The organism is Tepidiphilus succinatimandens (genome assembly GCF_006503695.1).
Lineage (GTDB): Bacteria > Pseudomonadota > Gammaproteobacteria > Burkholderiales > Rhodocyclaceae > Tepidiphilus > Tepidiphilus succinatimandens.
Genome location: NZ_SBIK01000012.1, coordinates 53,069 through 97,927, shown reverse-complemented (window position 1 = coordinate 97,927; position 44,859 = coordinate 53,069). Strand labels below are relative to the sequence as shown.

36 protein-coding genes, 3 tRNA genes and 1 rRNA gene (1 of these 40 running past the window's edge) are annotated in these 44,859 nt (G+C 66.5%); 22 read left to right on the top strand and 18 right to left on the bottom strand.

Annotation, left to right across the window (positions count from 1 at the left end):
- The 4 genes from rrf to EPD82_RS08610 form a co-directional block, all read left to right on the top strand.
- Positions 1-90 (top strand): 5S ribosomal RNA (gene rrf / locus EPD82_RS12490); the annotation flags it as partial.
- Positions 91-277: 187 nt separating this feature from the next.
- Positions 278-1,912: a methyl-accepting chemotaxis protein gene (locus EPD82_RS08620; protein ID WP_206202253.1), complete on the top strand. Its 1,635-nt coding sequence runs from the start codon at positions 278-280 to the stop codon at positions 1,910-1,912.
- 2 nt (positions 1,913-1,914) lie between these two features.
- A complete protein-coding gene (locus tag EPD82_RS08615; protein ID WP_055424377.1) occupies positions 1,915-3,105 on the top strand; it encodes a UbiH/UbiF family hydroxylase in 1,191 nt (396 codons plus the stop codon).
- On the top strand, positions 3,105-3,821 hold the full coding sequence (locus EPD82_RS08610) for a DsbC family protein (RefSeq protein WP_141056418.1): 717 nt from the start codon (positions 3,105-3,107) through the stop codon (positions 3,819-3,821). Before EPD82_RS08615 ends, EPD82_RS08610 begins: the two co-directional genes overlap by 1 nt.
- 19 nt (positions 3,822-3,840) lie before the next feature.
- Here the strand turns inward: EPD82_RS08610 and EPD82_RS08605 are convergent, their stop codons facing one another.
- The 4 genes from EPD82_RS08605 to EPD82_RS08590 all read right to left on the bottom strand — a co-directional run bounded on the left by EPD82_RS08605 (position 3,841) and on the right by EPD82_RS08590 (position 8,444).
- Entirely contained in the window at positions 3,841-4,203 is a 363-nt protein-coding gene (locus tag EPD82_RS08605; RefSeq protein ID WP_055424371.1) for a hypothetical protein, read from the bottom strand.
- Positions 4,204-4,217: 14 nt separating this feature from the next.
- Positions 4,218-5,291, bottom strand: coding sequence for a Holliday junction branch migration DNA helicase RuvB (gene ruvB, locus EPD82_RS08600; protein WP_055424370.1), 1,074 nt, complete (start codon positions 5,289-5,291; stop codon positions 4,218-4,220).
- Positions 5,292-5,314: 23 nt separating this feature from the next.
- Positions 5,315-6,613: a nitronate monooxygenase gene (locus EPD82_RS08595; RefSeq protein ID WP_198289093.1), complete on the bottom strand. Its 1,299-nt coding sequence runs from the start codon at positions 6,611-6,613 to the stop codon at positions 5,315-5,317.
- Positions 6,614-6,740: 127 nt separating this feature from the next.
- A complete protein-coding gene (locus EPD82_RS08590; RefSeq protein ID WP_198289092.1) occupies positions 6,741-8,444 on the bottom strand; it encodes a glutamine--tRNA ligase/YqeY domain fusion protein in 1,704 nt (567 codons plus the stop codon).
- Positions 8,445-8,613: 169 nt separating this feature from the next.
- Here EPD82_RS08590 and hrpA point away from each other — a divergent pair, with 169 nt between their 5' ends.
- From hrpA to EPD82_RS08570, 4 genes are all read left to right on the top strand, one after another.
- Complete coding sequence (gene hrpA, locus EPD82_RS08585) at positions 8,614-12,870, top strand: ATP-dependent RNA helicase HrpA (protein ID WP_206202252.1); 4,257 nt, start codon at positions 8,614-8,616, stop codon at positions 12,868-12,870.
- A 59-nt stretch (positions 12,871-12,929) separates the two neighbouring features.
- Positions 12,930-13,005 (top strand) — tRNA-Gly (locus EPD82_RS08580).
- A gap of 43 nt (positions 13,006-13,048) precedes the next feature.
- Positions 13,049-13,122: transfer RNA gene (locus EPD82_RS08575), tRNA-Cys, on the top strand.
- A gap of 8 nt (positions 13,123-13,130) precedes the next feature.
- A tRNA-Gly gene (locus EPD82_RS08570) sits at positions 13,131-13,206 on the top strand.
- Between the two features lie 99 nt (positions 13,207-13,305).
- Here the strand turns inward: EPD82_RS08570 and EPD82_RS08565 are convergent.
- Genes EPD82_RS08565 through EPD82_RS08550 form a run of 4 tightly spaced genes read right to left on the bottom strand, consistent with a single transcriptional unit; the run spans position 13,306 to position 19,157 of the window.
- Entirely contained in the window at positions 13,306-14,676 is a 1,371-nt protein-coding gene (locus EPD82_RS08565) for a TolC family outer membrane protein (protein ID WP_055424195.1), read from the bottom strand.
- A 17-nt stretch (positions 14,677-14,693) separates the two neighbouring features.
- The gene (locus EPD82_RS08560; RefSeq protein WP_055424196.1) at positions 14,694-14,903 is read right to left on the bottom strand and encodes a YgaP family membrane protein; all 210 of its coding nucleotides are present in this window, start codon (positions 14,901-14,903) and stop codon (positions 14,694-14,696) included.
- Positions 14,900-18,112, bottom strand: coding sequence for an efflux RND transporter permease subunit (locus EPD82_RS08555; protein WP_141056416.1), 3,213 nt, complete (start codon positions 18,110-18,112; stop codon positions 14,900-14,902). The genes EPD82_RS08560 and EPD82_RS08555 overlap by 4 nt, the downstream gene beginning before the upstream one ends.
- A gap of 1 nt (position 18,113) precedes the next feature.
- Positions 18,114-19,157, bottom strand: a complete 1,044-nt coding sequence (locus tag EPD82_RS08550; protein ID WP_141056415.1) for an efflux RND transporter periplasmic adaptor subunit — start codon at positions 19,155-19,157, stop codon at positions 18,114-18,116.
- Between the two features lie 111 nt (positions 19,158-19,268).
- Here EPD82_RS08550 and EPD82_RS08545 point away from each other — a divergent pair, with 111 nt between their 5' ends.
- The 4 genes from EPD82_RS08545 to EPD82_RS08530 are packed head-to-tail and all read left to right on the top strand — an operon-like array spanning position 19,269 to position 22,861.
- The gene (locus EPD82_RS08545; protein WP_141056414.1) at positions 19,269-19,634 is read left to right on the top strand and encodes an ArsR/SmtB family transcription factor; all 366 of its coding nucleotides are present in this window, start codon (positions 19,269-19,271) and stop codon (positions 19,632-19,634) included.
- Positions 19,631-20,044 (top strand): archease, encoded by a 414-nt coding sequence (locus EPD82_RS08540; RefSeq protein WP_141056413.1) that lies wholly within the window; start codon positions 19,631-19,633, stop codon positions 20,042-20,044. The genes EPD82_RS08545 and EPD82_RS08540 overlap by 4 nt, the downstream gene beginning before the upstream one ends.
- A 10-nt stretch (positions 20,045-20,054) precedes the next feature.
- Complete coding sequence (locus EPD82_RS08535; RefSeq protein ID WP_141056412.1) at positions 20,055-21,485, top strand: RtcB family protein; 1,431 nt, start codon at positions 20,055-20,057, stop codon at positions 21,483-21,485.
- A 38-nt stretch (positions 21,486-21,523) separates the two neighbouring features.
- Positions 21,524-22,861 (top strand): nicotinate phosphoribosyltransferase, encoded by a 1,338-nt coding sequence (locus EPD82_RS08530; protein ID WP_141056411.1) that lies wholly within the window; start codon positions 21,524-21,526, stop codon positions 22,859-22,861.
- An 11-nt stretch (positions 22,862-22,872) separates the two neighbouring features.
- On the opposite strand, the gene EPD82_RS08525 is transcribed toward EPD82_RS08530, so the two are convergent.
- Positions 22,873-23,322, bottom strand: a complete 450-nt coding sequence (locus EPD82_RS08525) for a DUF1178 family protein (RefSeq protein WP_141056410.1) — start codon at positions 23,320-23,322, stop codon at positions 22,873-22,875.
- A 168-nt stretch (positions 23,323-23,490) separates the two neighbouring features.
- On the opposite strand from EPD82_RS08525, the gene EPD82_RS08520 reads away from it, so the two are divergent.
- The 10 genes from EPD82_RS08520 to EPD82_RS08475 all read left to right on the top strand — a co-directional run bounded on the left by EPD82_RS08520 (position 23,491) and on the right by EPD82_RS08475 (position 35,546).
- A complete protein-coding gene (locus EPD82_RS08520; protein WP_055424204.1) occupies positions 23,491-25,107 on the top strand; it encodes a methyl-accepting chemotaxis protein in 1,617 nt (538 codons plus the stop codon).
- An 86-nt stretch (positions 25,108-25,193) separates the two neighbouring features.
- The gene (locus EPD82_RS08515; protein WP_141056409.1) at positions 25,194-27,980 is read left to right on the top strand and encodes a bifunctional diguanylate cyclase/phosphodiesterase; all 2,787 of its coding nucleotides are present in this window, start codon (positions 25,194-25,196) and stop codon (positions 27,978-27,980) included.
- Positions 27,981-28,011: 31 nt separating this feature from the next.
- Positions 28,012-28,878 carry an NAD(P)-dependent oxidoreductase gene (locus EPD82_RS08510; protein WP_141056408.1) on the top strand — a complete coding sequence of 289 codons (867 nt, stop codon included), beginning with the start codon at positions 28,012-28,014 and terminating at the stop codon, positions 28,876-28,878.
- Between the two features lie 18 nt (positions 28,879-28,896).
- A complete protein-coding gene (gmhB, locus tag EPD82_RS08505; RefSeq protein WP_141056407.1) occupies positions 28,897-29,475 on the top strand; it encodes a D-glycero-beta-D-manno-heptose 1,7-bisphosphate 7-phosphatase in 579 nt (192 codons plus the stop codon).
- A 98-nt stretch (positions 29,476-29,573) separates the two neighbouring features.
- The gene (locus EPD82_RS08500; protein WP_141056406.1) at positions 29,574-29,855 is read left to right on the top strand and encodes a DUF4351 domain-containing protein; all 282 of its coding nucleotides are present in this window, start codon (positions 29,574-29,576) and stop codon (positions 29,853-29,855) included.
- Entirely contained in the window at positions 29,852-31,150 is a 1,299-nt protein-coding gene (tviB, locus tag EPD82_RS08495; RefSeq protein ID WP_141056405.1) for a Vi polysaccharide biosynthesis UDP-N-acetylglucosamine C-6 dehydrogenase TviB, read from the top strand. Before EPD82_RS08500 ends, tviB begins: the two co-directional genes overlap by 4 nt.
- 60 nt (positions 31,151-31,210) lie before the next feature.
- Positions 31,211-32,182, top strand: a complete 972-nt coding sequence (locus EPD82_RS08490) for an Rpn family recombination-promoting nuclease/putative transposase (protein WP_055424208.1) — start codon at positions 31,211-31,213, stop codon at positions 32,180-32,182.
- Positions 32,183-32,307: 125 nt separating this feature from the next.
- A complete protein-coding gene (locus EPD82_RS08485; protein WP_055424209.1) occupies positions 32,308-33,555 on the top strand; it encodes a lipopolysaccharide biosynthesis protein in 1,248 nt (415 codons plus the stop codon).
- A complete protein-coding gene (locus tag EPD82_RS08480) occupies positions 33,548-34,315 on the top strand; it encodes a class I SAM-dependent methyltransferase (protein WP_055424210.1) in 768 nt (255 codons plus the stop codon). Before EPD82_RS08485 ends, EPD82_RS08480 begins: the two co-directional genes overlap by 8 nt.
- Positions 34,302-35,546, top strand: a complete 1,245-nt coding sequence (locus EPD82_RS08475; protein ID WP_055424211.1) for a glycosyltransferase family 9 protein — start codon at positions 34,302-34,304, stop codon at positions 35,544-35,546. Before EPD82_RS08480 ends, EPD82_RS08475 begins: the two co-directional genes overlap by 14 nt.
- Here EPD82_RS08475 and EPD82_RS08470 read toward each other — a convergent pair.
- From EPD82_RS08470 to EPD82_RS08430, 9 genes are all read right to left on the bottom strand, one after another.
- Positions 35,497-36,345: a glycosyltransferase gene (locus EPD82_RS08470; protein ID WP_055424212.1), complete on the bottom strand. Its 849-nt coding sequence runs from the start codon at positions 36,343-36,345 to the stop codon at positions 35,497-35,499. The two genes, EPD82_RS08475 and EPD82_RS08470, sit on opposite strands and share 50 nt — an antisense overlap.
- Complete coding sequence (locus EPD82_RS08465; protein WP_141056404.1) at positions 36,345-37,250, bottom strand: glycosyltransferase; 906 nt, start codon at positions 37,248-37,250, stop codon at positions 36,345-36,347. Before EPD82_RS08465 ends, EPD82_RS08470 begins: the two co-directional genes overlap by 1 nt.
- Positions 37,247-38,368: a glycosyltransferase family 4 protein gene (locus tag EPD82_RS08460; RefSeq protein WP_141056403.1), complete on the bottom strand. Its 1,122-nt coding sequence runs from the start codon at positions 38,366-38,368 to the stop codon at positions 37,247-37,249. The genes EPD82_RS08465 and EPD82_RS08460 overlap by 4 nt, the downstream gene beginning before the upstream one ends.
- 38 nt (positions 38,369-38,406) lie before the next feature.
- Positions 38,407-39,294 carry a glycosyltransferase family 2 protein gene (locus EPD82_RS08455; RefSeq protein WP_141056402.1) on the bottom strand — a complete coding sequence of 296 codons (888 nt, stop codon included), beginning with the start codon at positions 39,292-39,294 and terminating at the stop codon, positions 38,407-38,409.
- Positions 39,281-41,200, bottom strand: coding sequence for a tetratricopeptide repeat protein (locus EPD82_RS08450; protein ID WP_055424216.1), 1,920 nt, complete (start codon positions 41,198-41,200; stop codon positions 39,281-39,283). Before EPD82_RS08450 ends, EPD82_RS08455 begins: the two co-directional genes overlap by 14 nt.
- Before the next feature lie 74 nt (positions 41,201-41,274).
- Positions 41,275-41,697, bottom strand: coding sequence for a pilin (locus tag EPD82_RS08445; RefSeq protein WP_141056401.1), 423 nt, complete (start codon positions 41,695-41,697; stop codon positions 41,275-41,277).
- A gap of 184 nt (positions 41,698-41,881) precedes the next feature.
- Positions 41,882-42,226 carry a hypothetical protein gene (locus EPD82_RS08440; protein WP_141056400.1) on the bottom strand — a complete coding sequence of 115 codons (345 nt, stop codon included), beginning with the start codon at positions 42,224-42,226 and terminating at the stop codon, positions 41,882-41,884.
- Between the two features lie 385 nt (positions 42,227-42,611).
- A complete protein-coding gene (locus EPD82_RS08435) occupies positions 42,612-42,908 on the bottom strand; it encodes a CopK family periplasmic copper-binding protein (protein WP_019562338.1) in 297 nt (98 codons plus the stop codon).
- 412 nt (positions 42,909-43,320) lie between these two features.
- A protein-coding gene (locus tag EPD82_RS08430) for a heavy metal translocating P-type ATPase (RefSeq protein ID WP_141056399.1) crosses the window boundary here: on the bottom strand, positions 43,321-44,859 show its 3' portion. The gene runs 819 nt beyond the window's last position; only the last 1,539 of its 2,358 coding nucleotides appear in the window; its start codon lies off the right edge, out of view — the gene reads right to left on this strand; the stop codon is at positions 43,321-43,323.

Below are 44,859 nucleotides of genomic sequence, written 5' to 3'. Positions count from 1 at the left end.
ACGCCTTCCCATCCCGAACAGGACCGTGAAACGGCGCCGCGCCCATGATACTGGAGCTCCTGCCTCCGGGAAAGTCGGTCAGCGTCAGACGAACCCCTCAACAAAAACCCCCGCCGTAGGCTGAAGGCGGGGGTTTTTGCGTCGACCCAGGCTCCCGGGGCTCTGCGTTTCTGCCCCCTCAAAGTTACGCAAAATACCCTCTTTGCCGCTGCTTTTCCTCCCTTGGGAAGTGCGAGGGCTGGTGTATAGTGATCCCGAGACGACGACGGGGTGCGCCATGTCCAAAAAAATGACCATTGCGAAGCGCTTGGGCTGGGGGTTCGGCAGTCTGCTCGCCTTGATGGTGCTGATCACAGCAATCGGTATCCAGCGTGTGGCGTTCATGGACGAGACGCTCACCGCCGTGAACCGGGGGGCGACGCTGAAACAACGCTATGCCATCAACTTCCGCGGCAGCGTGCACGATCGCGCCATCGCCGTGCGCGATGCGGTGCTGGAGCACGATCTGACGGCGGCCAAGGCGCACGTGGCGGATATCGAGCGCCTGGCGGCTTTCTATGCCGACTCGGCGCAAAAGCTCGACCAGCTGATGGCGACGGATGCCACCGAAGAGGACAGACGGCTTCTGGCGCGCATCAAGGAGATCGAGCGACGGGCGGTGCCGGGGACGCAAAGGGTTATCGATCTGCGGTTGAGCGGTGACGTGGAGGCGGCGCGCACAATGCTGTTGCGCGAAGTCTCTCCCGCTTACACCGAATGGCTGGCTGCGATCAACGCCTTCATCGACCACCAGGAAAGCGTGATCCGGCACGATCTCGATGAGGTGCGTTCGGTGGCGGGCGGTTTCCGTAACCTGATGCTGCTGGTGACCGGCGTGGCGCTGGTGATCTCGGTGACGCTGGCCTCGATGACGATTCGCTCCATTCTCGCTACCCTGGGCGCGGAGCCCGATGAGGTGGCCGAGGCGATCCGGCGTCTGGCCGCTGGTGAGTTGGGGCAGCGCCTGAACACGCGCTATCCCGAGAGCGTCATGGGGGTGTTGCAGCAGACCCTGCTGCGGTTGCTCGAAACGATCAAGCAGGTGAATGCGGCGGCGTCCGATATCGCAGCTCAATCGGGGCGGCTGGAGGAGGTCAGCCAGAGCAATCAGCGTCAGGTACAGATCCAGTCGGCCGAGACCGAGAAAATGGCACGGGCGGTCGAGCGGATGGGAGGGAACGTCGATCAGGTGGCGACGTTCGCTCAACAGGCGGCCGAGGCGGCGGTGGAAACCGACAAGCAGGTGGAGAGCGGCAACGAGGTGGTGCAGAAGACGGCCGAGGCGATGAACCATCTCGGTGAGACGCTCGAGGAGGTGGCGGCGACGGTGAGCGAGGTCTCGAAAGACAGCGCGAACATCGAGAAGATCACCGCGGTGATCGATGAGGTCGCCCAGCAGACGAATCTGCTGGCGCTCAACGCCGCCATCGAAGCAGCCCGAGCCGGGGAGTATGGCCGGGGCTTTGCCGTGGTGGCCGATGAGGTGCGTTCCTTGGCCGTGCGCACCCAGGATTCGACGCGTGAAATTCAGGAGATGATCGCCAGGCTGCAGCACGGTACGGTCCGGGCGGTGCAGGTGATGGAGACGAGCCGCGAGGTGGCACGCACGACTTTGGAGTATAGTCGCGAAGCGCAGAAGGCATTGGCGAACATTCGCAGCGAGGCGGGGGAGGTCCGTACCCTCAATGGTCGCATTGCCGAAGCGGTAGAGGCGCTGCGCCAGGCGGCTGAGGAGCTGGAGCGTAACATTGGGGCGATCCAATCTTCGACCAAGCAAACGGCGGCGAGCTCCGACGAATTGGCCGGGGCGAGCCGCACGCTCGCTGCTCTGGCGGAGAATCTGAAGAAACTGGTGCAGTTTTTCCGGTGGTGACGGTGAACGTCGATATCCTGATTCATGGTGGCGGTTTGGCGGGGCTGGCGTGTGCGGCGGCGCTACGCGATTCTCCCTGGAAAGTGGGGCTGATCGAGCCTCAGCCGCAGCGAGGGCATGAGGGGCAGTGGGATGCCCGCGTCTATGCCTATACGCCAGCGGCCGTGGCGCTGCTGGAGCGGCTCGACGTGTGGCCTCGCCTGGATCCAGAGCGCTGGTGCGCGGTCGATCGCATGGAGGTGTTTGGCGATGCAGGCGGGATGCTGTCCTTTTCCGCCTACGAGGCGGGGTTGAGCCGGCTCGCCGTGATCGCCGAGCAGTCGCTGGTGCGCGATGCCTTGTGGGAGGCGGTGCGGCGGCAGCGCAATCTCACGCTGCTCACCGGCGAAGGCAAGGCGGGGCAGGCGCTGGTGAGTGAGGAGGGCACGCTCACGGTGGTGTGCCGCGATGGCTCGCGCGTGCGCACGCGGCTGCTCGTGGGCGCCGACGGGCGGCAGTCGTGGGTGCGCATGCAGGCCGGGCTTCCGGCGCGGGTGGTGCCTTACCATCAGCAAGGGATCGTGGCCAATTTCGCGGTGCAGCGGCCGCATCGGCATGTGGCGCGGCAGTGGTTTCGCGACGACGGCGTGCTTGCTTTTCTCCCTCTGCCGGGGGAGCGGGTGTCGATCGTGTGGTCGGCGCCGCAGCCGCAGGCGGAAGCATTGCTCGCACTCGACGAGGCGGCCTTCGCGCGCCGCGTGGAAGCGGCGAGCGGCGGCATACTCGGGGCGATGACGACGATCACGCCGCGGCAGGCTTTTCCGCTTTCTTTGCTGCGCTGCCCGCAGGTGGTGCGCCCGCGCGTGGCGCTCATCGGCGATGCGGCGCACGGCATCCACCCGCTTTCGGGGCACGGGATCAACCTGGGATTCAACGACGTGGCGGTGCTCGGCGAGGTGCTCCGCGCTCTGCCGCCCGAGGCCGATCCCGGCGCCTTGCCGGTGCTGTCGCGCTATGCTAGGCGGCGGGCCGAGGAGCCTTGGCTGATGCAGACGGCCACCGACGCGCTGGCGCGGCTTTTTGCGCTGCAGCCGGTGCCGCTGCGGCAGTTGCGTAACGTCGGGATGCGGTTGGTCGATCGGCTGCCGTTCGTCAAGGAGGCGCTGGTGCGCTATGCCGCGTTCGGGGATTTTTTCGTGCAGGAGAACGAGTGATGGGGTGGTGGAAAAAAACGCTGGTGGCGCTGGCGGTGGCCTTGGGTTTGGCGACGGCCGCGTTTGCCGGTGAAAAGGAAGTGAAAGCGAAGGTGGAGGCGTTTTTGGGAGCGCCGGCGGTAAGTTCGGTGCGCACCGTACCTTACGGCGGTCTCTACGAGGTGGTGCTGACGACGGGCGAGGTGGTCTATACCGACGAGAAGGTGTCCTACATTCTCACGGGCTCGATCATCGATACGGCCAAGCGGGAAGACATCACGGCCAAGCGCATGGATGAGCTTGCGCGCATCGACTTTTCCGCCTTGCCGCTCGATCGGGCGATCAAGCTCGTGCGCGGCAAGGGCACGCGGGTACTGGCCACGTTCGAGGATCCGAACTGTACGTTCTGCAAGAAGCTCGCCAAGGAGCTGCAGACGATCGACGACGTGACGATCTACGTCTTCCTTTATCCCATTCTGGGGCCGGATTCGGTAGAGAAGGCGAAGCGCATCTGGTGCGCGCCGGATCGGGCCCAGACGTGGGTCGCCTGGATGATCGAAGGCAAACCGGTTCCGGAGACGGCTTCCTGCGACACGAAGGCGATCGAACAGAACGTGGCGCTCGGTGAAAAGCTGCGGATCTCCGGGACGCCGACGATCTTCCTCGCCTCGGGGGACCGGCTGGGCGGCTACCTGCCGGCAGCCAAGCTCGAAGAGCGCTTGAAGCGGGTGCGGTAAACCGCGAACGCGCCTTCTTTTATGGCTGTCGTGTGCCCGAAAGGCAGGTGAGCGGTAGCCCTCCTCCGGCTGGCTCGGCGACATAAGGCGCCCGGGCACTCGCCCAGACGAGGAGGGCGAGGGCGCCGAGCGTGAGGAGCGCGTGCCGGCGCTGCCAGCGCGCATCGGGGAGGATTCTGCGTGCCGCGGCGCGCACGAGGCGCCAGCCGGCCACGGCGATGGCGGCGAGCGCGAGGCCGATGAGGCGGGCGCCGGTCGCATCGATCCACCAGCCGCAGCCGGAATCGCTTTGTTCTGGAAGGTAGAAAGCGGGTGCGGCCCACAAGAGCCAGAGGCCGGTGAGGGCGCAGAAGACGATGGCGAAGGCGAGGAAGGCGCGCATGCGCCCGTGCCCTTTCAGTCGGATTCGTCGAAGAGCGTGCCCAGCGCCGTTTCGGGGCGCGGTGGCGCCTTGAGGCCGAGGTGGGCGTAGACGGCGGGCGTAGCAATGCGTCCGCGCGGGGTGCGCTGCAGGTAACCCTGCTGGATGAGGTAGGGTTCGAGCACGTCTTCGATGGTGTCGGCCGACTCGCCGATGGCCGCGGCGAGGTTGTCGAGCCCCACCGGGCCGCCGGCGAACTTCTCGATCACGGCCGAGAGGAGCTTGCGGTCCATCAGGTCGAGCCCCAGGGGGTCGACGTCAAGCAGGGCGAGTGCCCGGTCGGCGATCTCGGCGGTGATGGCGCCGGCGGCGCGCACCTCGGCGAAGTCGCGCACGCGGCGTAGCAGCCGGTTGGCGATGCGCGGCGTGCCGCGCGCGCGGCGGGCGATCTCGAGGGCGCCGGCCTCGTCGATGCGCACGTCCAGCAGCTGCGCCGAGCGGCGTACGATGTGGGCGAGATCCTCAGGGGCGTAGAATTCCAGCCGGGCGACGATGCCGAAGCGGTCGCGCAGCGGGTTGGTGAGCATGCCGGCGCGGGTGGTGGCGCCCACGAGGGTGAAGGGGGCGAGATCGAGCTTGATCGAACGCGCGGCCGGCCCTTCGCCGATCATGATGTCGATTTGATAATCCTCCATCGCCGGATAGAGGATTTCCTCGATCACCGGTGAGAGCCGGTGGATCTCGTCGATGAAGAGCACGTCGTTGGGTTCGAGGTTGGTGAGGATTGCGGCGAGATCGCCGGGCCGTTCGAGCACCGGCCCGGAGGTCTGCTTGAGCCCCACGCCCATTTCGCCGGCGATGATGTGCGCGAGCGTCGTCTTGCCCAAACCGGGGGGGCCGAAGAGGAGGACGTGATCGAGGGCTTCGCCGCGGCGGCGCGCGGCCTGGATGAAGAGGTCGAGCTGCTCGCGCACCTTGGGCTGGCCGATGTACTCGGCCAGGCGCTTGGGGCGCAGCGCCCGCTCGAAGGCATCTTCGGGGCGCGCGGCCGGGCCGATGAGCCGCGCCTCGGCAGAAGAAGCGGCAAGGGCGTCGGTTTCGATGGCCATGGCGGCGTTGCCCCGGCGAACCCTTAGCCGGCCGCGACGGGGGTAGGTTCGACTTCCCGCGGCGGCAGGGCGATTTCGTGGTTCTTGCTGTAGCGGTAGTCGTTGAACACGTGCTCGGCGGTGAGCAGCTGGTAGCTGCCGTCAGGGAGCCGATGCGTCGTGTCTTTCAGCCGGTAGGTGTAGTGCCCGCAGGTCCAGCAGTCGAAGTTGCGCATGTGGGTGCACAGACAGGTCTTGTCCCACACGTGGATTGTCTTGGCGTGCGGGTTTTTCTCGACTTCGCGGTTGTAGGCGTCGATGTAGGCGCAGTGGCCGTTCGCGTCGAGCAGGTAGCCGAAGGCTTCGCAGTTGGGCCGGATGCCGGCACCGATGGCAGGGCTGGATTTCAGCATGCGCATAGGGTAGCCGGTGGGTGAGATGGTGTTGACCTCGATGTCTTCCTCGTTGGCCTTGAAGTATTCCTGCTTGACGCGATCGGGCAGGCCGCATTCCTTGGTGACGGTGAAGCGCGTGGCGACCTGGACGGCAGCGGCCCCCATCTCGAGGAATTCGACGGCATCCGTGCCGGTGAAGATGCCGCCGGCAGGGATGACGGGGATGGCGAGTTCTTCGCGTGCGAGGTATTGGAGTACTTCGGTGACGATGCTGCGCAGGTCGTAGCGCGCCCAGTCGAGGCCGAAGCCGAGGTGTCCGCCGGCAAGCGGCCCTTCCACCACCACGAAATCGGGTAGCCGCCGCGTACGCGCGCTCTTTTTGAGGAAGAGCTGCAAGGCGCGCACCGAGGAGACGATGATGCCGAGCTTGGCATCGCGAAAACGCGGGTGCTCTTCGATGAGGGCGAAGGAGCCCAGATGCAGCCCGGCCGAGAGGGTGATGCCGTCGATGCCGGCATCGAGCGCCGATTCCAGCCGCACCTTGAGCGTTTCCTTGGGCGCGGCCATCGTGAGCTTCTCCATGCAGTTGATGAAGATGAGCCCTGGGCCGCGCTTGCGTTCCATGGTGCGCAGCACGTGCATCTTCTGCGCTTCGGCCAGGAGCCCGAGGTCGAATTTCACCGCCGACTTGTCCAGGCTCTTGACGTTATATTTGTAGCGCTTGAGTTTTTCTTTGGTGTAGGCGGTGTCGTAGCGCCGGTCGGTGACGGTGGGCACCATGGCGTCCGAGATGTGCCCGATGCCGCCGAGGCGGGCGATCTCGAGGGCGAGGTCGGCGTTGGAGATGTCGACGCCCATCCCTCCGAGCATGATGGGGATCAGCTCGGGGCCGTGGCGGCCGAAACGGAAACGGAATTCATCGACACAGCGATCGGCAGCGGACATCATCGAACGAACGACCCTCTTGACTTCGGACAAACGGCGCTATTGTACGCGTTTTGACGGCAGGCACGGTACCTGACCGTCAAAACACGACGAAATGACATCATTGAGACCGCTTGCCAGGGCAGGAAGTTCAGCGCTGAATTTTTCCCCAAGTGTCTTTCAGCCCGACGGTGAGGTTGAATACCGGGGCTTCGGGCCGGTGGTCGTGGCGGTCGGTGACGAAATAGCCGTGCCGTTCGAATTGGAAGCGCGTCTCGGGGGGAACCTGCGCGGCCTGGGGTTCGACGAAAGCGCGGTAGCGGCGCAGCGACTCGGGGTTGAGGTCTTCGAGGAAGGAGCGCGGTGCGCCGTCCGGGCCCGGTTCGGTGCCGGGGCGGGGGTGGCGGAAGAGCCGGTCGTAGTGCCGGATCTCGGCTTCGATCGCGTGCGCGCACGACAGCCAGTGGCAGTTGCCCTTGGTCTTGTAGCGATCGGCGCCGGGTGTGCCGCTCTTGGAGTCGGGGAAATGGCGGGCGTGCACGCGCACCACGCGACCGGATTCGTCTTTGTCGCAACCGGTGCATTCGATGACGTAGCCGTAGCGCAGCCGTACCGTGGCCCCGGGCGTGAGGCGATGGAAACCTTTGACCGGCGTTTCCATGAAGTCGCCGCGCTCGATCCATAGATGCCGTGTGAATGGGATGCGCCGCTTGCCCCGTTCCGGATCGAGCGGGTGGTTGGGCGCTTCGCACCATTCGACGTGATCTTCGGGGAAGTCGTCGATCACCAGTTCCAGGGGGTCGAGCACGGCGATGCGCCGCTCGGCCGCTTCGTTGAGGTGATCGCGCATGGCTTGTTCGAGGACTTCGTAGCCGATCCAGCCGTCGGCCTTGCTCACGCCGATGCGCTCGCAGAAGAGGCGGAAGCCCTCGGGCGTGTAGCCGCGCCGACGTCCGCCGGCAAGCGTCGGCAGGCGCGGGTCGTCCCAGCCGTCTACGTGCCGTCCTTCGACGAGCTCGATGAGCTTGCGCTTGGAGAGCACCACGTATTCGAGGTTGAGGCGGGCGAACTCAATCTGGCGCGGCAGGGGACGGGAGAAGATGCCGGCCTCGGCGAGCGCTTCCAGCAGCCACTCGTAGAAGGGGCGCTGGTCCTCGAATTCGAGGGTGCACAGCGAATGCGTGATGCCTTCGATGGCGTCTTCGATGGGGTGGGCGTAGGTATAGGTGGGGTAGAGGCACCAGGCATTGCCCGTGCGGTAGTGGGAGACGTGCCGGATGCGGTAGAGGATGGGGTCGCGCAGGTTGAGGTTGGGGCTCACCATGTCGATCTTGGCGCGCAGCACGTGCGCCCCGTCGGGAAATTCCCCGGCGCGCATGCGACGGAAGAGCGCGAGGTTCTCCTCGATGCTGCGGTTGCGATAGGGGCTGTCCCGGCCGGGTTCGGTGAGCGTGCCGCGCAGCGCACGGATCTCTTCGGGCGGCAGCGAATCGACGTAGGCCAGCCCTCGCTCGATGAGCGCCTCGGCGCAGCGGTACATGGTCTCGAAGTAGTCGGAGGCGAAGTACAGGTGCTCGCCCCAGTCGTAGCCGAGCCAGCGCACCGCCTCCAGGATGGCTTCGACGTAGTCCATGCTCTCCGTGGTGGGGTTGGTGTCGTCGAAGCGCATGTGGCAGCGTCCGCCGTAGAGCCGGGCCAGACCGAAATTGAGCACGATGGACTTGGCGTGGCCGAAGTGCAGGTAGCCGTTGGGCTCGGGCGGGAAGCGCGTGACGACCTGGCGGTAGCGGCCGGCCGCGAGGTCTTCGTCGATGGCGTTCTTGATGAAGTGGGCAGGAGGGGCGAGGTCGCTCACGATATCGACTTCCGGGAATGCCGAAAACGCGATTCTAGCGCGACCGGGGCGTCGTGGCGCGTTGGGCGTCCCGCGGTGGCGGGAACCCGTCCGCTTTTTTCGCGGTCTTTGTCGAGATCCTTTTGCCCTTGGCCGCATTTTTGCGGCACAATCATCGATTTTTTCGAGTTTGTCCAACACTCTGCCCGTGCTCGTCGAATCTCCTGAATCTTTCCGCGAGGCAGGTCGCCTCGATTTGAGCCGCTGTCTGTCACAGGACCGCGGGCCGATCCTTGCGCTCGTCAAGCGCTTGCGCCGGGCCAAGGGCGAGGCGCGCGAGCGGCTCTCGGCGCAGCTCGCGCAGCGCCTGGAGCGCTCGCAGGCGGCGTGGGAGGCGCGCTTGGCGCGTCGTCCCCGGGCCGAGTGCGTGCCCGATCTGCCGGTGAGCGAGCGCGCCGCCGAGCTGGAGGCGGCGATCCGCGCGCACCGGGTGGTGATCGTCTGCGGGGAGACCGGTTCGGGCAAGACGACGCAGCTGCCCAAGATCTGCCTCGCCGCCGGGCGCGGCATCGCCGGGCAGATCGCCCATACCCAGCCGCGGCGCATCGCCGCGCGGGCCACGGCCGAGCGCATCGCCCAGGAACTGGGCTCGCCTCTGGGGCGGGACGTGGGCTACAAGGTGCGTTTCCACGACCGCACCTCGCCCGAGTCGTACGTCACCCTGATGACGGATGGCATTTTGCTGGCCGAGACGGCAAGCGATCCGTGGCTGTCGCGCTACGATACCATCATCATCGACGAGGCGCATGAGCGCAGCCTCAACATCGACTTCCTGCTCGGCTATCTGCATCGCCTGCTCGCGCGCCGCGAGGATCTCAAGGTGGTGATCACCTCGGCGACGATGGATGCCGAGCGCTTTGCGGCGCATTTCGCGCCGGTGGCGGGCGAAGTCCCCATTCTGGAGGTGAGCGGGCGGCTCTATCCCATCGAGATTCGCTACCGCCCGGTCGAGGCGATCGACGGGGAGGAACTCGCCGCGCTCGAAGGGGAGGAAGGGGATGGAAAGCGCACGGCGCGCGCTGCGGCCGAGGAGCGCGATCTCTTCGACGGGATCGTCGCCTGCGTCGAGGAAGCCTGGCGCGAGGGGCCGGGGGACATCCTCGTCTTCCTGCCCGGCGAGCGTGAAATTCGGGAAGCCAAGGAGGCGCTGGAGCGGCGGGCGACGGTGCGCGGCGAGTTCGAGATCCTGCCGCTCTTCGCGCGCCAGTCGGCGCAGGAGCAGGCGCGCGTCTTCCGGCGCGGAGCTCTGCCGCGGGTGATCTTGGCCACCAACGTGGCCGAGACTTCGCTCACCGTGCCGGGCATCCGCTATGTGATCGATACGGGGCTGGCGCGGGTCAAGCGCTATTCGCCGCGGCAGAAGGTCGAGCAGCTGCGGGTGGAGCGCATTTCGCAGGCGGCGGCGAACCAACGGGCCGGGCGCTGCGGCCGGGTGATGGACGGGGTGTGTTTCCGGCTCTACGCCGAAGAAGATTTTGCCGCGCGGGCGGCGCACACCGACCCCGAAATTCTGCGCTCGTCGCTTGCCGGTGTGATCCTACGCATGCAGGCGCTCGATCTGGGTGAGATCGAGGGGTTCCCTTTTCTCGATCCGCCGGCGCCGCGTGCGATCGAAGATGGCGTGCGCGAGCTGGTGGAGCTCTCGGCGCTCGATGCGACCACCCGCACGCTCACCGAAGTGGGGCGAACGCTCGCGGCGCTGCCGCTCGATCCCAAGATCGGGCGCCTGCTCGCGGCCGGGCGGCAGTACGGATGCCTGGCCGAGATGCTGGTGCTCGCGGCGGCGCTGTCGGTGCAGGATCCGCGCGAGCGCCCTGCCGAGCAGCTCGCCCAGGCCGACCAGAAGCATGCGCTCTTTCGCGGGCGCGAGCGCGAGGCGCAGTCGGAATTCTATTGGTACCTCAACCTGTGGCGAGCCTGGCGCGAGCTCGAGCGGCACGAGTCGACGAACAAGCAGCGGCAGTGGTGCCGGGCGCATTTCCTTTCCTGGCTGCGCATGCGCGAGTGGCGCGACGTGTGGACCCAGCTGCATGCGCTCGTCACCGAACACGGCTGGCGCGAGAACGAGCACCCGGCCGGCTACGAGGCGGTGCATAAGGCGCTCATCGCTGGCCTCGTGCGTCATGTCGGGCTGAAGCAGGAGGACGTGAGCGGGCCTCAGGCAGGCAGTTACCTCGGCGCCGGTGGTATCCGTTTCTGGATCCATCCTTCTTCGCCGCTTGCCAAGCGCGGGCCGAAGTGGGTGCTCGCCGCCGAACTGGTGGAGACGACGCGTCTCTACGCGCGCTGCGTTGCCCGCATCGAGCCGGCCTGGATCGAGGAAGTGGCGCCGCACCTCATCCGGCGTCAGCTGGAGGCGCCGCACTGGGCGAAGAGGGCGGGCGAAGTGCGCGCCTGGGAGCGGGGCACCCTTTTCGGCCTGCCGATCTATGCGCAACGCGCCGTGCCTTACCGTGACGTCGATCCCGCCCTGTGCCGCACGCTCTTCATCCGCGACGCGCTGGTGGCGGGCGAAGTGGAGCCGGCCCAGCTCGCGCGCATGAAGTTTCTGCAGCACAACCTGCGCCTGGTCGAGGAGATCGAGCGCCTGGAGCAGAAGACGCGCCGGCCCGACGTGCTGGTCGACACCGCCCTGATCGAAGCCTTCTACGACCATCTGATCCCGCAGGACGTGGTCGATCTGGCGAGTTTCGAATCCTGGCGCAAGCAGGCCGAGCGCGGTGCGCCCAAGCTGCTCTATCTCACGCGCGAGCAGTTGATGCGGCACGAGGCGGCCGGCGTCACCACCGAGCGTTTCCCTTCCGCTTTCGTGCTCTACGGCCAGCCGCTTGCGCTCGAATACAAGCACGATCCTGCGGCCAACGACGACGGGGTGACGCTGGTGGTGCCGCTTGCCTTGCTCAACCAGGTGTCGGCGGCGCGCTGCGAATGGCTGGTGCCGGGGCTCTTGGAAGACAAGGTGCTGCGTTTGCTGAAGACGCTGCCGCAGAAGCACCGCCATCGCCTGCAGCCGCTGCCGGAGCGGGCCAAAGAATTCTGCGCTGCGGTGGAAGCAGGCGAGATCGCTGCCGAGCGGCCACTGCTCGAAGCATTGGCCGAGTTCGTCGCAGCACGTACGCAGCTGCCTACGCCCGAGGCGGCGTTCCGTCCCGAAGTGTTGCCGCCTTATTGTTTCATGAACTTCCGCGTCGAGGGGCCCGACGGCCGCATCCTCGCGCAGGGGCGCTCGCTTGCCGAGTTGCGTGCGCGGCTGGGCGAGACGGTGCGCTCGCGTTTTGCCGAGCTGGGGGGTTTGCTGGCGGCCAAGGCGGGCGATGCCGGAACGAAAACCGCAGGGGAAGGGGAGCGCGCTGCTTCGTCCGTCCGCGGTGCAACGGGCCGTGGAGGCGAAGGAAAGGACGGTGCGGCGGCGAGGGCGATGCGTGCGCGCGAGGGGCGCAAAGCGCCGTCGTCTTCCGGCGAGGCGGGTGGCAACGGCAGGGACGGCGTATCCGCTGCCGGAGGGACGGGCGCGGGCGGTTCCGCCGCCACGCCGCTCGCGGACAAAGCGACCGGCTGGGACTTCGGTACTCTGCCGGAACTCGTCGAGGTAGAGATCGACGGCGTCACCGCCATCGGTTTTCCGGCGCTGGAGGACGTGGGCGATGGAGTGCGGCTGCGCGCCTGCGACACGGAGGAAGAGGCCGAAGCCATGCACCGGCGCGGCGTGCTGCGCCTGCTGCGTTTCGCGCTCAAGGAGGCGGTGCGGGCCATCGAGCGCCATCCCGACTGGCGGGCACTCGCCATCGCCTGGATGCCGTATGGCAACGAGGCGGAGCTGCGCGAGGCGGTGATCGAGGCAAGCCTTGCGCGCGTCTGCCTCGAGGAAGAACTGCCGCGCGACGCACAGGCGTTTGCCGCGCGCGTGGCCGCGGGCAGGGAGCGCTTGGTGCTGGTAGCGCAGGAGCTCATGCGCCTGCTCGCGCAGTGGCTCGCCGAGCGCCGCGCGATCGAAAAACGCCTGGAGACGCTGCGTCGGGCGCACCCCGAGGCCGTCGCCGACGTCGAATCCCAGCTCGCGGCCCTCTTCCCGCCGCGTTTCCTGGCGACGATCCCTTGGGCGCGGCTGCAGCATTACGGGCGCTATCTCAAGGCGATCGGCGTGCGCCTCGACAAGCTGCAGAAAGATCCCGCCCGCGACCGGCAATGGCTGCAGTCCTGGCGCCAGGTGGCCTCCCCCTGGGAGCGGGCCTGGCGGGAGGCCAAAGGCCGGCCTTCGACCTTCCTCGAAGAATTCCGTTGGTTGCTCGAAGAGCTGCGCGTAGGGCTCTTCGCCCAGGAGCTGAAAACACCGGTGCCGGTGAGCGTCAAGCGGCTGGAGAAGATGTGGCAGGCGGGGGCGAGGTGATTACGGTGCAGGCTATTGACAAAGGGTGAGGCGTTTACTTACAATTGCGCTTCTCGCGAGCGGGAATAGCTCAGTTGGTAGAGCACGACCTTGCCAAGGTCGGGGTCGCGAGTTCGAGTCTCGTTTCCCGCTCCAACCGATTACTTCGGGCGCGAGTCCGTCAGGAATCGGCGTCTACGGCGCGGTGGCAGAGTGGTTATGCAGAGGACTGCAAATCCTTGGACGTCGGTTCGATTCCGGCCCGCGCCTCCAGAATCTACGCGGGAATAGCTCAGTTGGTAGAGCACGACCTTGCCAAGGTCGGGGTCGCGAGTTCGAGTCTCGTTTCCCGCTCCAGTAAGCCATAAAAAACCCCGGTGCCAAGCCGGGGCTTTTTTATGGGCATCGCGAATCGCCTCCGTAAGGCTATGCTTGAGGCTTTGCGCTGGGCGAAAATCAGCGTTGCAGCGCGGCGTCGACCGCCGCGAGCCGTTCTTCGTCCAGCCGGCCGGCGAGCGCCTGGAGCTTCAGGCGGTTCTGCAGGACCTCGGTTCGTGCCTGCAGCAGCGCGAGCCGCGCTGCGTCGAGATCGTTCTCGGCATTCAAAAGGTCGAGCGTAGTGCGGTCTCCGACTTCGTGCCCCAGGCGCGTGGCGTCGCGGCGCGCCTCGCTCGCCGTGACCGCCTCTTCGAGCGCGGTCACGCGCGCGTGGGCCGTCTGCAGCGCGAGCCAGGCGGCGCGCACCTGTTGCCCCACCTGCTGGCGTATCCATTCGAGCTCGGCCCGGGCCCGGTCTTCGAGCTTGAGCGCCTCTTGCCGCTTGGCGCTGCGCAATCCCCCCGTGTAGAGGGGGATGTTAACTTGTACGCCGATCACGTGCTGCGTCTGCTCGACGCTGGACGAGCCGTAATCGCCGTCGCCGCTCACGTAGTCGCGCCCGGCCTGGGCGACGAGATCGACCGTGGCATCGGCCGCTGCACGGTATTTTTCTACTTCCTTGTGCGCGATCTCGACCTTGGCCTGCGCCTGGCGCAGCAGGGGATTGGCAGCGAGCGCCACCTCCTGCCAGTGCGCGAGCGGTTCGAGCGGTTCGGGGGACAAGACGCTGGCCGAAGGCGGCAGGGGATCGAGCCGCTCTGGCTCCAGGCCGGTGGCGTCGGCGAGCGCTGCCAGCGCTACTTCCCGTTCGCTCTCGGCGGCCACGAGCTGCGCCTGCAGGGTGCGGGCGCGGGCGGTGGCCTCGTGCGTGTCGAGGATGGGCAGGTCACCCGCGGCGTAACGATCCTTGGCCTCGGCGAGTGCCCGTTCCACCGCCTCCAGCTGGCGGCGCAATAGTGCCTGCCGGCGTTCGGCCACGACGAGCTGGAAGTAACTCTCGACCACCTGCAGCATCAGCTCCTGACGCGCACCCAGCCATTCGACTTCGGCGGCGTCCGCGCCGAGCGTGAGCTGTTCGCTCTGCGCCGAGCGCTCACCGTGGATGAGTGGCTGGCGCGCCGTGACGTTCCACTGGGTGGCGGTGCCGTTGTCGATCGAGGTCTTGAAGGTGACGTGCTCGGAGGGTGCCATGCCGGGGGCGGCGAAGTAGGCCCCATGCGTGTTGGATTCGAGCGAGCGCACCCCGGCGCCGCCGCCCACGCTCACCGACGGACGCCATAGGGCGCGTGCCTGTTCGCGCTGGGTGCGGCCCGCCTCCAGCGAAGACTGGGCCATCGCCATGCGAGGGTCGTGCTCGCGTGCCGCTTGCCAGGCTTCCATCAAATCGAGGGCGTGCGCCGTGGGCAGAGGCAAGGCGAGCAGCAGGGCCGACCAGGGAGACAGGCGCATCGCGGCGTCCTCCGGTTTCAGCAGCCGCCCGGCACGCCGAGCTTGCGCAGGAAGATTTCCAGGGGGCACCAGCGGGTGAATCCGCTCTGCATCAGGTTCAGGCCGACGAAGGCGGTGAAGGCGAGCCACCATTGGCTCATGAAGAAGGGGCTCGCGGGCGCGCCCAAGAGCAGCGAGACGAGGATGAAAGTGCCGGCGATGATGCGGACGATGCGCCAGGACGTCATGACGGTTCTCCTTGGTCGGGACGGGAACGACGATAAGCCATGTAATAGAGGGTGGGGATGACGACGAGGGTGAGCAGGGTCGAGGCGAAGATGCCGAAGATGAGCGAGATCGCCAGGCCGTTGAAGATCGGATCATCGAGGATGAAGAGCGCGCCGATCATGGCCGCCAGCGCCGTGAGCAGGATCGGCTGGGCGCGCGTGATCGCCGAGCGTACGATGGCGTGCTCGAGCGGAACGCCCTCGCGCACCTGCAGCCGGATGAAGTCGACGAGCAGGATAGAGTTGCGCACGATGATGCCGGCGAGCGCGATCATGCCGATCATGCTGGTGGCGGTGAATTGCGCCCCCAGGAGCGCGTGCCCTGGCATCACGCCGACGAGGGTGAGCGGAATCGGCGCCATGATGACGAGCGGCACGAGATAGGAGCCGAAGTGCGCCACCACCAGCAGGTAGATGAGTATCAGCCCCACGGCGTAGGCGGCGCCCATGTCGCGAAAAGTCTCGTAGGTGATCTGCCACTCGCCATCCCATTTGTAGCTGTAGCCGCGCAGCGCATCCTCGGGCTGGCGGATGAAGTGCTCCTCCAGGTGCCCCCCGTCGGGAGCGACGATCTCGCCGATCGCCCCGCGCATGGCGAACATGCCATAGAGGGGACTGTCGATGCGCCCGGCCATGTCGCCGACGACATAGACCACCGGCAGGAGGTCTTTGTGGTAGATGGGCTCTTCGCGCAGCGTGTCGCTCACCGTGACGAGTTCTCGCAGCGGCACGAGCCGCCCGTCGGGCCCGCGCACGGCGAGCCGCAGCAGCGCGTCCAGCTCGCCATGGGCTTCGGCGGGCAGCTGCAGCAGTACGGGGGCCGGGTATTTGCTCGCATCGTGCAGATAGGCCGAGTGCAGCCCGGCAAGGCCCGCCTGCAGGGTGGTGACGATCGCCTGTTGCGAGACGCCGGCAAGCGCCGCCTTGCGCCGGTCGACGAGGAGCAGCTTTCTCGGGGCCTCGGCGATCGTGCTGTCGTCGATGTCGACGATGCCCTCGGTGCGCTCGAACACGGCGCGCATGGCCTTGGCCACGGCACGCCGCCCGGCGGCTTCCGGGCCATAGACCTCGGCGACGATGGGCGAGAGTACCGGCGGGCCCGGCGGCACTTCCACCACTTTGACGTTGGCGCCCATGCGCCGGCCGATCTCCTGCAGCGCCGGGCGAAGACGCGTGACGATGGCGTGGCTCTGCTCGTGGCGCAGGTGCTTGTCGACGAGATTCACCTGGATATCGCCGACCTCGTCGCCGGCGCGCAGGTAGTACTGGCGCACCAGGCCGTTGAAGTTGATGGGCGAGGCGGTACCGGCGTAGGCCTGGTAGTCGGCCACCTCGGGCTGGCGGGCGAGGAACGCCCCCAGTTCGTGCAGCACCGCCGCAGTGCGCTCGAGCGGCGTGCCGGCGGGCAGGTCCACCACCACCTGAAATTCGGACTTGTTGTCGAAAGGCAGCATCTTCATGAGCACGAGCCCGGTGGCCGGCAGCGCGAGCGAGACGACGATCGCCGCGAGCACGAAGAGCGCGAGCACGCCTCGGTTCCTTGCCCCCCTTCGCTCGTCGAGCAACGGCCGGAAGATGCGCTCGAAGAACGGGGCGATGCGCTCGCCGAGACCGGCCTTGGCTTGCCCGTGTCCGCGCAACCACAGGCGCGACAGCCAAGGCGTGACGGTGAAGGCGATGGCGAGCGAAATGAGCATGCCCATGCTGGCGTTGATCGGGATGGGGCTCATGTAGGGGCCCATGAGGCCGGTGACGAAGGCCATGGGCAGCAGCGCCGCGATCACTGTGAGGGTAGCGAGGATGGTGGGGCCGCCCACCTCGTCCCCCGCGGCCGGGATGAGGCGTACGAGCGGCGCATCGGGCTGCAGCAGGTGGTGGCGGTGAATGTTCTCCACCACCACGATGGCGTCGTCGACCAGGATGCCGATGGAGAAAATGAGCGCGAAGAGCGAGACGCGGTTGAGCGTGAACCCCCAGGCCCAGGAGGCGAAGAGCGTGGCCATGAGGGTGAGCACCACGGCCAGGCCCACGATGGCCGCCTCGCGCCGCCCCAGGGCGAAGAAGACGAGCGCCACCACGGAAGCCGTGGCGAAGAGCAGTTTCTTGATGAGCGTCTGCGCCTTGTCGTTGGCGGTGACGCCGTAGTTGCGTGACACCGCCAGCTCCACGCCGGCGGGCACGAGGGTGTTGCGCAGCGCCTCGGCGCGATGGATCACCGCCTCGGCCACGTCGATGGCGTTCTCGCCGGGTTTCTTCGTGACGGCGATCGTCACCGCGGGGAATTCCCCACCGCCCGCCGCCTCGGCGCGGCCGTGCCAGACGTAGCGTTCGGGCGGCGGAGGACCGTCTTGCACCTCGGCCACCTCGCGCAGGAAGACCGGACGACCCTCATGCACGCCCACCACCAGCTCGCCCACTTCCTCGGCGCTGGCAAGGAACGGCCCGGTTTCCACGGCGACGGTGGCATCTCCTTGCACCAGTTCCCCCGCCGGCAGACCGACGTTGGCCGAGCGCAGGGCGGCGTGGAGATCCTGGACGGTGACGCCGCTGCCGGCCATCTTCACCGGATCGAGGCGTACGAGCACGGCCCGTCCGGGCCCGCCGATCGTCTGCACCTCGCGCGTGCCAGGTACCCGCTTGAGCTCGATCTCCATGCTGTGGGCGACGCGTTCGAGATCGAACGCCCCTTGCTGCGGGTCGGTGGCGTAGAGCGTGAGTGTGACGATGGGTACGTCGTCGATACCCTTGGGCTTGATGATCGGTTCGAGCACGCCCAGGTCGCGCGGCAGCCAGTCGGTATGGGTGCGCAGCGTGTCGTGCAGCCGCACCAGGGCCACGATGCGCGGCACCCCCACCTTGAACTGTACCGTGAGGATGGCCAGACCCGGGCGCGAAACGGAGGTGACGTGTTCGATGCCCTCTATCTGGGCGAGCACCTGTTCGGCAGGCGAAGCCACCATCTGTTCGACGTCGGCCACCGCCGCCCCGGGGAAGGGAATGAGGACGTTGGCCATGGTCACGTTGATCTGCGGCTCCTCCTCGCGCGGCGTGACCAGCACGGCGAAGAGCCCCATGAGCAAGGCGATGAGCGCGAGCAGCGGTGTGATCTGCGCGCTCTGGAATTGCGCAGCGATGCGGCCGGAGAGGCCGAGCGGGCGCGGGGCGTCCATCTCAGCGTTCCCGTGCGGCGAGTTCGGGGTTCGTCACCACGCGCTCGCCTTCTTCCACGCCGCTGAGGATTTCGACGCGCTCGCCTTCGACCCGTCCCAGGCGCACCTGCCGCAGCAACGGCTTGCCGTCGCGGTCGAGCACGTAGAGACCGGTGAGTTCGGCGCGGCGCACCACGGCGCTCGCCGGCACGAGGAAACGCTGGCCTGCGGCTGCGCCCGGGCTGCGCCAGGAGAGCCGCGCGAAGAGCCCCGGCTTGAGGCCGCGCACCTCGGGAGGGAGCGGCAGGCGCAGCTGCACCGTATGGGTGGAAGGGTCTGCCGCGGGGAAAATCTGCACCCGCTCGGCGGGAAGATGCAGGGCGGGGAATCCGGGAATCTCTACGTCCACGGTTCCTTCCGCTACCAGCGTGGCCGCCTCGCCCTGGGCGGCGACGGCGGTGACGCGCAGCGCCCCCGGATCGTAGAGGCGCACCAAGGGCCGGCCGGGAAGCGCCGTCTCGCCCAGCACCACCGGCACCTCGCTCACGATGCCGTCGTAGGGGGCGGTGACCCGATGATAGCCCGCCTGGGTGTGTACGGCCTTGGCCTGTGCTTCGAGCGCGGCCACGCGCGCCTGGGCCGCGTCGCGCTGGGCGCGGGCGCGGTCGAACGCTGCCTCGCTGATGTAGGCTTTCTCGAAGAGGCGCCGCTGGCGCTCGTACTCCTTGAGGGCGACCTGCAGCTCGGCGCGCGCGGCCTGGACCTGGGCGGCACTGGCGGCGGCCTGATCCTCGGCGGCGCGCGGATCGATGCGCACCAGTTCTTCACCCGCCCGTACGCGCTGGCCCACTTCCGCCGGCCGGGAGACGATCACACCGGCCACCTGCGCCGTCATCAGCGTGTCGCGCACCGCCTCGACCGTGCCCTCGGCGCTGTGGTGCGCGGAGTCGCGCTCGGCTTGCACGACCACCGTTTCGAGCCCGGCTTCGGGCGCTGCCATCAGCCCCGTGCCATGGCTCAGCGTGCAGGCGAGCAACGTCAGCATGACGATGCGCCTCGGTCCCATGTTCTCCTCCCTCTCCTGGCGGGCGTTCTTCGGCTTTATTATTTAATCGTTTGACTAAATAGTCAACTAGTGTTCGAATCGCGCTACCTGCCGTCGCAATGGAGCCCGACGATGGAAAAAATTCCTTCTGAAATCATGGCACAGGTCGCCGGCTACTTCCAGGTGCTCTCCGAGCCCACGCGCCTGCACATCCTCAACCTGCTGCAGGAAGGGGAGCGCAGTGTCGGTGAAATCGCCCAGCGCTGCGGCTATACTGCAGCCAACATCTCGCGCCACCTCTCGCTCATGACCAAGCACGGTCTGCTCGAGCGCCGGCGCCAGGGCACTACGGTCTATTACCGCATCGCCGATCCTTCGGTCTATGCCCTGTGCGAGCTGGTGTGCGGCAACTTGGCGCGGCGCCTGTTGCAGGCGGCGCAAGTGCCTCAGGCATGGCGGCAGGATGCGCCTTCCATGGAGCATCCAGGAGAACCATGAACGGCTGGGAGCATTTCGAACACGAAGCGGACATCGGCGTGCGCGGGCGCGGGGCGACGCTCGCCGAGGCATTCGCGCAGGCGGGGCTCGCGCTCACGGCCATCGTCACCGATCCGGCCCTCGTCGCGCCGCGCATCCCGGTGACGATCCGCTGCCAGGCGCCCGATCCGGAGTTCCTTTTCGTCGACTGGCTCAATGCCCTGATCTATGAGATGGCCACGCGCCGCATGCTCTTTTCCCGCTACGAGGTCCGCATCGAGGGCGACCGGCTGGAAGCCACCGCCTGGGGCGAACCGGTGGATCGGTCGCGGCACCAGCCGGCGGTCGAACCCAAGGGGGCGACCTTCACTGCGCTCGAAGTGGCGCGGCAGGGAGAAGAATGGATCGCACAATGCGTCGTGGACGTGTAGGAGAAAAGTCATGGACCTGAAAGGCTTCGAGCGACTCGGCCCCTGTCACTGGCGGCTCGCGCCGCGCGGAGCGATGCGCGTGCCGGTGGAGATCTTCGCCGACGAGGCGCTGCTGCAGGCGATGGACGACAAGGTGCGCGAGCAGGCGACGAACGTTGCCACCTTGCCCGGCATCGTGCGCGCCTCTTACGCCATGCCCGATGCGCACTGGGGCTATGGCTTTCCCATCGGCGGGGTGGCCGCTTTCGATCCGGACGAGGGCGGCGTGGTGTCGGCTGGAGGGGTAGGGTTCGATGTGAGCTGCGGCGTGCGCTGCCTGCTCACGGGCTTGCCGGTCGAAGCGATCCTCGAAGTTCAGGAGCCCCTGGCCGAAGCGCTCTTCGCGGCGATTCCGGCCGGCGTGGGCAGCACGGGTCAGATTCGCCTGTCGGATTCCGAAATGGATGCCATGCTGCGTGGCGGGGCGCGCTGGGCAGTGGCGCAGGGCTACGGCGAAGCGGCCGACCTGGAGCGCATCGAGGAGCACGGCTGCATGGCCGGGGCCGATCCCAAGGCCGTCTCGGCGCAGGCAAAGAAGCGCCAGCGCGAGGAGATGGGCACGCTCGGCTCGGGCAACCACTACCTCGAAGTGCAGCGCGTGGCCGAGATCTACGACGAGGCCACGGCGGCGGCCTTTGGCCTGGTGCGCGACCAGGTGGTGGTGAGCATCCACTGCGGTTCTCGGGGACTGGGGCATCAGATCGGCACCGAATACCTCAAAGAGATGGCGCTGGCGGCGAAGAGCTACGGCATCGTTTTGCCGGACCGGGAGTTGGCCTGTGCGCCCATCACTTCGCCCGTGGGGCAGCGCTATCTGGGGGCGATGCGCGCGGCCATCAACTGCGCGCTCGCCAACCGCCAGATCCTCACCCACCTCACCCGCAAGGTCTTCGCCGAATTCTTCACTGGCCTGTCGCTGCCGTTGCTCTACGACGTCTCGCACAACACCTGTAAAGTGGAAACGCACGAGGTCGACGGGCGCAAGCGTACGCTCTACGTGCATCGCAAGGGGGCGACGCGCGCCTTCGGTCCGGGGCATCCGGAACTGCCCGAGGCGCTGCGTGCCGTGGGTCAGCCGGTGCTCATCGGCGGCAGCATGGGCACGGCTTCCTACGTACTCGTCGGCACCCGCGAGAGCGAGGCGCTCGCCTTCAGCTCCGCCTGCCACGGCGCCGGACGGGCAATGAGCCGGCAGCAGGCGCTCAAGCGCTGGCAGGGAAGGGAAGTGGTCGAATCGCTCGCGCGCCGCGGCGTGATCGTGCGCAGCCCCTCGTTTCGCGGTGTGGCCGAAGAGGCGCCCGAAGCGTACAAGGACGTGAGCGCCGTGGTCGATGCGGCCGACCGCGCCGGGCTCGCGCGCAAGGTGGCCAAGCTCGTGCCCCTGGTGTGCATCAAGGGGTGAGAGGCAAGCAGAAAAATGAATGGGAGAAAGGATCTTCGATGGACAGCGAACACAGCCTGCTTCTGACCGATCTCTACCAGCTCACCATGCTGCAGGGCTATTTCGAGCGCGGCATGCACGATACCGCCGTGTTCGAACTCTTCGTGCGCAAACTGCGCCCGGGGCGCAACTTCCTCGTCGCCGCCGGCATCGAGCCGCTGGTCGAGTTCCTCGAACAGGCCCGCTTCGGCACCGACGAGATCGACTGGCTGCGCGCGAGCGGACGCTTCTCGCCGGAATTCCTCGACTGGCTGGCCGATTGGCGCTTCACCGGCGACGTGGACGCCATGCCCGAGGGTACGGTCTTCTTCCCTAACGAACCGGTGGTGCGCATCACCGCGCCCCTGCCGCAGGCCCAGCTCATCGAGAGCCGGCTCATCAACCTGCTGCACCTGCAAATCCTCATCGCTTCCAAGGCCGCGCGTTCGGTGCTGGTTGCCCCGGACAAGACGCTCGTCGACTTCGGCCTGCGCCGCGCGCACGGCGCGGAAGCCGGGGTGCTGGCGGCGCGTTCGGCCTGGCTCACCGGCTTTGCCGGCACGGCCACGGTGCTTGCCGGCCAGCGCTATGGCATCCCGCTCTACGGCACCATGGCGCATTCCTACATCCAGGCGCACGACGACGAGCTGGAGGCTTTTCGCGGGTTTGCCCGGGCGCAACCCGGCAACGTGGTGCTGCTCATCGACACTTACGATACGGAAGCCGCCGCGCGCAAGGTGGTGGCGCTCGCCAAGGAACTCGAACCCGAGGGAATCCGCATTCAGGGGGTGCGCATTGACAGCGGCGATCTGGGCGAACTCGCCCGCCGCGTGCGTCGCATCCTCGACGAGGGGGGCTTGCAGCGCACCATTGTCTTCGCCAGTGGCGATCTGGACGAATACCGCGTGCGCGAGCTGCTCGCCCAGGGCGCGCCCATCGATGGCTTCGGCATCGGCACCAAGCTCGACACCTCTGCCGACGTCCCCTATCTCGATTGCGCCTACAAGCTCGAGGAATACGCCGGCAAACCGCGCCGCAAACGCTCCGCCGGCAAGGCGACCTGGCCGGGACGCAAACAAGTGTGGCGTCGCTACGATGCCCAAGGGCGCATGGCGGGCGACGTGGTGGGGCTGGCGCACGAAGCGCAGGAAGGGGAGGCGCTCCTCGTGCCGGTGATGCGCGGCGGGTGCCGGCTCGATACCCTTTCCGGGCTCACGGCGGCCCGCACCTACGCCGCCGCCCAGCTGCGCCTGCTACCGGAACCGCTGCGCGCGCTCGAAGACGCCCCGCCGTATCCCGTGACGATTTCCGGCGAACTGCAGGCGCTGGCGGCACGGCTCGATGCCGAAGCGCATTGAGAGCCCGTGAATCAGTGCATCTCCTCGTCGAGTGGCGGCAGAGGCAACACCTCGATGCCTTCCTCGAGCAAGGAGAGGAATTCTTCGGCGCTGCTCTGGCCCCGGATGGGGCGCGCATCGGCTTCGCCGCGGTGAATGCGGCGCGCCTCTTCGGGGAAGCGCACCCCCACGTCCTCGGCCTGCCGCCCCAGCGCGCGCAGGGTCTGCCACAGCTGCGCCAGGCGCTGCGGATCGGGTGCGACCGTGGCCGGGGCCGGAGCGGGCGGGGACGGTTCGGGCGTGTCTGCGCCGCGCTCGCCGGTATGCACGTAGGGGGCGCTGGGCAAGCGGCGCACCTCGGCACTGCCGCACAGCGGGCAGCGCACCGCGCCTTGGGCCAGTTGCGCCTCCAGCGCTTCGGCCGAGGGAAACCACCCCTCGAAACGATGCGTCGAAGCGCATAGCAGATCGACGACGATCACCGATATTCCCCGAGCAAATCCAAATGATCGATCATAGCATGCTCCGTCTTGCCCATTCGGATGCTGCAGTGAGACAAAAGTTCGTGCCAGGGCCGGCAGGGGCTCAAGTTTTTCCCCCAATGGTCGATAACCCACACAGTCGAACCTCGAATCTCTGGGAGCAAAGCGATGGCGCTCAAACTACGCACCGCCCTCATGGCCAGCATGGGAGCAATCGTGCTCGGCAGTGCGGCCACGGGCTGGGTATCCTGGTACACGCGCGACATGCTCGCCGGCCACCTGCTCACGACGCAGACGACCATCCTGCCCAATACCGTCGACATGCGCGAAGCCAACCGCGCCGGCATCCAGCTGCAGGCCGCGGCCCGGGGCATCGTGCTGCTGCCTGAAGATGCCCAAGCTAAGGAGAACCTGTCCAGGACGCTGGAGGAATTCCCCCGCCTGCTCGAAGGGGTCATTGCCAAGGCCCGGCGCAAGGAAGTCCGCGAAGACCTGCAGGGGATGGTCAGCGACTGGAAGAACCGCGTCGTGCCGGCGGTGCAGCGCTTGCAGGCGGCGGTCGATCGGGGCGACATCGAGCAGGCGCGTCAAATCGTGCTGCGAGAGCTCAACCCCGCCTGGCGCGACCTCAAGGCGAGGCTAGAAAAGCGTATCGCCTGGCGTGAAAAGGCCAACGACGAGGAATTCGAAAAATATCGCCGCGAGGCGGCGTTCTGGTCCACCATGGTGACGGTCTCTTCGGCAGCGATGGTTGCTTTCGCGCTGGTCTTGGGGATCATGATGGATCGCATGCTGCGCCGCCGCTTGGCCGAGGCTGAAGAGGCGGTGGGCGCGGTGGTCGACCGGCGTGATCTCACCGCGGTATTGCCGCCTGCCTCCGACGACGAACTCGGCCGCATCATCGCCGCCATCGGGCGCCTGCGCGACGCCATCCGCGACCTGGTCCTCGCCCAGCGAGCCGTCTTGGCCCGGGTGCGCTCCGCCGCGGAGGAACAAAGCACGGACGCGGCCGAAGCCCGCCGTGCCGCCGCCTTGGCCGCCGAGAACGCGGAGAAGATGGCCGCCGCCATCGAGGAACTCTCGGCCAACATCGACCGGCTCAACGAAATGGCTCACCTCGCCGACGAGCGCGCCGCGCAATCGCAGCAGCGCAGCCTCACTGGCGTGGCCATCATCGAGCGCACGGCGCACCAGATGCGCGACATCGTCGAGATCACGCAACGGGCGGGAACGGCCGTCTCGGCCCTCATCGAACAGGCGCAGCGCATCTCCTCGATCGCCCAGGCGATCCAGGAAATCGCCGACCAGACCAATCTGCTCGCCTTGAACGCCGCCATCGAAGCCGCGCGGGCCGGAGAATACGGGCGCGGCTTTGCCGTGGTCGCCGACGAAGTGCGCAAGCTTGCCGAACGCACCGCTGCGTCCACCCGCGAGATCCGCGAGATCATCGACCAGGTCCAGCAGCAATCCAACGACGCCGGCGCCCAGATGGCCCAGGTGCGCGAGCGGGTCGAGGAGGGCGAGACGCTCGCCGCCAGCGTCGAAGGCGAACTGCGCGCCATCTCCTCGGCGATCGACGCGGCGCGCGAGGCGGTCTCTTCCATGTCGCACGCCATCGAGGAACAAGCCAAGGCGGCGCAGCTGCTCGCCCAGCAGGTCGAACAGGCGGCGCAGGCGGCCGACGGGGCGGCCGAGCGGGCCGGCGACAGCGAAGCAAAGGCGAAACTCCTCCTCGAAGTCGCGCGACAGGCCGAAGAGGGGCTGCAGCACTCCTTCCGCGCGTGATCGTCATGCACGGGGAGGAATAGACGTTCGTCGGGTTATAGTTACGCCTTGTCGGCGGGGGCCTCTCCCCGCCTACCGAGGACCCGATGGAACACCTTCTCCACGTCTATCGCGACGCCGCCGAACTCGAGGCGTTCATCGACACGCACGGGCTTGCCCGCCGGCGGGGGCTCGTCCAGGTCTTCACAGCGGCGGCTGAACCGCAGCAGGTGCGTCCCGTGCTCGAGCGCCTGCAGGCGTTGCACGGTTTTGCCGTGATCGGCGCCTCCACGGCCGGCGCGATCGCTGGGGAGCGCGTCCACGACGAAGGCGTCGTGCTCTCGGTGTCGATCTTCGAGCACACGCAGATCGAGACGCGCTACCTTCCCCAGGCCGAGGCCGCGGATGGAGAGCGGCTCGGCGCCGAACTCGCCGCCCGTGGAGTCCGGCTCCTGCTCGCCTTCGGCAACATCCTGCATGAAAATCCCGAAGCCTTCCTCGAAGGGCTCGCGCGCACCGCCCCCGATCTGGTCGTGGCCGGCGGCATCGCTGCCGACACCGTTCTCTTTCGAGGCTCTTTCGTCATCCACGGCAACGACGTCCACTCGCGCGGCGTAGTGCTCGCCGCCCTGAGCGGGGAGCGCTTGCGCCTGCACACCGCCTCGCTCCTCAACTTCACCCCGGCGGGCAAGCCCATGCGTCTGACGCGCAGCCACGGGGAATACGTCAATGAAATCGACGGCAAGCCCGTGCTCGACGTGTACCGCCACTACCTCGGCGAAGAAGTCCTGCAGCAGATCCCCCTGTCACTGGCCGCGTTTCCCCTCATCGCCCGTCAGCGCGGCCTCGACGTTGCCCGCCTTCCCGTAGGGCTGAGCGAGGATGGCGCCTTGCGCTTCGGTGGAACCCTGCGCCCCGAACAGCCGGTGCGCTTCGGCGTCGGCGACATCTTCACCCTCCTCGAGCGCGCCCACGCCACCGCCCAGCAGCTTAGCCGCAGCGTGCCCGCCGAAGCCGTCTATGTGTTCTCCTGCCTCGGCCGCCGGCTCTACCTGGGGGAACACACCCCGCTCGAACTCGCCCCCCTCGCTGCCCTGGCGCCGGCGGCGGGATTCTTCACCTACGGCGAATTCTTCCACCTTCCCGGCGACAACCGCCTGCTCAACATGACCTGTACCTTGGTGGTGCTCGCCGAGACGGACACGATCCGGCCGCGCCCCATCTCCTTGCCGCGCCATCTGCCCGAACCCAATCTCACGCTGCGCGCCCTCGCCCGCCTGAGCGACGTCACCTCCCAGGAGCTCTCCCACTCCCTCACCTTTCTCGAACAGTACCGCTACGCCCTCGATCAGAGCGCCATCGTCTCGCGCACCGACCTCCAAGGGCGCATCACCTACGTCAATGCCCTCTTCGAGCGCGTCAGCGGCTATCGGGCCGAAGAGCTCATCGGCCACACGCACCGCCTCCTGCACCATCCCGACATGCCGCGGGCGGTCTATGAAGAGATATGGCGCACCCTCGCGGACAAGCAGATCTGGCGCGGCATCATCCAGAACCGCAGCAAGGAAGGGCACACCTACTATCTCAAGGCGACCATCATCCCCTTGTTCGACGAGAACGGCGACACCGTCGAATACATCGGCATCGCCAAGGACATCACCGAGATCATCGTCAGCCAGCAGCTCCTCGAGCAGCAGCGCACCGACCGCCTTACCGGCCTGCCCAACCGCAACCAGCTCATCGAAGACCTCGAACGCGGTCACTGCCGCCTCCTTGCCTTGGCCGACATCGCCGCCTTCAAGTCGATCAACGACTACTACGGTTTCGAGGCGGGCGACCGGTTGATCATCGAACTGGCCGTGCGTCTGCAGCAGCGACTCCAGCCGCTCGGTATCCGCATCTATCGCAACTATGGCGCCGGTTTCGCCTTCATCCCGCCCGACGGGCTCTCCCTTTCCGCGTTCGAGGCCGAACTGCTCGCCGCCAGCCGCGCGCTGCGCACTCTGCCCATGCCCGGCATGGACGGCGAAGAAGTCGACATCGACCTCTATTTCGGCATTGCCAAGGGCGATGACCACCTGCTCGCGCTCGCCGAGGCGGCGCTGCACAAGGCCAAGGAAAGCGGGGTGCGCGACCGCATCCCCGCCTTCAACGCCCAGGACCAGTCCTACCTCAACAACCGCTTCTGGATCAACGAAGTCAAAGCGGCGCTGGCCGAATCCCGCATCCTTTGCCATTTCCAACCCATCGTCCCCGTGCGGCCGGCGCAGCATCCACCCAAATACGAAGCGCTCGTGCGCCTGTACGACCGCCAGGGGCAAATCCTCTCTCCCGGCGTCTTCCTCGACATCGTCAAGCCCACGGGCCACTACGGCCGCCTCACCCGCCGCGTCTTCGACCTGGCGCTGGAGGCGGCCCGGCGCACCGGCAGCCAGATCTCGATCAACCTCTCGGCAATCGACCTCGCCGACGGCGAAACCTATGCCTACCTTCTCGATCAATTGAAAAAGCACCAAGGCGAGCGGCTCATCTTCGAGATCACCGAAAGCGAAGCCATCGAGGATTTCGCCCGCGTGCGCGCCTTTGCCGAAGACATCCGCCGCCATGGCGCACAGCTTGCCGTCGACGATTTCGGCAGCGGCTACTCCAATCTCGCCACCCTCATCGAACTCTCGCCCGATTACCTCAAACTCGACGGTTCGCTCGTCACCAAGGTGGTGCAAGAAGAAAAAGTCCGGCGGGTCATCGCCGCCGCCGTCCATTTCGCCCACGAAACCGAGATGCAGGTCGTGGCCGAATTCGTCAGCACCCCCGAGATCGCGCAAACCTTGGAGCGATTGGGCGTCGACTACCTGCAAGGATACGCGATCGGCAAGCCGATCTCCTTGCCCTGACTCCGTTTCACCCCCGATAGGAGAACTCCCCATGGATGTCGGTTTCATCGGTCTTGGTCTGATGGGGCGCCCCATGGCGCTCAACCTCCTGCGTGCAGGGCACCGCGTGCACGTCTGGGCGCGCCGGCGCGAATCCATGGAGCCGCTCATCGCGCTCGGCGCCATCGCCGCGGATTCCCCCGCCGAACTCGCCCGCGCCGTGCGCATCACCTGCTCCATGGTGGCCGACGCCCCCGACGTGGAAGAAGTCACCCTGGGCGAGCACGGCGTGGCCGCCGGCGCCCAGCCGGGGCACATCCACATCGATTCCAGCACCATTTCGCCCCAGGCAGCGCGACGCATCGCCGCGCGGCTCGCCGAGCGCGGCGTGCGCCTGCTCGATGCCCCCGTCTCCGGCGGCGAAACCGGCGCCATCGAGGGCACGCTCACCTTCATGGTGGGCGGCGACGAAGCCGCCTTCGCCACGGCGCAGCCGCTCTTCGAGGCGATGGGGCGCACCATCACCTGGATCGGCGAAAGCGGTGCCGGCCAGGTCGCCAAAGCCTGCAACCAGATCCTTACCGGCGTCACCGTGGTGGCCGTGGCCGAAGCCTTCAACCTCGCCCGCGCCGAGGGCGTCGACCCCGGACGCGTGCGCACGGCGCTCTTGGGCGGCTCTGCCTACTCGCGCGTGCTGGAAAACCACGGCGCCCGCATGCTCGCGCGCAACTTCCGCCCCGGTTTCAAGGCCTGGATGCACCAGAAAGACATGCGCATCGTGCTCGACGAAGCCCACCGCAGCGGCGTTCCCGCGCCCCTGTCGGCCGCCGCCGCGCAGTGGTTCAACGCCCTCGTCGGCGCCGGCCTGGGCGAAGAAGACTCGATCGCCGTGCTCAAGCTCTTCGAACGGCTGGGGTGAGGGCCGATGGGGTGCGGCATGAGCGGACGACCCGCCGCCTTTCTCGACCGCGATGGCGTGCTCAACGAGGATCGCGGCTACGTCCACCGCTGGGAAGACTTCGCCTTTCTGCCTGGCGTGATCGATGCCCTGCGCCGCCTGCAGCAGAAAGGCTATCTCCTCGTCGTCATCACCAATCAATCCGCCGTCGCCCGCGGCTTGTGCGCGGAAGCCGACGTTCTCGCCCTGCACGAGCGCATGCGCGCGTTCCTGCACAGGCAAGGCATCGAACTGGCCGGCATCTACTACTGCCCGCACCACCCCCAAGGAAGCGTGGCGCGTTACACCCGCGCCTGCGCCTGCCGCAAGCCCGAGCCCGGCATGATCCTGCGCGCCGCGCAAGAACACGGCATCGACCTCGCGCGCTCGCTGCTGGTGGGCGACAAGATCAGCGACCTCGAAGCCGGCCGCGCCGCCGGCATCCCTTCGCTGTACCTCGTCGTGCCGCCGGGGCAGGAAAAGGATCTTTCTTCCTTTCCGGAGGCGCAACGGGTCTCGGGGCTGAGCGAGGTGGTGGAGCGGATGTCTACGTTGAAAAATGGCATGCCAAATTCATGAAAATCGGTTATACTGCTTTATGAACGCCCGACGCGACGCCAGCTACAGACACCTCTTCTCTCGACGTGCCCGAATCCTACGACCTGGGGGAAGTGACCATGCAATTCGCCGAACGCATCAAAGAACAAATCCGCCAGCGCGAGCAGAGTGCGCTGCAACAGGGGTTGCAACAGGGGCTGCAAAAAGGATTGCAACAGGGGCTGCAGAAAGGCGTCTTGCAGGGCGAAGCGTTAGCGCTGCAGCGCATGCTCACGCGCCGCTTTGGCCCTCTGCCCGGCTGGGTGCAGCAGCGCCTGCAGCATGCCACGCCTGACGAGCTGGAAACCTGGCTTGACCGGGTGCTCGATGCGCAGCGTCTTGAAGACGTATTTGCTCCATGAACGCACATCCCACTGACCAACCCCATTCTCCAGCCGCCCCTCTGGCGGTGATCGGCCTTGGCTACGTCGGCCTGCCGCTCGCCGTCGAATTCGGCAAGCGCCGCCCGGTGATCGGCTACGACCTCAAGCGCGAACGCATCGAAGAACTGCGCCGCGGGCTCGACCGTACGCGCGAAGTCTCGGCCGAAGAACTCGCCGCCGCCCGCCACCTCCGCGTCACCGACGATGCGGCCGAACTCGCGCGCTGCACCGTCTTCATCGTCACGGTACCCACGCCCATCGACCGGCACAAGCGTCCCGACATCACGGCGCTGCTGGCCGCGAGCCACACGGTGGGCCAGGCGCTCAAGCCGGGCGATCTCGTCATCTACGAATCCACCGTCTATCCCGGCTGCACCGAAGAAGACTGCGTGCCGGTGCTCGAGCGCGCCTCGGGCCTCGTCTTCAACCGCGACTTCACCGTCGGCTACAGCCCCGAGCGCATCAACCCCGGCGACCCCGAGCACCGCCTTCCCACCATCAAGAAAGTCACCTCCGGCTCCACGCCCGAAGCCGCCGAGCGCGTCGACGCCCTCTACCGCGAAATCATCACCGCCGGCACGCACAAAGCCCCCAGCATCCGCGTGGCCGAAGCCGCCAAGGTGATCGAAAACACCCAGCGCGACGTCAACATCGCGCTGATCAACGAACTCGCCATCCTCTTCGATCGGCTCGGCCTCGACACCCAGGCCGTGCTGGAAGCGGCCGGCACCAAGTGGAATTTTCTCCCCTTCCGTCCCGGCTTGGTCGGCGGGCACTGCATCGGCGTCGACCCCTACTACCTCACGCACAAAGCGCAAGAAGTCGGGCACCACCCCGAGATCATCCTCGCCGGGCGCCGGCTCAACGACGCCATGGGCGCCTACGTTGCCGGGCGCGTGGTCAAACTCCTCATCAAGCGCCGCCGCCCCGTCGAAGGCGCCCGCGCGCTCGTGCTCGGGCTCACCTTCAAGGAAAACTGCCCCGACCTCAGAAACACCCGCGTGATCGACCTCATCGCCGAACTCCAAGACTACGGCATGAACGTCGACGTGCACGACCCCTGGGCCGACCCGCAAGAAGCCCGGCACGAATACGGACTCGAACTCACCCTGAAGCCAAAGCTCGGCACCTACGACGCCATTGTGCTCGCCGTGGCGCACCGCCAATACCGCGAGATGGGAGCAGGGGCGATCCGGACGTGGCTGAAGGCGGGCGGGGTGGTGTATGACGTGAAACACATGCTGCCGAGGGAGGCGGTGGAGGGCAGGCTGTGAGCTTTTGATCGAGCCTGGGCGCACGTGCGTTACGTGGCAACCCGTATTACAATGGCAAACATGAATGCCCGTCACGACGCGAGCTACAAGCATCTCTTCTCCTCGCCCAAGGTGGTGCAGCACCTCATCGAAGGGTTCCTGCCCGCCGAAGGTCTGGGGCGGCTCGACTTCAGTACCCTGGAAAAAGTCCCCGCCAGCTACGTGAGCGACGACCTGCGCGAGCGCGCCGATGACGTCATCTGGCGGGTGAAGACCGGCGAAGACTGGCTCTACCTCTATCTTCTGATCGAATTCCAGAGTAGTGTCGACCCCTGGATGGCGGTGCGCCTCCTCACCTACGTCGGGCTGCTCTATCAGGACCTCATCAAGGGCGGACAAATCCAGGGCAGACGCCTGCCGCCGGTTTTGCCCATCGTCTTCTACACCGGCGAAGCACGCTGGAGTGCGGCCACCGACCTCGCCGAGCTCCTGCCCCAAAACCCGCCCGAGACGCTCGCCAAGTACCTGCCGCGCTTGGCCTACGTGCTCATCGACGAGAACGCCTATAGTGACGAGACGCTCGCTGGGCTGAAGAACGTGGTCGCGGCCACCATGCGGCTCAAGCGCCAGCAATGGCCGCAAGACCTGGCCCGGCTCACCGCGGTGCTGCACCGCTGGTTTGCCGGCGATGCGGAACTCGAACGCCTTCTCACCGTCTGGATTCGAGAATATCTACTGCGCGACCTGCGTCCGGAACTGGACGTACCCGAAGCCCATGACCTGGGGGAAATCACCATGCAACTGGCCGAACGATTCAAGCAGTGGGAAGAGGAAGTCGCCCGGAAGGCGATACAGCAGGGGCTGGAAAAAGGCGTCCAGAAAGGTAAGCTCGAAGGCGAATCCCTTCTGCTGCAACGCCAGCTCACCCGTCGTTTCGGGCCGCTGCCCGATTGGGCGCAGCAGCGCCTGCGCTCGGCCACGAGCGAGGAGCTCGAGACTTGGGCCGACCGCGTGCTCGACGCGCAGCGTCTGGAGGAAGTGTTCGGGGCATGAATGCTCCGTTTCCCATCCGTCATCCTTCTCATCCAGCCCCCTCCTCTGGGCGATGATCGACCTTGCTCGCGTCGGATGACCGCCATGATACACGCCACGGGCAATGCACACTCTCTACGGCAATCATGCCCTCCATCCTGCTCCGCCTCCTGAGCTGGCGCCCCGGCGCCTACCTGCGCGCGAGTGGCGGGCTGTTTGGCTGGCTGATGCTGCGTACCGCGGCGCAGGCGGTGATGGTCGTCCTCCTCGCCCGTCTCTTGGGGGTGGACGGCTACGGCCTGTTCGTCACGGCCCAGGCGGTGAGCGGTTTTTTCTCGCCCATCGCCGGATTGGGGCTGGCCGTACTGCTGCTGCGAGACGGCGCCTGCGCGCCGGCAGAGCTGCCCCGGAAACTGGGCATGGCGCTCGCGCTGTGGTGGCCGACGATGCTCGTCTCTTCCTTGGCGGCCACGGCGCTTCTTGCCTGGAGCCTGCCTTCCCGTGTGCCGCTGGCCGCACTCGCGGCCTTTGCCTTGGCCGATGTCGGCACAACCTCTTTCGTCGAACTCGCCGCCCGGGTCGAGCAGGCCCGGCATCGGGTGGGCGCTTTCGGCGCCATCCTGACGGGGCTGATGCTTGCCCGCCTGATCGGGCTGCTGCTCTATGCCGCCGCGGGCCAAGCCAGCGCGGTGGGTTGTTTGTGGGTGTATGCGATGGCCAGCGCGCTCTACGCTTTCGTGCTGGCGCGACGGCTGGTGACCCAGCATGCGCCGATCTGGCCCAAGAAACGCGCATGGGCGATGGCCCGCGAGAGTTTCCCTTTCACGATCGGGGCGCTGTCGTTTCGCCTGCAGGCTGAATTCAACAAACCGCTCCTCGCCCGGGCGAGCTACGGGCAGGCGGGCAATTTCAGCGTCGCGCAGCGGGTGATCGATCTCGCCAGCCTGCCGTTGCAAGCCTTGCAGGAAGCGTTATGGCCGCGTCTTTATGCCGGACGGCATTCGGCGCGGCAACTGTGGCTGGTCTGCGCCGTCCTGTGCGCGGCGGCCGTGCTGGGCGGCGGCGTGCTGGTGCTGCTCGCGCCCTGGGTCGCGCGCATCTTGGGTGCAGGGTTCGAGGACACGACGCACCTCGTCATGCTGCTTGCCCTGCTGCCGGCCTTGCAGCTCGTGCGTAACCTGCTCAATGCCGTCGTGGCGCAGCAGCGGCGCCAGTCGGTGTTGACGGCGATTTATCTCGTGAGCGGCGTGGCCGGCATCCTGTTCAACCTGTGGCTGGTGCCGGCGGCCGGTCTGCGCGGCGCGGCAACGGCATCCTATCTGGTCGAAGCGGTGCTCCTTGCGCTGCTGGCGGCCGTCATCCTATCGAGGTCAAAGAGGCTTTCTGATGCGTGATCCTTCCGAAATACTGTTTCAGAACTACGAGCGGCAATACAAAGACGGTGGTGCTGATCGCGCGCACGTTTCTTATCAGGTGGTCAACGAACTTCATCTTGACCGTTTACCGCGCTGGCTGGACCGCATTCCCAAAGATGCACACATCCTCGATGCGGGGTGCGCAACCGGCTATCTGCTCGGCTTGCTGTGGGAGAGCGGCTACCGCAATCTGGTCGGCGTGGAACTGTCAAAGCAATTGGCTGAGATCGCCCGCCGCAGCCTGCCGGAGGAAATTGCCATCGTGAATGCGGATGTTCGCGACCATCTCGCGCAGATGCCGGATCAAAGCGTCGATCTCATCCTGTTCCACCACGTGCTCGAACACATTCCCCGCGAACACACCATCCCCTTGTTGGGCGAGTTTTACCGGGTACTCAAGCCGGGTGGTTATCTCAGTCTTAGGGTGCCGAATGCATCCTGTTTGTTAGCAGGGCCTCATCTCTTTGGCGATTTCACCCATGTGGTGCATTTCAACGAGCGTTCGCTGCCGCAGGTGCTGGAAGCAGCCGGTTTCCGCGTCGCCGACATCGAGTTCATCCAGCGGCCGCCTCTGTTGTTCTGGTCCTGGCGCCATCCGGTGCGCGCTTTATTGCGCCTGCTCAATCGTGGCCGCTGGCATTTGCACGGTCTGTTGCATAAATCCCTATGCTTGTTGCTCGACCTGCGGCCCATTCCAAAGATATTCGATTGGGAGATTGAAGCCCTTGTTCGCCGCTGACTCGATCTCCGTGCGCAGAACCCTGCGCCTTTTTTGGCGCAAAACCAAACGCCTCATCGAATTCTTCGCCTTCGGCCTGTTCGATACGCTGACGCTTTGGCGGTGTAAATGGCAACCCGGTGCGAATGCCGTCGCTATCTTGCATATCAGGTTGCTTGGAGATTATGTGTTGTGGCTGCCTTATGGGCAGGCGCTCACGAGGCATCTTTTCGAGGATGACAAGCGCGTCATCCTGGTGCTGAATGCAGCCGTGTTGTCTCTGGCACAGCGGCACTTTCCCGACTGCGAATTGATTGGCATCGACCGGGAGGCATTCCTTCGCAATTTTTCTTACCGTGCCCAGAAATTGCGCCATTTGCGCCAACTAGGCGTCGAAGTTACCTACCACGACTTTTATCCCCGCGACGCCATCATCGAGGATGCCTGCGTGCGTGCCCTGGGTGCGCCTGCCTGGGGCTTCGATGCCGTGTTTGCCGATCGACCAGGGCTGGATCGGTGGTGGCATCGCCAGCTTTACGCGCATCTGTTGCCGGCAATGCCAGGCGTGCACCAGAGCGTGCGCCATCGCGCGTTTTTGCAGGCGATCGGCATTGAGCCGGCGGCGATCCGCCCGACGACGGATTTTGCAGCGGGCTTGGATGCTCCATTGGACGGGCCGTATTTCGTCGTCGCCCCCGGAGCGAGCCGCGGATACAGGACTTGGCCAGTTGCCGGGTTTACCGAAATAATCGTGCGCATCCTGTCCGCCCGCCCGGAGTGGCGGTGCGTCGTGGTCGGAACTCAGGCGGAGCGCCACTTGGGGGAAACCATCGCCCGCACGTGCGGCGAGCGCGTCGTCAACCTTGCCGGAAACACCGACTTGATGGGTTTGGTGGCGGCGGTCGCGCATGCCCGCCTGGTGATGGGTAACGATTCCGCTGTCTGTCATCTTGCCGCTGCCTGTGGCGTCCCCGCTGTGGTGATCGTTGGCGGTGGGCATTATGGTCGCTGCTTTCCCTACGACCCCCATGAGGCGCCCGTTGGCCGCTTGCCGACGGTGGTCAGTGCCAAAATGGACTGCTTCGGCTGCGACTGGATCTGCCGTTACCAGGCGGAAGGCGACGATCCTTATCCGTGCATTGCGGCCATTTCGCCAGAGAACGTCTGGGCCGCAGTGGAAAACCTGCTCGCAAACGAAGCCGTCATCGGCAGCGGGGAAAAGCCAGACGCCAGCCCCGCCAGAGCGCGCTGAGCGGCACGAGGCTGCGGTGGCGCACGGCGCGCAGCAGCGCCCGCGCCGGCAAGGAAAGTGCGCGACCGAGAGAGAAAAGGCCGAGTTCGAGCGGATTCTTCGCGAGTTTGCGCGCCAGCAGCCAGTGCGCCGTGACCATGCGTTCTTCGTAAAAGGTGGAGCCCTGGCCGCTGCCGGCGTTGCCGGCGTGGCGGACGAGAATCTCCGTGACGTGCGCCATGCGCTGCGGTCCAAGGCGGGCGCCGAGCATCACGTCCTCGCCGTACATGAAGAAATCCTCGTCGAAAAGCGGCAAGTCGATCCGCTCGGGGGCGATCAAAAGCGCGCAGCCGCTGGGGTAACGAATGGACCCGGGCAGCGCTTTTTTTGTGAACAAACCCAAATGACGTTGGTAAAACGTCTCGCCGAATATCTCGGCGCCCTGTTGCATGCCTGGATAGGCCACAACAGCATCGGATTTGGCCTCCAGCGCCTGCCGCAACGTGTCGATGGCGCCGGGTAGCACTTCGGCATCGTTGTTGAGAAGAAAGACCCATGCCTGCGGCCAGCGGGCGAGAATCGCCTCGATGCCGCGATTGACGCCGGCGGCAAAGCCGAGGTTGGTGGGTGACTCCTCGAGCACTACCCGATCCGGTTGGTCCCGGCACACGCTGATGCCCTCGGCGCTCGTGCCGCCGTCGCCCGTGTTGTCCCAGATGAGCACGGCATCCGCCCCGTCGGCGAGCAGGCTCTGCACGCAGCGATCCGTGAGCGCGGCGTGGCGGTAGTGCAGCGTGAGGCCAATGACAGGGCGGCGCATCAGCGTTCCGCTTTTGCTGCGAGTCCGTCACGCAGGCCGCGCAGCATGGCTTGGATTTGCGCTTTGCGGCGAGGGTCGGACAGCGCATGCACGGTGAAGGTGACGAGCAGCTTGATCACCGCCCAGGCTTTCCACACGCTGGACACGTAATCCCGCCGCATCAGGATGACGGCATTGCGGAACAGAAAATAATGCCGCCGTGGCGAGCGGCTGGGCCACACGCGCCAGCCGAACAGCCAGAAGCGCACGCTGGCTTCGCCCATGCGGTGGAGAAAGCCGACCTGCGGAATGCCGTACAAGGCATGGCCGGCAGCCAGCACGCGGAACGACCATTCGGTGTCCACGTGGTCGATGAACAGCGCATCGTCCAGGCCGCCGAGTTCGCGGTAGATGGGGGCGGGAATCAAGCTGCCGCTGCCGTTCAGGTTGGCGAGCCGCACCGGCTCGGTCTGCGTGGCGGGCGGAAAGCGGCGCTGCCAGCGCCAGCGCGTCATACAGTGAAAGCCGTGTTGCAGGCCGGTGTGGGCATCGACCATGCGCGGGCCGGCGCAGCCGGGCGGATCGCCACGTTCCAGCACGTTTTCATAGGCTTTGACGAGACTCTGCACACCGTCCGGGCCGGGTTCGGTATCCTGATCCAGCAGCAGCAGGTAGGCGAGATCAGGCGCCAGTTCCAGTGCCTTGCGCGCGCCGATGTTGAGGCCGGTGGCGAGGCCGAGGTTCTCGGCATTGGCGATGAACACTGCGCCGTGCGCCTCGCACAGCGCGCGCAGCGGCTCGCGCAAGTCCGGGGCCGAGGCGTTGTCCACCACCACACGCAGCGCGTCGGCGGGCAACTGGCGCAGCTGCGCGTCGAGAAGGGTGAGGTCCGGGTTGTAGGTGACGGTGACGGTGGCCAAATTCATCGCAAAACCTGCCCCACCCTTTCCCCAAACACCTCCCACGCGAACCCTTTGGCAAACGCGCGGATGCCCGCTTCGTCCAAAGGCGTATTCAGCAATCGCAGTACGGCATCGGCAAAGGCGGCGGCATCGCCCGGCGCCACCAGCCGCCCGCTCACGCCGTCGGCCACCGCATCCACCACGCCGCCCGTGGCGTAGGCCACCGTGGGCAAACCGTGCGCCGCAGCCTCGATCGCGACCATGCCGAAGCCTTCGGGGTCGTTGGGGAGTTCGCGCACGGGGAAGACGTGGAGGTCGGCGGCGTACCAGGCTTCATCGAGCGCGGGGCCGAAGAGCGGGCCGGTGAAGCGCAGGGCGTGCTCGATACCGCAGCGGCGGGCCGCGTCGAGGATGGCCTGCGGCGTCTGGGCCTGGGCGTGCAGGGCGTCTTTCGGCACGTCGCCCACCACCACGAGCGCGGCGTCCGGTTGCTTGGCGACGATGCGCGGCAGCACCTCGGTGACGAATTCGCGCAGGCCCTTGCGCGCCGTCAGGCGTCCGACGGAGAGCAGCACGGGTTGCTCGTCCAGTCCGTGCCGGGCGCGGAAGCGGGCGCGGGCCTGCGGGTCGGGGGGCGGGAGGTCGACGCCGGGATGCACGAGGGCGAGCCGATCGTGCGGCACGCCCAGCGCCTGGGCCAGGCCGGCAGTGTAGCGGCTGTTGGCGATGAGGCGATCGAGCCGGCGGATGGCCGGGTACCACAGGGCGCGGTAGAGGGGGTGCGGCACGGCTAGATCCAGCCCGTGGGCGTAGGCGGCGGCACGCGCGCCCGAGGCGCGGGCGGCGGCAAGCGCCATGGGGGCGGTGAGGGCGCTGCCGGCCACGATCCATTCGGGCCGCAGGCGCCGTGCAAGCATGAGGGTGCGCGCGAAAGCGCTGGCGAGAAAGCGCGGAAGCGGCTTCAGCGGCACCGGGTGCAGCAAGACTTCCGGCGGCAGGTACGCTTCGGCCCCGCCGGGCCCCACGACGTGCACTTCGGCGCGTTCGGCGAGCGCCGCGGCCAGCCGCAGGTTCAGCCGCTCCATTCCGCCCAGCAGCGGCGGAAGGTTGCGGGTGACGAGCAGGATGCGCGGTATGCTCATGCGTTTTCGAGCCTCCTGCAGCAACGGGCGATGCGCATCTACGCGTCGCCACCCATTGAGTCCGACTGAGCGTCATCCCTGTACATCAGCATCGTGATCTGCTCCGACACCAGCCCCATGAGGAAAATCAGCAGCGAGGCGGTGTAGAGGAGCGCGCTCATGTTGGTGAAGCGCCCGATGCTGACGAAGGTGTGGACGTACCACAGGGAGGCGGCGAGAAAGAAGAGCGCCGAGAGGGGGGCGAAGAGCTTCAGGGGGGAATAGAGGGTGGCGATCTTGAAGATGATGAGGAGAAAGCGCAGACCGTCTTTCCAGGGCTTGAGGTGGCTGCGGCCGATGCGTCTGGCGGCGTGGATGGGGACGTAGGCCACGGGGTAGCCGCAGCGGAAGAACGCCATGGTGATGGTGGTGGGGTAGGAGAATCCGTTGGGCAGCAGGTAGAGGAAACGGCGGAACCGGGCGGCGCGCACGGCGCGGAAGCCGGAGGTGAGGTCCGGGATGCGGTGGCCGGTGACGTAGCCGGCAAGGCGGTTGTAGAGGCGGTTGGCCAGCCCCCGGCCGAGGCTTGCCTGCGAGGTGGCATCGCGCGCGCCCACGGCCATGTCGTAGCCCTCGTCGAGCTTGGCCAGGAGCCGCGGGATGTCGTCCGGGTCGTGCTGGCCGTCGGCGTCCAGGAAGACCAGCACTTCGCCCGTGGCCGCGCGCGCGCCGCTCTTCACCGCGGCGCCGTTGCCCAGCGACACGGGGTGGCGCACCACGCGCGCGCCGGCGGCCTGGGCGATGTCGGCGGTGCCGTCGGTGGAGCCGTCGTCGACCACGATGAGCTCGGCCTCGGGAAAGCGCTCGCGCAGGCGCGCGAGCAGCGGGCCAAGCGCGGCGGCTTCGTTCTTGGCGGGGAGGATGAGGGAAAGCTCAGGGTTGGGCATGGATCCCTTCTTCCAGCTGGGCGCGGATGCGCGCGATTTCCTGATCGTAAATACGGCGCGGAAATTTGAGACTCGTTTCCGGCTGCTGTCGATAGAGCGCTTCCGCGTCGTCCAGCAGACGGGCGGCGTGGGCGTAGTAGCCGGCATTGGCGGTTTCGGCCACCATCTGCATGGAGGAATCGATGTTGGCGTAGCGCCGCATCGCTTCGCGGTAGAGGGCTTCGGCTTCGTCGACGCGACCGTCGGCGAGCAGCAGGCGCGCCTTCAGATAAGGGATGAAGCGCAGAAACAGCGGAAAGCGGTTGAACGCCGGGTTTTCGGCAAGCCGGTCGATCAGCGTCAGGGTGGCTGAGCGATACCAGCCAGGTCGATCCTGGCGCAGGGCCTGGTCGACCAGGGTGCGCAGCGCCATGACGGCCTGTGCATCGAAAGGCTGGCGGACGAGGCGCTCGCCGGCCCAGGTGAAGTCTTCGGGGGTGGCGGTGCCGAGATAGACCTTCTGCAGCAGACGGCTCATGGTCAGCAGGGGACTGTCCGGCAGGCGCGCGATGGCCTGCGTGATGACCGTTTCGGCTTGCGCCGCATCTCCCATGCGGGCGTAGAAATGGGCGAGCGCGTTCTGGGCGCGAGGGGAATCGGGCGCGGCAAGCGCCCAGTAGAGCTCCAGCTGTTCGGCATCGCCCCAGAGGGTGGCGCGCTGGTGGGTGAGAAAGGCGAGCGTGCCAAGCATCGCCAGGGCGGAAATGGCGACGGTGGCGGCGGAAACCTGCTGGCGCAGCCGATCGAGGCCGCGGGCGAGCGGCAGGAAGAGAAAGGCCGCGGGCAGGTAGTTGCGGTGCTCGAAATAGGGTTCGAGCCCGAGCCAGGTGGATTCGATCAGGTGGCCGGCGAAAAAAAAGAGCACGGCCAGGCTGAAGAAGGGGGCGCACCGCCGCAGCCGGAACGCCGCGGCAAGGAGGGCGGCGAGTCCGGCGATCGCCCAGGCGGTACCCGGCGGGTCGAAAAGGCCGCGCGAAATGATGATGTTGTCGCGGTAGAGGCCGCTGCCCTCGATGCGCGGTAGGAAGAGATTGCCCAGGTAATCCCACAGGATGCGGCTTTCGGTGAGCAGGCGCTCGGGCTGATCGAACGGCCGGTCGGGCCAGAGGCCGGGCGTGAAATCGATCTGTCGCAGCAGATAGCCGAGAACAGCGAGGCTGGGCAGCCAGAGGAAGAGGGCGCGGAACGCGCGCGGCAGGCGCGGCGGCCCCGGCGGGGCGCAGAATTCGACGACCAGTACGAGGAGCGGCAGGAGCGCGCCGTTTTCCTTGCTGAGGGTGGCGAGCACGGTCCCCAAGGCGAGAGATGCGCCCATCCAGACGAGCCCAGCGCGCGGGCGCAGGGGAAAGAGGCGGCGGCCGTGCAGGTAGGCGACGAGGGCGGCGAAGACGAAGATCGCCGCCAGCTGCGTCATGCGCTGCACCGGATAGAGGGTGGTGGAAACGAAAAAAGGATGCAAGAGCCAGGCGGCCGAGCCGAACAGCGCCGTCCATTGCGCGCGGCGCTCGTCGAGGCCGTAGAAACGGCACAGCTGCAGCGCGGCCCAGGCGAGCAGCGCGCCGGCCAGGAGGTGCAGCATCAGGTTGGTGTATTTGAAGGAGCCCGGGTCGGAGGGCCAGGCGTTGTCGTTGAGAAGGAAGGAAGCCAGCGCGATCGGCCGGCCGCTCGGCCCGGACCAGCCGCCGAAGACGAAGGCGCGAAACGTCTCCCAGTTGGTGACGCCGCCGTAGGCGGAGAGATCCTGCAGGTTGGGCGCGTCGTCGAAGAGGAAACCGCCCGTCAGCCCCGGTTCCAGGCAGACGTAGGCGAGCAGCAGGACGGCGAGCAAGGCGATCGCCGGCAGGGAATGGCCACGGAAGGAAGGCATGCGTTCGGGTCGAAAAGACACCCGGCGCAGCGGGGAAGCCGCGCCGGGGTCGTCAGGAAAAAATCAGGAAAGGATCAGCGGCAAACGGAAGGAAGCCATTTTGGATCGAGGTCTTTGCCCGCCTTGCACTTCCATTGAACGCCACCCGCGCCGCTGGTTGGGCTCAATTGGAGGGTTGCACCATCCTTGACTTTCTCATTGTAGGTGATGGTGATCAGCCCATTTTCACCGACCGCGACGCTCTTGACGGCATTGCCCTTGATGTCAGTAGAGTTAGCGAGTCCTGCCGACACGTTGCTGCTCGGGAATTTCCCTTGCGAGGAGAAGTACTCCGTGACCGATGCCTTGGCTCCGGCGGCGAGCGCCAGACCTTCCGAGACGTGGGCACGCTTGGTGTAGTCCTGATACGCCGGCAGCGCGATGGCCGCCAGAACGCCGATGATCGCCACGACGATCATCAGCTCGATGAGGGTGAAGCCCTGTTGCATGCGTTTCATGGTGATGCTCCTCGTTGGTTGGAAAGGATGCGCACGACGGGTGCGTCGGCAAGACTAGGGTAGCGCGATGCAAGGGGGGGAGTAAAGGGGGCGCGGGTGAATTTTTGTTTTTCTTTTTCATTCAATGGGTTGAATCGCGGAAGCGGGAGGGCGTGACGCCTGCCCGCGGGTGGGCGGGTTCATGCTACATCAAAATTTGATGTCGACGGGCGGCGGCGGGCCGTCGCTCGCGCAGCCAGGCGATGGCGGCGGGCAGCAGCGAGACGACGATGATGCCAAGGATGACGGCGGAAAGATTGCGCTGGATCCAGGGGAGGTTGCCGAACTGGTAGCCGGCGAAGCTGAGCGAGAGCACCCAGCTGAGCGCGCCGAGGTGGCGGTCCAGGTGCAGGACGAGGTCGAGGGCTTGGGCGAGGAGGTCCATGAGGCGGGGAGGTTTCTGGGTAAGGGGGCCCTGGCCGTGGGCGGAAGGGGGACGGCGGCTTTGCGCACGCTGGGCGATTTCCGGCGGTGGGATGATACCACGCATCGAATCGGGAATCGAACCCGCGTCCGTCGTTATGACATGCGGCCCGGGGTGGCCAAACGGGAAAAAAGGCCAACCGAGAACGGTTGACCCTTTGTATATTGGTTATTGGTGGTGCAGACGCGACCGGAATCCAACCCACTCTCTCAACGATTGAGCAATCCCGGGCAATCCTGCGGGTTGTTGTGGACGCAATGGCCTCGGCAATGAACGCCGGTCAGTCAGTGCAGGGCGGACTCTCACCTTGTGCGGCGCCGATTGACCGGTAGCGTCGCAGCCTACCATCGAGTGGTTAGCCCCAGCTATGACCGATGGCCCGCCAGCGCGTGTTGGTCAACGAGTTGGCCCGACATCCGCTGGCGTGCAGTTCACGAATTGAATCGAGTAGTCAACCGCCGGAATGACCCTGACGGAGAAGGCCATCGAGTCGAGCGACCTCGTTGCCGTTGGCTGTAATCTTCTGGCCATCGACCGTTTCGAGCGATTGCCCCTCTTTCAGGTTGATAGCCCGTCCGAACTTGTCTTCCAGCGCCGTCTTGCCGTCCTCGAATACATACAGGGTTCCACCGTCCTTGAGGAGGAACATTTTCTTGGCGCTGGCCGCTGCCGCGTCACCAGCGAACGATGGGGTTACGATGGCGCTCAGCACGGTGGCGGCGACAACAGCGGTAATCCTGGCTTTCATCTCTACACTCCTTTCAATCAAACGTGAAGGCATTTCTGTCAATGCCTTGTGCGACTGCACAGTATGTATTCTGCGAAGCCACCGCTGACGGGAAGATGAGACGGCCGTTACGTATATGTCAGATTCCATTCGGGATGGGATCGGGATTAATTGTCGTGTGCCAATCTCAATGCATTCCTGCTCACCGAGGCGGGGCGCGGACTCATCGCCACATCGGTGCAAGTGCTTATGGCGATGCCGACTGGGCGCCAAGTGCGGTATCGGTGTGAGGCGGCTCAGGTGCCGTGGTCGAGAGCATTCCAGGCCTCGATAGGGATCAGGTGTCCAACGTCGGGTGGCAACCGATACGACAGACCCAGCGATCTGGGAGTGCAACCAGCACCCACCACGGCACGCGCGACGATCCTCGTGTTCAGACAAGACGGACGCCGCGCAAACGCAGCGCATTGCCGATCACCGATGCGGAGCTGAGACTCATCGCCAGGGCGGCGATCAACGGTGAAAGCAGCCAACCGGTGAGCGGATACAGCACGCCGGCCGCAATGGGAATGCCCAGTGCGTTGTAGAGAAAGGCGAACATCAGGTTCTGCTTCATGTTGCGGACCGTGGCCACTGACAAGGCGCGCGCCACCGCAATACCGCGCAGGTCACCCTTGACGAGCGTGATCTGTGCGCTGTTCATCGCCACGTCGGTGCCGGTGCCCATGGCGATACCGACGTCGGCCTTTGCCAAGGCCGGGGCATCATTGATGCCGTCACCAGCCATCGCAACGATACGCCCCTCGCGCTGCAGCCGCTCCACCAGTTGCAGTTTGTCGGCGGGCTTGAGCTCGCCATACACCTCATCGATGCCCAAGCGCGCCGCCACGGCCTTGGCCGTGGTCAGACCGTCGCCCGTGGCCATGACGACGCGCAAGCCCTCCGCGCGCAACGACGCCAGCGCTTGCGGTGTGGTCTTCTTCACCGGGTCGGCGACGGCCAGGACTGCGGCGAGCACGCCATCGACGGCCAGATACATCACGCTGGCACCCTCACCGCGCAGCGCCTCCGCCCGCTCGGCCAATGGCCGCACGTCCACACCGAGCTGTTCCATCAGCGCGGTGTTGCCCAGTGCCACGGCATGTCCATCGACGCGCCCGCGCACGCCGATGCCTGAGTGCGAGTCGAACTCCTCGGCGCGTGAGAGCACCAGGCCCTGCTCGCGCGCGGCCGTGACGATGGCTTCCGCCAGCGGGTGCTCGCTGCCCTGGTCGAGGCTGGCAGCCAGTCGCAAGGCTTCGCCGGCGGTGAAGCCTTCGGCTGCGATCGTCGTCTGATAGCGCGGCCGGCCCTCGGTCAATGTGCCGGTCTTGTCGACGATCAGGGTATCGACCTGGCTCATTTTCTCGATCGCGGCGGCATCGCGAAACAGCACCCCCTGCGTAGCCCCTCGCCCGGTCGCCACCATGATCGACATGGGCGTGGCCAAGCCCAGCGCGCAGGGGCAGGCGATGATCAGCACAGCCACGGCGTTGATGAGGCCAAAAACCCAACGCGGTTCCGGCCCGAACAGGCCCCAGGCAAAAAAGGTCAGCACGGCGATGGACACCACCGCGACCACGAAATAGCCCGCCACGACATCGGCCATGCGCTGCATCGGCGCCTTGGACCGCTGCGCCTGCGCCACCATCTGCACAATCTGGGACAGCATGGTCGCCGAGCCGACACGTTCGGCGACCATGACGAGCGCGCCACTGGTATTGAGCGTCCCACCGATGACCTTGTCGCCCACCCGCTTGGTCACGGGCAGGGACTCCCCCGTCAGCATCGATTCGTCCACAGCGCTGCTGCCCTCGATTACCGTACCATCTACCGGAACCTTTTCGCCGGGTCGAATGCGCAGCCGATCGCCGACATGGATGTGCGTCAGGGGCACGTCCTCTTCCGTGCCATCGTCGCGAAGGCGCCGGGC

What these genes read in the sequence shown, in the direction of transcription:
- EPD82_RS08620 (WP_206202253.1), top strand. Translation starts at nt 278, where the DNA reads ATGTCCAAAAAAATGACCATTGCGAAGCGCTTGGGCTGGGGGTTCGGC.
- EPD82_RS08545 (WP_141056414.1), top strand. Translation starts at nt 19,269, where the DNA reads ATGGAAAAAATTCCTTCTGAAATCATGGCACAGGTCGCCGGCTACTTC.
- EPD82_RS08490 (WP_055424208.1), top strand. Translation starts at nt 31,211, where the DNA reads ATGAATGCCCGTCACGACGCGAGCTACAAGCATCTCTTCTCCTCGCCC.
- EPD82_RS08550 (WP_141056415.1), bottom strand. Translation starts at nt 19,157, where the DNA reads ATGGGACCGAGGCGCATCGTCATGCTGACGTTGCTCGCCTGCACGCTG.
- EPD82_RS08530 (WP_141056411.1), top strand. Translation starts at nt 21,524, where the DNA reads ATGGACAGCGAACACAGCCTGCTTCTGACCGATCTCTACCAGCTCACC.
- EPD82_RS08465 (WP_141056404.1), bottom strand. Translation starts at nt 37,250, where the DNA reads ATGAATTTGGCCACCGTCACCGTCACCTACAACCCGGACCTCACCCTT.
- EPD82_RS08455 (WP_141056402.1), bottom strand. Translation starts at nt 39,294, where the DNA reads ATGCCCAACCCTGAGCTTTCCCTCATCCTCCCCGCCAAGAACGAAGCC.
- EPD82_RS08440 (WP_141056400.1), bottom strand. Translation starts at nt 42,226, where the DNA reads ATGCGTGGTATCATCCCACCGCCGGAAATCGCCCAGCGTGCGCAAAGC.
- EPD82_RS08515 (WP_141056409.1), top strand. Translation starts at nt 25,194, where the DNA reads ATGGAACACCTTCTCCACGTCTATCGCGACGCCGCCGAACTCGAGGCG.
- tviB (WP_141056405.1), top strand. Translation starts at nt 29,852, where the DNA reads ATGAACGCACATCCCACTGACCAACCCCATTCTCCAGCCGCCCCTCTG.
- EPD82_RS08560 (WP_055424196.1), bottom strand. Translation starts at nt 14,903, where the DNA reads ATGACGTCCTGGCGCATCGTCCGCATCATCGCCGGCACTTTCATCCTC.
- gmhB (WP_141056407.1), top strand. Translation starts at nt 28,897, where the DNA reads ATGAGCGGACGACCCGCCGCCTTTCTCGACCGCGATGGCGTGCTCAAC.
- EPD82_RS08605 (WP_055424371.1), bottom strand. Translation starts at nt 4,203, where the DNA reads ATGCGCGCCTTCCTCGCCTTCGCCATCGTCTTCTGCGCCCTCACCGGC.
- EPD82_RS08565 (WP_055424195.1), bottom strand. Translation starts at nt 14,676, where the DNA reads ATGCGCCTGTCTCCCTGGTCGGCCCTGCTGCTCGCCTTGCCTCTGCCC.
- EPD82_RS08595 (WP_198289093.1), bottom strand. Translation starts at nt 6,613, where the DNA reads ATGATGTCCGCTGCCGATCGCTGTGTCGATGAATTCCGTTTCCGTTTC.
- EPD82_RS08500 (WP_141056406.1), top strand. Translation starts at nt 29,574, where the DNA reads ATGCAATTCGCCGAACGCATCAAAGAACAAATCCGCCAGCGCGAGCAG.
- EPD82_RS08435 (WP_019562338.1), bottom strand. Translation starts at nt 42,908, where the DNA reads ATGAAAGCCAGGATTACCGCTGTTGTCGCCGCCACCGTGCTGAGCGCC.
- EPD82_RS08445 (WP_141056401.1), bottom strand. Translation starts at nt 41,697, where the DNA reads ATGAAACGCATGCAACAGGGCTTCACCCTCATCGAGCTGATGATCGTC.
- EPD82_RS08520 (WP_055424204.1), top strand. Translation starts at nt 23,491, where the DNA reads ATGGCGCTCAAACTACGCACCGCCCTCATGGCCAGCATGGGAGCAATC.
- EPD82_RS08450 (WP_055424216.1), bottom strand. Translation starts at nt 41,200, where the DNA reads ATGCCTTCCTTCCGTGGCCATTCCCTGCCGGCGATCGCCTTGCTCGCC.
- EPD82_RS08470 (WP_055424212.1), bottom strand. Translation starts at nt 36,345, where the DNA reads ATGCGCCGCCCTGTCATTGGCCTCACGCTGCACTACCGCCACGCCGCG.
- ruvB (WP_055424370.1), bottom strand. Translation starts at nt 5,291, where the DNA reads ATGGCCATCGAAACCGACGCCCTTGCCGCTTCTTCTGCCGAGGCGCGG.
- EPD82_RS08540 (WP_141056413.1), top strand. Translation starts at nt 19,631, where the DNA reads ATGAACGGCTGGGAGCATTTCGAACACGAAGCGGACATCGGCGTGCGC.
- EPD82_RS08460 (WP_141056403.1), bottom strand. Translation starts at nt 38,368, where the DNA reads ATGAGCATACCGCGCATCCTGCTCGTCACCCGCAACCTTCCGCCGCTG.
- EPD82_RS08535 (WP_141056412.1), top strand. Translation starts at nt 20,055, where the DNA reads ATGGACCTGAAAGGCTTCGAGCGACTCGGCCCCTGTCACTGGCGGCTC.
- EPD82_RS08610 (WP_141056418.1), top strand. Translation starts at nt 3,105, where the DNA reads ATGGGGTGGTGGAAAAAAACGCTGGTGGCGCTGGCGGTGGCCTTGGGT.
- EPD82_RS08485 (WP_055424209.1), top strand. Translation starts at nt 32,308, where the DNA reads ATGCCCTCCATCCTGCTCCGCCTCCTGAGCTGGCGCCCCGGCGCCTAC.
- EPD82_RS08480 (WP_055424210.1), top strand. Translation starts at nt 33,548, where the DNA reads ATGCGTGATCCTTCCGAAATACTGTTTCAGAACTACGAGCGGCAATAC.
- EPD82_RS08510 (WP_141056408.1), top strand. Translation starts at nt 28,012, where the DNA reads ATGGATGTCGGTTTCATCGGTCTTGGTCTGATGGGGCGCCCCATGGCG.
- EPD82_RS08555 (WP_141056416.1), bottom strand. Translation starts at nt 18,112, where the DNA reads ATGGACGCCCCGCGCCCGCTCGGCCTCTCCGGCCGCATCGCTGCGCAA.